37 protein-coding genes and 1 pseudogene (2 of these 38 only partly in view) are annotated in these 57,671 nt (G+C 69.8%); 11 read left to right on the top strand and 27 right to left on the bottom strand.

What is annotated here, in order from left to right:
• On the bottom strand, positions 1 to 1,595 hold the 5' portion of the coding sequence (locus ACWGKQ_RS21605) for a bifunctional cytochrome P450/NADPH--P450 reductase (RefSeq protein ID WP_453293550.1). It extends 1,654 nt beyond the left edge of the window; the window shows 1,595 of its 3,249 coding nt (coding positions 1-1,595); it begins with the start codon at positions 1,593 to 1,595; its stop codon lies beyond the left edge, outside the window.
• A 712-nt stretch (positions 1,596 to 2,307) separates the two neighbouring features.
• Between ACWGKQ_RS21605 and ACWGKQ_RS21600 the strand changes: the two are divergent.
• The 3 genes and pseudogenes from ACWGKQ_RS21600 to ACWGKQ_RS21590 all read left to right on the top strand — a co-directional run.
• Positions 2,308 to 2,442: pseudogene (locus ACWGKQ_RS21600) on the top strand (NAD(P)-binding protein); the annotation flags it as partial.
• A 536-nt stretch (positions 2,443 to 2,978) separates the two neighbouring features.
• Positions 2,979 to 4,019, top strand: coding sequence for a glycoside hydrolase family 3 N-terminal domain-containing protein (locus tag ACWGKQ_RS21595; RefSeq protein WP_453293549.1), 1,041 nt, complete (start codon positions 2,979 to 2,981; stop codon positions 4,017 to 4,019).
• Between the two features lie 111 nt (positions 4,020 to 4,130).
• Positions 4,131 to 5,765, top strand: coding sequence for a Rieske 2Fe-2S domain-containing protein (locus ACWGKQ_RS21590; RefSeq protein ID WP_453293548.1), 1,635 nt, complete (start codon positions 4,131 to 4,133; stop codon positions 5,763 to 5,765).
• A 295-nt stretch (positions 5,766 to 6,060) separates the two neighbouring features.
• Here ACWGKQ_RS21590 and ACWGKQ_RS21585 read toward each other — a convergent pair whose 3' ends face one another.
• The 4 genes from ACWGKQ_RS21585 to ACWGKQ_RS21570 are packed head-to-tail and all read right to left on the bottom strand — an operon-like array spanning position 6,061 to position 7,429.
• A complete protein-coding gene (locus ACWGKQ_RS21585) occupies positions 6,061 to 6,750 on the bottom strand; it encodes an IMP cyclohydrolase (RefSeq protein WP_453293547.1) in 690 nt (229 codons plus the stop codon).
• A 20-nt stretch (positions 6,751 to 6,770) separates the two neighbouring features.
• Positions 6,771 to 6,959: a hypothetical protein gene (locus ACWGKQ_RS21580; RefSeq protein ID WP_453293546.1), complete on the bottom strand. Its 189-nt coding sequence runs from the start codon at positions 6,957 to 6,959 to the stop codon at positions 6,771 to 6,773.
• A gap of 51 nt (positions 6,960 to 7,010) precedes the next feature.
• Positions 7,011 to 7,304: a hypothetical protein gene (locus tag ACWGKQ_RS21575; protein WP_453293545.1), complete on the bottom strand. Its 294-nt coding sequence runs from the start codon at positions 7,302 to 7,304 to the stop codon at positions 7,011 to 7,013.
• Complete coding sequence (locus tag ACWGKQ_RS21570) at positions 7,301 to 7,429, bottom strand: hypothetical protein (RefSeq protein WP_453293544.1); 129 nt, start codon at positions 7,427 to 7,429, stop codon at positions 7,301 to 7,303. The genes ACWGKQ_RS21575 and ACWGKQ_RS21570 overlap by 4 nt, the downstream gene beginning before the upstream one ends.
• A 116-nt stretch (positions 7,430 to 7,545) precedes the next feature.
• Here ACWGKQ_RS21570 and ACWGKQ_RS21565 point away from each other — a divergent pair, with 116 nt between their 5' ends.
• Positions 7,546 to 7,809 carry a hypothetical protein gene (locus ACWGKQ_RS21565; RefSeq protein WP_453293543.1) on the top strand — a complete coding sequence of 88 codons (264 nt, stop codon included), beginning with the start codon at positions 7,546 to 7,548 and terminating at the stop codon, positions 7,807 to 7,809.
• Positions 7,810 to 7,983: 174 nt separating this feature from the next.
• On the opposite strand, the gene ACWGKQ_RS21560 is transcribed toward ACWGKQ_RS21565, so the two are convergent.
• Both ACWGKQ_RS21560 and ACWGKQ_RS21555 read right to left on the bottom strand, forming a co-directional pair.
• A complete protein-coding gene (locus tag ACWGKQ_RS21560) occupies positions 7,984 to 8,511 on the bottom strand; it encodes a DUF4253 domain-containing protein (RefSeq protein ID WP_453293542.1) in 528 nt (175 codons plus the stop codon).
• Between the two features lie 308 nt (positions 8,512 to 8,819).
• Entirely contained in the window at positions 8,820 to 15,323 is a 6,504-nt protein-coding gene (locus tag ACWGKQ_RS21555) for an RHS repeat-associated core domain-containing protein (protein ID WP_453293541.1), read from the bottom strand.
• A 250-nt stretch (positions 15,324 to 15,573) separates the two neighbouring features.
• Here ACWGKQ_RS21555 and ACWGKQ_RS21550 point away from each other — a divergent pair, with 250 nt between their 5' ends.
• Positions 15,574 to 20,553: a LamG-like jellyroll fold domain-containing protein gene (locus ACWGKQ_RS21550; protein ID WP_453293540.1), complete on the top strand. Its 4,980-nt coding sequence runs from the start codon at positions 15,574 to 15,576 to the stop codon at positions 20,551 to 20,553.
• 978 nt (positions 20,554 to 21,531) lie between these two features.
• Here ACWGKQ_RS21550 and ACWGKQ_RS21545 read toward each other — a convergent pair.
• The 11 genes from ACWGKQ_RS21545 to ACWGKQ_RS21495 all read right to left on the bottom strand — a co-directional run bounded on the left by ACWGKQ_RS21545 (position 21,532) and on the right by ACWGKQ_RS21495 (position 42,083).
• Complete coding sequence (locus tag ACWGKQ_RS21545) at positions 21,532 to 21,759, bottom strand: hypothetical protein (protein ID WP_453293539.1); 228 nt, start codon at positions 21,757 to 21,759, stop codon at positions 21,532 to 21,534.
• A 168-nt stretch (positions 21,760 to 21,927) separates the two neighbouring features.
• On the bottom strand, positions 21,928 to 24,384 hold the full coding sequence (locus ACWGKQ_RS21540) for an ATP-binding protein (RefSeq protein WP_453293538.1): 2,457 nt from the start codon (positions 24,382 to 24,384) through the stop codon (positions 21,928 to 21,930).
• Complete coding sequence (locus tag ACWGKQ_RS21535) at positions 24,365 to 27,592, bottom strand: hypothetical protein (RefSeq protein ID WP_453293537.1); 3,228 nt, start codon at positions 27,590 to 27,592, stop codon at positions 24,365 to 24,367. Before ACWGKQ_RS21535 ends, ACWGKQ_RS21540 begins: the two co-directional genes overlap by 20 nt.
• On the bottom strand, positions 27,576 to 31,337 hold the full coding sequence (locus tag ACWGKQ_RS21530; RefSeq protein ID WP_453293536.1) for a DEAD/DEAH box helicase: 3,762 nt from the start codon (positions 31,335 to 31,337) through the stop codon (positions 27,576 to 27,578). The genes ACWGKQ_RS21535 and ACWGKQ_RS21530 overlap by 17 nt, the downstream gene beginning before the upstream one ends.
• Complete coding sequence (locus tag ACWGKQ_RS21525) at positions 31,334 to 35,146, bottom strand: hypothetical protein (RefSeq protein ID WP_453293535.1); 3,813 nt, start codon at positions 35,144 to 35,146, stop codon at positions 31,334 to 31,336. The genes ACWGKQ_RS21530 and ACWGKQ_RS21525 overlap by 4 nt, the downstream gene beginning before the upstream one ends.
• Positions 35,147 to 35,150: 4 nt before the next feature.
• Positions 35,151 to 36,575 carry a lipase/acyltransferase domain-containing protein gene (locus tag ACWGKQ_RS21520; RefSeq protein WP_393842035.1) on the bottom strand — a complete coding sequence of 475 codons (1,425 nt, stop codon included), beginning with the start codon at positions 36,573 to 36,575 and terminating at the stop codon, positions 35,151 to 35,153.
• Between the two features lie 968 nt (positions 36,576 to 37,543).
• Positions 37,544 to 38,557: a 4-hydroxy-2-oxovalerate aldolase gene (dmpG, locus tag ACWGKQ_RS21515; protein WP_453293534.1), complete on the bottom strand. Its 1,014-nt coding sequence runs from the start codon at positions 38,555 to 38,557 to the stop codon at positions 37,544 to 37,546.
• Positions 38,554 to 39,501 (bottom strand): acetaldehyde dehydrogenase (acetylating), encoded by a 948-nt coding sequence (locus ACWGKQ_RS21510; protein WP_453293533.1) that lies wholly within the window; start codon positions 39,499 to 39,501, stop codon positions 38,554 to 38,556. The genes dmpG and ACWGKQ_RS21510 overlap by 4 nt, the downstream gene beginning before the upstream one ends.
• A complete protein-coding gene (locus ACWGKQ_RS21505; protein WP_453293532.1) occupies positions 39,498 to 40,346 on the bottom strand; it encodes a 2-keto-4-pentenoate hydratase in 849 nt (282 codons plus the stop codon). Before ACWGKQ_RS21505 ends, ACWGKQ_RS21510 begins: the two co-directional genes overlap by 4 nt.
• Positions 40,347 to 40,516: 170 nt before the next feature.
• Positions 40,517 to 41,281 carry an IclR family transcriptional regulator gene (locus tag ACWGKQ_RS21500; RefSeq protein WP_453293531.1) on the bottom strand — a complete coding sequence of 255 codons (765 nt, stop codon included), beginning with the start codon at positions 41,279 to 41,281 and terminating at the stop codon, positions 40,517 to 40,519.
• A gap of 145 nt (positions 41,282 to 41,426) precedes the next feature.
• Entirely contained in the window at positions 41,427 to 42,083 is a 657-nt protein-coding gene (locus ACWGKQ_RS21495; RefSeq protein ID WP_453293530.1) for a TetR/AcrR family transcriptional regulator, read from the bottom strand.
• Positions 42,084 to 42,186: 103 nt separating this feature from the next.
• On the opposite strand from ACWGKQ_RS21495, the gene ACWGKQ_RS21490 reads away from it, so the two are divergent.
• The 4 genes from ACWGKQ_RS21490 to ACWGKQ_RS21475 are packed head-to-tail and all read left to right on the top strand — an operon-like array spanning position 42,187 to position 45,774.
• Positions 42,187 to 43,095 carry a VOC family protein gene (locus ACWGKQ_RS21490; RefSeq protein WP_453293529.1) on the top strand — a complete coding sequence of 303 codons (909 nt, stop codon included), beginning with the start codon at positions 42,187 to 42,189 and terminating at the stop codon, positions 43,093 to 43,095.
• 46 nt (positions 43,096 to 43,141) lie between these two features.
• The gene (locus ACWGKQ_RS21485) at positions 43,142 to 43,684 is read left to right on the top strand and encodes a flavin reductase family protein (protein WP_453293528.1); all 543 of its coding nucleotides are present in this window, start codon (positions 43,142 to 43,144) and stop codon (positions 43,682 to 43,684) included.
• Positions 43,681 to 44,535 (top strand): alpha/beta fold hydrolase, encoded by an 855-nt coding sequence (locus ACWGKQ_RS21480; RefSeq protein WP_453293527.1) that lies wholly within the window; start codon positions 43,681 to 43,683, stop codon positions 44,533 to 44,535. Before ACWGKQ_RS21485 ends, ACWGKQ_RS21480 begins: the two co-directional genes overlap by 4 nt.
• Before the next feature lie 57 nt (positions 44,536 to 44,592).
• Positions 44,593 to 45,774, top strand: coding sequence for an acyl-CoA dehydrogenase family protein (locus ACWGKQ_RS21475; protein WP_453293526.1), 1,182 nt, complete (start codon positions 44,593 to 44,595; stop codon positions 45,772 to 45,774).
• Positions 45,775 to 46,223: 449 nt separating this feature from the next.
• Here ACWGKQ_RS21475 and ACWGKQ_RS21470 read toward each other — a convergent pair whose 3' ends face one another.
• From ACWGKQ_RS21470 to ACWGKQ_RS21455, 4 genes are all read right to left on the bottom strand, one after another.
• Positions 46,224 to 46,616 carry a type II toxin-antitoxin system death-on-curing family toxin gene (locus ACWGKQ_RS21470; protein ID WP_453293525.1) on the bottom strand — a complete coding sequence of 131 codons (393 nt, stop codon included), beginning with the start codon at positions 46,614 to 46,616 and terminating at the stop codon, positions 46,224 to 46,226.
• The gene (locus ACWGKQ_RS21465) at positions 46,613 to 46,807 is read right to left on the bottom strand and encodes a ribbon-helix-helix protein, CopG family (RefSeq protein ID WP_266629546.1); all 195 of its coding nucleotides are present in this window, start codon (positions 46,805 to 46,807) and stop codon (positions 46,613 to 46,615) included. The genes ACWGKQ_RS21470 and ACWGKQ_RS21465 overlap by 4 nt, the downstream gene beginning before the upstream one ends.
• A 421-nt stretch (positions 46,808 to 47,228) precedes the next feature.
• Positions 47,229 to 48,557, bottom strand: coding sequence for a class I SAM-dependent RNA methyltransferase (locus ACWGKQ_RS21460; protein WP_453293524.1), 1,329 nt, complete (start codon positions 48,555 to 48,557; stop codon positions 47,229 to 47,231).
• A gap of 237 nt (positions 48,558 to 48,794) precedes the next feature.
• Entirely contained in the window at positions 48,795 to 50,840 is a 2,046-nt protein-coding gene (locus ACWGKQ_RS21455) for an APC family permease (protein ID WP_453293523.1), read from the bottom strand.
• A gap of 363 nt (positions 50,841 to 51,203) precedes the next feature.
• Between ACWGKQ_RS21455 and ACWGKQ_RS21450 the strand changes: the two genes are divergently transcribed.
• Together ACWGKQ_RS21450 and ACWGKQ_RS21445 are read left to right on the top strand one after the other, a co-directional pair.
• A complete protein-coding gene (locus ACWGKQ_RS21450; RefSeq protein ID WP_453293522.1) occupies positions 51,204 to 51,875 on the top strand; it encodes a potassium channel family protein in 672 nt (223 codons plus the stop codon).
• Positions 51,875 to 52,546 carry a potassium channel family protein gene (locus ACWGKQ_RS21445; protein WP_089104281.1) on the top strand — a complete coding sequence of 224 codons (672 nt, stop codon included), beginning with the start codon at positions 51,875 to 51,877 and terminating at the stop codon, positions 52,544 to 52,546. Before ACWGKQ_RS21450 ends, ACWGKQ_RS21445 begins: the two co-directional genes overlap by 1 nt.
• Positions 52,547 to 52,611: 65 nt before the next feature.
• Here ACWGKQ_RS21445 and ACWGKQ_RS21440 read toward each other — a convergent pair whose 3' ends face one another.
• The 5 genes from ACWGKQ_RS21440 to ACWGKQ_RS21420 all read right to left on the bottom strand — a co-directional run.
• The gene (locus ACWGKQ_RS21440; RefSeq protein WP_453293521.1) at positions 52,612 to 53,412 is read right to left on the bottom strand and encodes a DUF3159 domain-containing protein; all 801 of its coding nucleotides are present in this window, start codon (positions 53,410 to 53,412) and stop codon (positions 52,612 to 52,614) included.
• 3 nt (positions 53,413 to 53,415) lie between these two features.
• A complete protein-coding gene (locus ACWGKQ_RS21435; protein ID WP_093498625.1) occupies positions 53,416 to 53,814 on the bottom strand; it encodes an OB-fold nucleic acid binding domain-containing protein in 399 nt (132 codons plus the stop codon).
• Between the two features lie 131 nt (positions 53,815 to 53,945).
• Positions 53,946 to 54,665 (bottom strand): response regulator, encoded by a 720-nt coding sequence (locus ACWGKQ_RS21430; protein ID WP_189262387.1) that lies wholly within the window; start codon positions 54,663 to 54,665, stop codon positions 53,946 to 53,948.
• Positions 54,659 to 57,211 carry an ATP-binding protein gene (locus tag ACWGKQ_RS21425; protein WP_453293520.1) on the bottom strand — a complete coding sequence of 851 codons (2,553 nt, stop codon included), beginning with the start codon at positions 57,209 to 57,211 and terminating at the stop codon, positions 54,659 to 54,661. The genes ACWGKQ_RS21430 and ACWGKQ_RS21425 overlap by 7 nt, the downstream gene beginning before the upstream one ends.
• Before the next feature lie 152 nt (positions 57,212 to 57,363).
• Positions 57,364 to 57,671: the end of an alginate lyase family protein gene (locus tag ACWGKQ_RS21420; RefSeq protein ID WP_453293519.1), read on the bottom strand. 862 nt of this gene lie beyond the right edge of the window; the window shows 308 of its 1,170 coding nt (coding positions 863-1,170); its start codon lies beyond the right edge, outside the window; it ends in the stop codon at positions 57,364 to 57,366.

Below are 57,671 nucleotides of genomic sequence, written 5' to 3'. Positions count from 1 at the left end.
GGGGCGACGGTCGCGGTGAAACCGTGCTCGCGGCCGTCCGTCGCCAGGTCACGGGCGATGCCCGCGCAGGTGCCGAGGTTGGAGCCGTGCAGCAGGGTCAGCGCGGTGCCGGTGGCACGCCGGGCCGTGGACCGTTCCCGGGTGTCGGGGGCGCCGCTCCCGGCGGCGGCGGGCAGGCGCCGCTCAGCGCCGGTGCGCCGGGCGAGTTCGAGGGTGAACCCGTCGGGCTTGATGGTGAGCGACTGCTTGATCTTGAGGTGGTAGTCGGAGTGGTCGACCAGGCGGTAGCGGTGGACCAGCAGGCCGAGCAGCAGGGTGGCTTCGTGCAGGGCGAACTGGCGGCCGATGCAGGCGCGTTCGCCGTTGCCGAACGGCTTGAACAAATGGATCGGGCGCGCCGCCTCCTGCTCGGGCGCGAACCGCTCGGGGTCGAAGAGCTCGACGTTCTCGCCCCAGGCGGGGTCGCGGTGCAGGGCCGGGGTGAGGATCATCAGCGTCTCGCCCTCGCGTACCCGGTACCTGCCACCGATGACGGTGTCCTCGATCGGCTCCACGGCGAAGGCGGGCGCCGTCGGCCACAGCCGCAGGCTCTCGGTGAGCACCTGGCGGAGGTAGGTGAGCTTGCCGATGTCGCCGTACTCCGGCTCGGGGGCGTCGGTGTCGCCCCACAGGGCGTCCACCTCGGCCTGCGCCCGGGCCAGCACCTCCGGGTGCTTGGTCAGGTAGTACAGGGCGAACGACAGGGCCCCGCTGGTGGTCTCGTGGCCGGCGATGAGGAACGTGATCACCTGGTGGCGGATGTTCACGTCGTCCAGCGGCTCGCCCGTCTCCAGGTCACGGGTGTGCAGCATGCGGCCCAGCAGGTCGTCCGTGCTCGTGTCGCCGGAGGCCCTGCGCTGCCGGATCACCTCGTCGACCAGGTCCGTCATCAGCCGGGCGTCCTTGCGGAACCGGTCGGCCTGCTTCCTGCGGAACAGTTCCGTGCCGGGGATCGACTCGCCCTTGGCCTGGGTGAAGGCCAGCGCGCGGGACATCGCCTCGACGAAGGGGTGCGGATCGGTGCGGCGGAACGACTCGAAGTCGTAGCCGAATCCGCACAGCCCGATCGTGTCGAAGGTCAGCCGGGTCATGTCCTCGGGAACGTCCACGGAGTGCTGCCCGGCGGCCCGGTCCCACTTGGCGAGGAGCGAGCGGGCGACCCGGAGCATGGTCGCGTGGTAACCGCGCATCGCCCCCAGCGAGAAGGCCGGCATGAGGATGTCGTGCGCCCGGTGCCAGTTCGCCTCGTCGTTGAAAGCCGTGAACAGGCCGTCCCCGGCGATCTGGCGGATCTCGACCAGGTCCGGGTGCACGTTCTTGCGGAACCGGGTCACGTCCGACAGTTCGGCCACCAGGTCCAGGCCGCCGACGAGGACGGTCTCGGTTCCGAAGACCCGGACCCGGAACACCGGACCCAGCTCCTTCATCTCGTTCATCAGGTGGATGAGTCCGTCGGCACCCTTCGGGATGCCGAGCGCGTGACCGAACAGCGGCAGCGCCGGGCGCTCGGGGATCACCTGCAGGGTGTCGATCGTGTCGGCGAACGCGTGAGTCATGGGCGTGCCCTTTCGTTCCGCATCGGCAGTCGCATGACGATCAACGTACAAGCAACTTTGTCACTCGACAATGTCGTTCGATTGTGTTGATTGACACGGTCATTCGACAGAACCGAGGCCGCGGGCAGAGCGTCCGCGACCGGAACACCTGCCGGCCGACCGCCCCAGAGGGCTCTTCCACGGCGGGCGCGGTGGTGGACACGGCGGCAGCTGCCGCGCCCTGGGCGGCGAACAGGGTGGCCGCCACCCGACGGGCTCCCGCGAGCGGGCCACCTCTCACGGACCGAGGCGGAGCCGCCCCTTCGACGGATGCGGTCATGGGGAGACCTTCCGCCCGTCACGGACCGTGGACGAGAGGACCCTGGCGGCCAGGAGCAGGTGGCCCGGGCGGCCGGACAGCCAGGCACGAACGACCCCCGGCGGCCCGGACAGCCAGGCACGAACGACCCCGACTGCCCGGCACAGCCGGCCTCCGCGACCCGGATCGCCGGGTACGGGTGACCCGGGCGCCCCGGAGCGGGCGGCCCAGGCGGTGCCTCAGGGGGCCGGGTCACCACCGGCCGGGCGGCGCGGGCCGACCCGGACCGCGCCGGACCGGTCAACGTGCTGGCCGCTGCGGCCCCCTTTGCGGCCGCACCGGCCAGTCCGCCTGCACCGGCGCGCCGCCCAAGTTCCTCCCACGCCGAACGTGGCGACGAGAGGAGGTGGACTCGTGAAGGAGTCCGAATTCGACACCTGTGTCATCGGTGCGGGTCCCGCAGGTCTGGCAGTGGCACGGGCACTCGCCGAGCGGCGGCTTCCCCGCACGCACATCGAGCGTCACACGGGTCCGGGCGGCCTGTGGGACCGCGAGGGCCTCCTCTCCGGAGACGACGGAGGCAACGCCCCGTCAGGGGTACGGCAAACCACGTAGCACTGCTGCTGTCCGGAGGCGTGCACGAGGGCGATGACGGTGACGTCGGTGCCCTGGCCGGCCACGGTGATCACGTCGTAGGCACAGTCGCCGGAGGCGCTGCCGACCGGTGCGAGACGTGGCCGGTGCTCCGCACCCGGTCACGCCGACTGTGGCTGAGGTCACCGAACTTTTCCTGCGCACCGCACCACTCAGTCAGTGGACAGCGGCGCACGCACGGGCGCCGGAGAACAGTGGCCTTGCGCGGGAGCGAAGTGAAGATCTCAGAAGACCCGGAGCGAACGGTCCGGCGCGCGCCGTTAACCCGGATTCCCCGGTTGCTCGTCGCGCTGGCGGTGACGACCGTCACCGCGGCCGGCTGCGGCGTGGTACAGCCCGGAGCCGATCCCCCCAACCGGTCCGCATCCGCAACACCCACGGCCAGCGCCTCACATGCCGCTCCCTCCTGCGTCGGTCATGCCCTGGCAGGCATGACCGGGTCGCAGCGGGTAGGCCAACTGTTCATGGGCGCGGTCTCGGCGGGGCCGGGCACCACCGTTGCCACCGAGCGAGCGCAGGTGGCGGTGCTGAAGCGTCACGACGTCGGTTCGGTCATTCTCATGGGTCCCGTCCGGTCCGGGCTGAGCAGCGTGCGGACGGTGGTGAGCGAAACGGAGCAGCTCGACCTGCCGGTGGACGACGCCCGGGTCGGTGCCCTGGTCGCCACGGACCAGGAGGGCGGGCAGGTCCAGCAGTTGAGCGGGGCGGGGTTCACCGAGATCCCGAGTGCCCAGGTGCAGGGCGGGTGGACCGCGTCCCAGCTGCAGCAGCAGGCGGCCGGCTGGGCAGCGGAACTGCGCAAGGCGGGCGTGCGCCTTGATCTCGCCCCGATCGGGGATGTGGTGCCCGTGTCGATCGGACGGGCGAACGGCCCGATAGGCCGGTACGACCGGCAGTTCGGATCCGATCCGGAGACGGTGGGCCGTCAGGACGACGCCTTCGTCCGGGGATTCCGCCAGGCGCACGTCCTGACCACGCTCAAGCACTTTCCTGGGCTTGGCCGGGTCCGGGACAACACCGACACCACGGCCGGTGTCACGGACACGACTCTGACCCGCGATGCGCTGGACCTGAACTCCTTCCGCACCGGAATCGCCGCCGGCGCACGGTTCGTCATGGTGTCGCTCGCGACCTACACCCGCATCGATCCGGCGCACCAGGCCGCGTTCTCACCCACCGTGATCGACGGAATGCTCCGCAAGGACCTGGGATTCGACGGCGTCGTCGTCTCCGACGACCTCGGCAACGCGGCCGCCGTCCAGGCCGTTCCGCCGGGACAGCGGGCGCTGGCGTTCCTGCGAGCAGGCGGGGACCTCGTCGTGACGGTGAACACCGACGACATACCGGCCATGACCTCCGCCGTCCTCGACGCGATGCGGTCCGACCCCGCGCTGCGGACCCGTGTCGACGCGAGTGTGCGGCGGGTCCTCGCGGCGAAGCAGGCGGCCGGCCTGATGACCTGCCCCGCCTGAGGCCGGCCTCGCACTGCCGCCACACACGCATGCCACGCCGCGGGTGACGACGTCCCGCCACGACCGGCGACCCCGCACACCGCACAAACCGAGGCAAGGAGCCCCTGCGACATGCGCATCACTTCCATCGGCCACGCCGGCCTGCTGCTGGAGACGGCCGCCGGACGGATCGTCTGCGACCCCTGGTTCACCCCGGCCTACTTCGGTTCCTGGGTCCCGTTCCCCGACAACACGGGCATCGATCCCGGCCTGCTCACCCACGCCGACTACCTCTACGTCTCCCATCTGCACCGCGACCACTTCGACCCCGACTGGCTGAAGCGGTACATGTCGAAGGACGTGACGGTACTGCTGCCGGACTATCCCGTCCCGCATCTGCGGGATGCCCTCGCCGACCTCGGGTTCCACCGGTTCGTACAGACCTGCAACGACAAGGTCACTGAACTCGACGGCGGACTGAGGGTCCTCATCAGCGCGCTGGTCTCCCCGACCGACGGGCCGATCGGAGACTCGGCGCTGGTGGTCGACGACGGCCGGGTGCGGGTGTTCAACCAGAACGACGCCCGCCCGGTCGCGTCGGGTCCCATCGAGGAGTTCGGGCCGCTGCACGCGCACTTCCTGCAGTTCTCCGGCGCCATCTGGTACCCGATGGTCTACGACTTCCCGGAGCCGATGAAACGAACCCTCGGGCGGCGCAAGCGCCTCAACGGCATGGCGCGGGCGCTCAGTTACATCGAGCAGTACCAGGCGTCGCACGTGCTGCCGTTCGCCGGTCCACCCTGCTTCCTGGACGAGGACCTGTTCCACCTCAACGACGTCGACCAGGACGACACCAACGTGTTCCCCGACCAGTTCGCCTTCCTGGACTTCCTGCGCGAGCACGGGAGGGACAACGCGCACCTGTTCCTCACCGGCACCACGGTCGACCTGACCCCGGACCACGAGTGCGCGGTGAAACAGATACCGGACGAGGAGATCGAACGCATCCGGGACCGGCGCCCCTACCTGCTGGCGTACCAGCAGAAGGCCCGGCCGGTCATCGACCGTATCCTCGGTGAGCTGCCGCAGGACCGCTCGGACCTGCTCGGCCGGCTCAAGGAGTGGGTCGAACCGGCGATGCGGACCGCCGACCACACCTGCGCCGGAGTCAACGGCCGCATCCTGCTCGAGGTCGGTGCCGTGGACGGTGGAGACGACGAGGCGATCGTCTTCGACTTCCTGAGCCGCGAGATCACCGCACACGACGGCCGGCCGTTCCGCTACCGGTTCCGCGCGGCACGTCCCCTGATCGAGCGGCTGGTACGAGACCGAGCCGAGGACTGGGTGAACGAGCTGTTCCTGTCCTGCCGCTTCGAGGCGTCCCGCTCGGGGCCGTACAACGAATTCGTCTATACCTTTTTCAAGTCGCTGTCACAGTCCCGGATGGCGTATGTGGAGGGCTACTACGCGGAGTCGTCGGGGGTGGCGGAGTACGCGCTCGCCGACGGGCAGGTGGTCCAGCGCCACTGCCCGCATCTCAAAGCCGACCTGGTACGTTTCGGTACCGTCGCCGACGGCGTACTGACGTGCCAACTGCACGGGTGGGAATTCGAGTTGGCGACGGGGCGCTGCCTGACCAGCGACGACCGCAAGCTCGTCGTCCGGCCCCAGGAGCCTCTCGGCACCCCGCTCGGCGAGGCGGACGCGACCTGTCCGCGCATCGCCGGACCATCCCCGGCAGACACCGGGAACGGCACGGCCCCCTGATCCGGGTCGCCTTCTGGGCCGCTCCGGGTCGGCGACCTCGTCCTCGACCCCGAGCAGCGGTGCGCCTGGCGCCCCGGACCCGCACGGCTGGGCCCTGCAGACAGCCGCTTTCACGGCGTCGCCCCGGGCCGGCACACCGGACATGCGCGGTCACGGGCGGTCTTCGGCGGTTCGGGGACGACAACGCCGTACGAGTCGCCGTCCCTTCTCCCCCTGCTGCTCGACGAGATCGGCTGCGGACCGTCCATGATGATCGGTCGGCGCAGAATCAGTACGGGAACTCCGGGGCGCTCGGTTACTCCCCTCGGGCGTGGCGAATGGGACCCTGCACCCCGGTGACCGGTGCGAACGCGGCCGCGGCGACCCGAAAGCGGGGGTCCAGGGCCGCCCACAGTTCCGCCAGCAGCGCATCCGCGTCCTGAGCAGAGGTGTTCAGGTCGAGATGGCGCCGAGCGGTCGACACCGAGTCCCCGTCCGACTGATAGGTACTGAGCATGACCGCCTGCCCCGGAGCGAGTTCGCCGAGCGCGACGACGATGGTGTCCGGGCTCTCCCGGTCGCCCTCGGGCCGGCGTGCCGCACCGAGCCAGGACCGTCCGCCGGCACGATCCACGACAGCAGTGATCCGAGACGTGTGGATCGGCGGATCCGGCTCATAGCTGAGATCCTCCAGGGCGCTGCCCGGTGCGAGTCCCTTCGCCAGCCGGCCGGCGACCTCCGCCACCTGCTCTCCGTTGCCGTACACGGTCCAACGCTCGTCCGTGGTCGCGGCGATGTAGTGCCGGAGGGCGTCGTGGCCCGTGGCACCGACGGGTACGACGGTCAGTTCGCCGGACGGCGTGGATTCGATCCGGCGCGCCTGGGAGGCTTCGCTCCGCCCGGTGAGCGCGTATCCGGCGGTCAGTTCACCGTTCGGCGTGCGTGCCAGCAGGATCAGCCGACCAGGGTAGGGATTGTCCCGCAGGGCTTGTGGGATCGAGGTCATGCGCCGGCGCCTTTCTGATATCAGCTCGGTACGAGGTCACCCAAGCGGAAGACCGAGGTGAGTGTCACACCGTCCCGCGCCAGCGCCTCGGCGGCGCCCTGGCAACGGTCGAGGACGACGAACACGCCGACGACCTCGTGTCCGGCCTCGCGCACGGCGTCGACGCACCGCAGGCCGGCGGCTCCGGTACCCGCCACGTCATCGACCACGGCGACGCATGAGGCGCCCGGAGCGGGGCTGGTCAGCAGTCCGGGTACGCCTTACTCCTTGCGCACTCTGCGGATGCCGCGGGACTCGAGCACCCGGTCGTGGCGAACGCTGGCCAGGGCGACCGCGGTGGCCAGCTGGGCTCCGGCTGCCACCTCTCCGACGACCAGGTCGGCACCGGTCCGCGCGACAGCGAGGTAGAGCTCGTCCGCGAGCGCGGCGAGCAGGCGCGGTTCCCCCAGCACACGATGGCCGTCGAAGTAGTCGGCCGGCAGCGTGCCGTCCCCGCGTCTGCCCGGGCAGAAGGGCCGACGCGCCAGCAGGGTTTCCGCCAGGTTCCCGGTCACAGTGCCAGGCTCCGCTCCACCGTGGAGCCGAGCAGCAGTTCGTCGACGCGGCCGAGCACCTCGGCGAGCGTCTCCTCGATTCCGAGCGCGTCGGTGTCCAGCCCGACCAGTTGTCCGTCGGTCACAAGGCGTTGGAAGCCGTGGTAGACACCTTTCGTGGCCCGGATGCCCGCCCAGTGCGACCTCTGTGCTGGTGAGCGAGCCGGACGAGACTGGCGGGGAGAGCCAAGGCGGAAAACAGGTGCTACTCCTGGCCGGCGACCGCCTCTTCTGTTGCCAAAGACACAACACCACCTACCGGCCCGAGCCCGGCGACGACGTGGAATCGCTGGAGGCGACCGGACCCCTGACGGAGCTGGGCCGCATCGCCGCCAACTGGTTCGAGGAGATCGTACGTCGCCCCGTCATCGGCCCTGTAGGCCACGGAGCATGGTCCTTCGTCGCGCCTCGCACCACCCTTCCCCCTCGGCACCGCTGGATCCGCGGCAGTCCCGACGCCAAGTAGGCCGGCCCGACAGCGCCAGTCGTGGCCGATTGAGAGAGGCCGCGGGCGACGCCCCGATGGACACCGCCCGCAAGGTGCGGAGCAGAGCACTTTCTACTTTCCTGATCACCAGGCGGTCAGGCCCCGTCATGTACGCGCGAGACCAACTGCCCTGCGCCGTGTCGGGATCCGCGGTCAATCCCACCAGAACAGCCAGTGGTCAGCAGGAACTTGGAGCTTCCCCACCCTGGCGATATCACCGATGATCTGGTCAAGGTCGTAGCAGAAGCTCCAGTGCTCGATCGCCGTCTCCGCCACGGTCAGTGGATCGGCGGGGGGACGCGTCACTGTCAGGCCCAGTTCTGCGGACCCGAGGTAGAACACCTCTGCGCCAAAGCGATGGTGCCAGGACTCCAGAACGGATACATGGTCCGCCAGAGTAAGGGACGGGTGCGTGGATGATCCCAACCAGTTCGGAGTATCGGGCGCGTCCAGAAGCACAGGGAGTTCCCAGGAGTTTTCCGCCGGGATCAGGCACAACCATTCCGGCTTGCCCATGAATCCCTCCGTGAAGCGAATATTTTCACTCCGCGGATCAGCCGGGGACGGAACGTCTGCGATCTTGGCAGCCAATTCAGACAGGTCGATGTCCCCAAATGCAGCCCTGTAACCGCTGGATCCCCCTTCCCCTTTCCAAACTGCGCCGACCAGCTCGGCGATCACTCTTTCGGGTACACCTTCACCCCCGCCCGGAACGCCATGACCTACTGCCCTTCCTGCTCTCCGGGATTCCTGTGGAAACCACTCCCACGCTCGCGGACCATCGTGACTGATAACCGGCCAGAGGCCGGTCTCAGGATGAAGACTTCTCGCCTTCGCCCATAGCCCCATCAGGTCCGCCTGATCACTCCTGAAGCCGCACAGCAGCAGTCCGTCGGGGGTAAGGACCTCTTCGGACTGCATCTCGCGGAACGACGGGCCGAAAAGTTTCCTCGACAATCTCCGAAGTCCAGCCTCGCCTTCGATTCTCATTACGCTCCTTCCCCCGCCTCGTCACCCATGATGTCATCCATGATCTCAGTGAGCGGATCGACCACTCCGACACCTCCGTCCGCCCCTTCACAGTCACAGGGGGTCCCATCCGGCACCGTCTCCGGTTGAGGTTTCGAGGCAGCCGACGGTGCATCAAGTGCACTGCCCTCGCCCTTGATCCGTGTGTCGTATCCATCATTGCCGACAACACGCACAGAGTCGAACTTGAGCTTTGCCGACGATATGGCTTGCCCGAGTGATTCACCAAGCTTTTTCCCGAGTCCCTTGATATTCACGACAAGTTCGTCGGCCTGCCCCTGCTTCTTGGTGATGCTCTTCATGACGGGTTCAACGTCGGTTTTCCCCTCTTCCGGCGTGTAAATGTCCACCGCCCTGACGTCCACCAACTCCCCGTCTTCCCATGTCAACCTGACGAGGTCGGAAGTCCCCGACCCCCGCTTGGAGCCTTTTATCGGGTTTACCGGAAGAAATTCCTCACCGGATCCGTCATCGCTTCCGTCCGAGAATTCCTTCCCCAACTTCAAGGCCTGATTGAGATACTCCCGAACGGATCGTTCTTCCTCGACCTTTTTTTGCTCCTGCGCGTTTCTTATCTTTTCTTCGCCGATCCGGTACTTGTTGCCGCGTGAGTCCGTCACCACTTTCGCCTGGTATTCCTTGCTGTACTCGATGGTGGAACGAGACCCCGAGCACGTTCCGGGAGTACATTCGTCACCGAACCCCTCCTCGTCGGCTTGGTGCCGGGTGATGGGCTTGGCACCCTTGCCGACAGGCTTGTTCATGGTGGGGTCGGCCCACCAGTTGTCACGCCCGGTCGGATCGGATCGCGTCGTCGGATTGTTACCCGAATAGCCGTAGCCCGCGAGTTGGATGGGATCGGCGGCGTTGAAGACCGGGTCGACGGAGAGGAAGCGGCCATTGGCCGGGTCGTATTCGCGGGCACCGAGGTTTTCCAGGCTCGTGGTGGGGTCGGGGGTGCCGCCGATATAGCCCTTGTCGCCGGGCCAGGTGGTGGGAGCGGTGCCGCGGGTGCCACCGAAGGGCAGGTACTGGCGGCGGGTGACGGTCAGGGTCTGGTAGTCGATGGCCAGGCTGTCGGTGCCCTGCCGGTCGGGGATCAGGTACTGGATGTCACCGGTGCTGGAGCGCTCGGCGACCGTCGTGCCGCCGATCGAGTAGTAGCGGGTACCGGACAGGGCCGAGGTGGAGGTGTTCTCCACCAGCTGCTCGTCACCCAGGAAGAGCGTGGCCTGACCAGGGTCGCTGCGCAGGACAAGGTTGCCGTCGGTGTCGTAGAGGTAGCTGGTGGTGCCGGCGCTGGTGGTGTCGGTGGCGAGATTGCCCTGGTCGTTCCAGGTCAGGGTCTGGTCGCCGGTGGCACCCCCGGTGATGCCGGTGGTGTCGCCGGACAGGTCGTAGGCGTAGGACGCGGTGTTCTTGGCGGCGTCGGGACCGGTCGCGGTGGTGCTCGTGAGGGTATGAGGTTGGTCGGTGGCCGAGCCCTGGGACGGGTAGTTGTAGGTGGTCGTGGTGTCGTCGGCCGTGGTGCCCGAAGTGTCGTGGTCCGTCTGGGTCTTACGGTCGCCGGCCGCGTCGTAGGTCCAGCTCTGCCAGTACGCATTCGGGCCGCCGACGGACGCGCTGCCGCCAGGCGTGGGCGTGGCGGCGCACTGGTCGGTGGCGGTCCAGGCCGCGGACAGCCGGGTGGCGTAGTCGTACTGGTAGCACTGGGTGTCGGTGGTGGCGCCACCGTTCTGCTTGTCGGTGGTGGAGGTGACCAGGCCTGCTCCGGCCGAGACGTTTCTACTCTTGTCCTCGTAGGTATAGCTGGTGTCGTCGACCACGTTGCCGGCGGTGGCGTCGGTGGTCTTGGCATCGGTCAGCGCCCGGGTCTGCGCGTCATAGGTGAGGGACAGCGCGACCCAGGAGCCGGAGGGGCCCATGGTGTACTGCAGGGGCTGGCCGTACTCGGAGTACCCGACGGCGGTGACGTAGTCCCAGGCGGCGGTGGCACCGTCGCTGCCGAGGCTGGTGAGCCGGCCGTAGGTGTCATAGCCGTAGTTGATGGTCTCGGCAGGCAGGCCGCCTGATGCCGGGTCACCCTGCGAGGCGAGGCTTCCGGTGAGGGTGTAGCTGTAGCTGGTGGTGTAGCCGGCGGCGGGGGCCAGGGCTGCCTCGTTGGAGGGCAGGTTCGCCACGGTTTCCTTGCTGGCCGCGGGTTTGGCCAAGCCGTTGTAGGCCAGGATCGTGTTCGCCACCGAGGGGCTGGCGGTGCCCTGCTGGTACGAGACCGACGACGTCGGGTAGCCCTTCTTCAGAGTGTCGTAGGTCCAGGCGCCGATCTCGTCGCCGGTGGAGGTGGCCGCGCCTCCGGTGGTGTCGTAGGCGAAGGTCTTCCGCCCGTCCGTGTCGTAGGTGTACGTGGTCTGCTTGCCGCGGGCGTCCGTTGCCGTCAGGAGCTGATCGGCGTTGTCGTACGTCGAGTGCGACGTTCCGGTGTCCGGGTCGGTGGCGGAGGTCTGGTTGCCGAGCAGGTCGTACGTCCAGGACCAGGCATTGCCTGCGGCATCGGTCTCACCGATGCGGTTGCCGTTGGCATCGTAGGTGTAGTGGGTGTCGGAGTAGTCGCCGGCCGAGTCGTTGACCGGGTCGGCGGAGACGCCCTGGTGGTACTGGTACAGGTCGATGGTGTTACCGCGGGCATCGGTCAAGGTGCTCTGGGCCGTGGCGCCTTCGGGCGGGACGGTGGTGATGACGTTGCCGCCGTAGCTGGTGGTGGTCCGCCAGGTTTCGGTGCCCAGGGCGTAAGCGATGCCCGCTGTCTGACGGCCGGCGCCGTCGTAGACGTAGCCCGTCTCGGACGGGATGTCTCCGTCCTGTGCTTGTACCAGGGTCGAGGACGGCACGCCCGTGGTGTAGTAGGAATCGGTACTCTTCGCCACCAGGCCGTCGGTGTTGTAGACGGTGTCTGTGATCAGCCGCCCGCCGTCCTCTGCGCTGACCTGTACCTCTCTCTGCCGCAGCAGCGCGTCGTAGAGGACTTCGCTGGTGCGGTAGGAGCCGTCGTCATTGAGTGTCTGGCTGGTGACCACCGACGGTCCGGTGTTGGACAGCGCATAGCTGAACTTCTGGGTGGCCGAGGAGATGCCCGGCTTGAAGCCGGCCGTCGGCCGGCCGAGGGCGTCATACTGCTGCTTGGTGACGTAACCGGCCGGATCGGTCGTCTGCAGCGCGAGCTCGCCCAGCGGATCGTACGTCGTGATGGTTGCGTAGCCGCGCGGGTCGGTGACAGTGACCGACGTCGGCTCAGCACCGGTGGTCGGGGTGTAAGCCGTATGTGTGGTGCGATTGTCGGCGTCGGTGGCAGCCAGGGTGCGTCCGTACTCGTCCACGGTGACGGAGGACGTGGTGACGAACGTGGGGGTGGAGCCGCTGTAGGAGGCGGCCTTCTGCGTCATCGTCACGTCACCCGTCGTGGGCGCAGCACCGAAGACGGTGGAACCGCTGTAGAAACTGCGGGTGTCGGAGACCGCGTCGCTCGGCAGAGAGGGTGTGCCGGAACAGCTCACCGAGACCGTGGCGGTCTCGTCCACCGCATTGAGGATCCAGGCGCTGGTGTTGTCCGCGAAGCTGGTCGTGGTGCACTTGTCGTCCGCGGCGATGGAGGCGTCGCCCAGGTCGTTGGTCTTGGTGACTCTGCCGTCGGAGTCGTGTGTGTAGTCGGTTTCCGTCTCCCGCGTACTGCCGTTGGACAGCGGAGTGTAGACGCGTTCCTTGGCCTGGCCTGTGAGGTAGGCGTGCTGGGCAGGCAGGGCGCTGCCGAGGCTGTGCGTCGCGGTCGCGGCGGAGGTCCACGGATCGTCGATGGTGTCGGTGACGACCTTGCCGCTGTCCGCGCCGTTGTACTGGATCGTCTCGTACGTGTCACCGGCGTACTGATCCGAGTCGGCGACAGCCGTATCGCCGCGAGAGTCGGTGACCGTCGCGGTCCTGGTGGCGCTGCCCGGCAGGGTGTCGCCGTCCATGCCCCGGAAGTAGGTGTAGTCGGTCTCGGTGACCGGGTCCGGTGCGGTGCCGGTGGTCACCTTCATGCCCTGGTAGCCACGCCACTCGTTCCAGGTCCGCTGGTCGGACGGGGTGAGCGGGTTGTCGTCGTGGTGCCAGGCCGGGGAGCCCACCGGAAAGTAGTGGGTGGCGATGGTGTCGTTGACGCCGCCACCTGTCGGGTCCTGTTGGGTCACGCCGGTGACGATGTACTTGTTGAACCAGTCCTGGACCGGAGCCGTCTTACCGTCCGGGGTCCAGTAGACCGGGTAGCACAGCTTCGTGTTCTGGCTCGGGTCACTCGGGGTTCCGGATGCGCAGGCCGCCGAGGAGTAGGCGACGTTGATGATGCCGCCGGTCTCCGTGGTGATCGTGTTGAGCCGCTGGCGGGTTATGGGCGGGTATCCGTTGGTGACGTTGACACGGTTGGAAAGCGGCGTGCCATTGAGCGCTACGGCGTGCATCGTGATCGGAGACGTCGATCCGCCGCCGGCCGTGTCCTGCCCGGTTCGGGTGATCGAGGACAGCCACAGGGAGGCGGTGGTGGAGTCACCGGTGGCCGGGAAGGAGTGAGTGAGTGTCCAGGAGTCGACGTTGGTCTCGGTGGTGCCCACCAGGGCCTGGGTCTGGATGCCGGTGAGTTCGTACTCCGACCAGAAGGTCGGGGAGTTGATCGAACAGGCGGCTCCGCTGGCGCAGTTGAGGTCGTACGGGACGTCGGGCCAGTTGGCGGCCGTCGAGGAGGACAGGCCCGAGGTCGCACAGCCGGTGGCGGAGGTGGAGCAGCGGCCGTTGACGGTGAAGGTCACCTGGCCGGCCGGGGAGGTGGAGTACACCGTGCCGGCCCGCTGCCCGTACATGATCTTGTTGAGGTAGCCGCCGCGGATGTAGGAGGTGTTGGCGGTGGTCCCCAGGTCACGGGCGTAGTAGTTGGTCTCGGTGGTGTAGAAGTACGAGACCGCGTCCTGGTGGGCGTCCACGACATAGTCGAGGTTCCAGCGGTAGGCCTGCTGGCACCAGGAGTTGGCGAACGTCGCGTTGTAGCAGGGCTGGTCGGAGGCGGTGGCGTAGACCGGCTCGGTCCACACCGAGTTGGTGGCCGTGTTCCCGCTGGCGTATCCGGGCAGTTGGTTCTGCCCGAAGTAGTACTGGGTGCCGTCGTCCGTGGTGACGACCCAGTACTCGCCGTTCTGGGCTCCGTTGGTGGCTCCGGTCTTGTACTGCACCCGCTCGTTGGAGTCGTCCTGGGGATGCCAGTCGCCGTGCGTGTCGTCCTGGACAAGAGTCGTGGACTGGCCGCCGAGCGACAGCGTGATGGTGTTGTTGCCGGACCAGCAGTTGTCCTGGGTCTTGGTCGTGCCGGACGGGTTCTGATGGCAGGACTGGTAGGAGCGCTCGATGAAGCCGGGGCTGTACTCGAAGCCGTCACCGATCCACGAGGCCTGGTTGTTCGTGGAGGAGGTCAGACCGTCCTGGGACTGCGAGTTGTAGTCCAGAGTGATCTTCGGGCCGAGCCCGCCCGGCACCGCCGGGGTGCCGATCGGGTAGGACCAGTTGAAGGCGTCGGTGCTTCCGCCCGCCTGCCACGACCCGGACGGCTTGAGCGACGTCGCGGAGTAGTCGCCGCCGCCTCCGCCTGCCGACGAGGTCGCCGCCACCACCACCGACGCCTGTTCGGTCGCGGTGCTGTTCTTCACTGCGGGAAGGGTGATGTTCGCGCTCACCCGGCGCGTGGTGCTGTCGTTCGCGGAGGTGAGCGGTGTCCGGGTGCGGCAGCGGGCCAGCCGCGGCGTGGTCAGGGCACACGCGGGCAGCGTCACCAGGTGCAGGCGGGATGCCCAGTCGGCGCCGAAGGCGGCGGTGAACGCCGAGTAGTCCAGTTCCAGGCCGACGCGGCTTTCGGCGTTGCTGCCGTCGCTGCGATCCAGGCCCAGCAGGACGCCGTTCACGCCTGCGGCGCTCGCTCCGCTGCGGGGCAGCACCCGCACGCCGACGCCCGACGGAGTGGCGGCCGTGGTCTTCCCGGCCCCCGCGGCGTTGCGCTTCGCTGCGGTCTTCGCCGGGCCTATCCACACCGGGAGCGACCCGGCACGCATCGCCGCGTCGGATGCCCGCTTCGCTTTCGCCCCGGCCCCGCCCAGGGTGACCTTCGCCGCGCCGGAGGGCCATGAGACGTGCGGGGGGCGGTAGGCCGGCATGGGCTTGGGGCGGTGGTAGTGCGAGGCCACAGCGGTGACCGGCACCGGCTTGTCATGGGCGGGGGTGGGCGCCTGGTGCCGACCGGCCGCGTCGGCCGGCGTTGCCTGCAGAACAGCGGCGCACAGAGCCATTGTTGCGAGAGCCGCGGTGGGGGCGCGCAGGGCAATACGGCTCAGCCGGGCGCGTACGACCCGGCCCGTTCGGACTGCCTTGTTGCCCCGGTGTCTACCAGAAACCACAGCGTCCCGCTCCTCGGTGTCCATAACGATCACTCGATCCGAGCGGACGCTACCCATCCCTTCACACCCGACGAACTCTCCTGCCGAGTCATAACCAGACTCTTACGTCGGTTACATGACAACATTCCGCGGTCAATCAGGCGGAATGATCGACTCCAGCCACCCTGCCCCTCTGGCCCCCGACAACAGCGGACTCCTAGCGTCGTCAACCACTGGATCTTCAGGTCATCAGACAGGGGTGGATCTCCACATGCGATGGCACCACATACCCGGCGCACCCAGAACCACCAGCCGCGGCAGAGCCGCGGTCACCGCCGTGCTTGCCCTGGTCGCCGCCACAGCGAGCCTGACCCCGGCCCATGCCGACACCCCCGGGGACGCCACCGGGGGCACGGCCCGGTACTCCTCCGGCGCATCCGCCCCGGTCGCCAAAGACACGCCCAAGCGATCGGACCTGTCACAGCTGCCGAACGGATACGGCCCGTCAGCCGCCCAGCGTGAGGCGATGGAGACCGCTGCGGCGACTGCCCGGAGAACCGGGAAGGCCGTCACGATCAGCTCGTTGACAACCCCCGTCCAGCAGGTGACCGTCAGGCCCGGCGGTGGATTCCAGCTGTCGGCCAACCCCGAGCCCGTGCGGACCAGGCAGCACGGCCGCTGGGTCGCCGTCGACATGACACTGCATCACAACAGCGACGGCACCTGGTCTCCGGCGGCGACCGCGTACGGCACCGTGTCCTTCTCCGGTGGCGGCCACGCCCCGCTGGTCGCCACGCGGTACGACGGCGTGGGCATGGCCGTCTCCTGGCCGGGCACGCTGCCCGCTCCCGTCATCAAGGGCGGATCCGCGACGTACCGGTCCGTGCTCCCCTCGGTGGACCTGGTGGTCTCCGCCACCGCCGCCGGCGGCTTCACCGACACACTGGTCGTCAACTCCCCTGCCGCCGCCCGGAACCCGGCGCTGGCCACCCTCCGTCTGGGCACCCGGGTGACCGGCGGACGTCTGACCCGGGGCAGCGCGGACAACCTCGCGCTGCGTGACACCCGTGGCCGAGACCTCATGGACGCGGCCAGCCCACTGATGTGGGACTCCAACACCGCCCTGCCGACCCCCGCCACCGGGAAGGCGCGCACCGCGAGCAAGGCCAAGGTAGCCGCGGACCCCTCGGACGCCGCGCATCCCGGGCTGGCCGCACGTGAGGCGCCGGTGGGTACGAAGGTGTCCGCCTCCGGGCTGTCACTCGTACCGGACCCGCGGATGCTGAAGGCCCGCTCCACGGTGTTCCCGGTCTATATCGACCCGACGTTCAACTGGCACCCCTACGATCCCGCCGCCCCGGCCTTCGACGAGGTCAAACAGGGCTGCCCCAACAAGTCCTTCTACAACCAGACCGGTTCACTCGCCGACAACGGATACCTGGGGGTCGGCTACAACGGCTGGCAGGAAGGCTCCTGCTACACGGGCAAAGAGCACGCGATCTACCAGTGGAAGCTGTCCTCCACCATCTTCGGCGCGCACATCAACACCGCCACCGTCAACGCCACGGAGATCTACTCCGCGTCCTGCTCCAGCTCCTACACCGTCAACCTGCACTGGTCCGGGGGCCTCGGATCGGGCACCGACTGGAACAACCGGCCCGGCTACAACAGCTACTCCACCTCCGCCAGCTACGCGCGCGCCTACAACCCGACATTCTGCCCCTCGAACGATTCGGTGACCCACGGTCTGAACGTGCTCACCCCGATCGCCCACAACGCCGCCGGTCACTCCGCCACCTTCACCGCCACACTCAGCGAGGACTCCGCCGAGGCCGGCCACGACGACGGCGGCTTCTCCCGCTTCTCACACAACCCCAGCCTGGAGATCTTCTACAACCTCCCTCCCGCCGCCCCTTCCCAATCGACGATGGCCGCAGTCGCCGGGGCGGACGACGCGGCCTGCGACACCACCGGCCCCGACTACCCGTACATGGGTAAGACCATCGCCAGCACCCCACCCGTACTGAAAGCGAAAGTCTCCGACGCCGACAGCGACAAGCTGCAGGCGACCTTCCAGTACTGGATCAACGGCTCCACCACCCTGCACACCGGGCTCAGCAGCGACAACCTGGCCAGCGGCTCCTCCGCCGCCTACAGCCTGCCGTCGAGCTTCATCAGCTCGCTGACCAGCGGCCAGATCGTGGACTGGCAGGTCAAGGTCACCGACGGTGAGGACTCCACCTCCTACACCCAGTCCCCGACCTGCCACTTCGTCGCCGAACCCACCGCACCGAGCGCCCCCACCGTCACCTCGAAGAACGGCCTCTACCCCAACACCGACAACGACGGGGGCGCGGGCGCCGCGGCCGGCACCGCCGGCACCTTCAACGTGGCCACCAGCGGCGGGGCCGGCGCGACGAAGTTCGTCTACTCCGTCGACGTACCGCCCGCCACCAGCAACCCGCCCGCTTCCCAGGTCGTCACCGCTTCGAGCAACGCCGCCGCGGTGACCATCACCCCCTACTCCCCCGGCCCGCACACCCTGTGGGTGTACGCCGTGGACGCCGCAGGTGACGACTCCGGCGCCACCGGCTACCCGTTCCTGGCCACAGGAGACCCGAACACCACCTGCGCCAGCCTGTCCGCGTGCTTCAACAACACCGGCATCAGCGCCGACGCCAACCCCGGCCAGGCCGACATCGACGGCGTCGGCGACAGCTTCTCCGCCACCGACCTCACCACGGCAGGCTGGGCCAGCGGCGGCAAAGTCACCATCGACGGAGCCACCTTCACCCTGCCCGCGTTCGGCTCCGGACAGAAGGACAACGTCCTGGCCGCCAACCAGACCATCACCTACAACGGCTCCGGCAGCGCCCTGGACTTCCTCGCCACCTCCAGCTACTCCGGCCTGTCCACACCGGGCGCCATCGCCAACGACGACACCGCGCCCTACGTCCCGGCCGGCACCCCGGTGAGCGGTTCCTACTGCTTCAACGGCACCGACCCAGCGGGCGCCTGCGCGGCCACCGGCACCATCACCTACACCGACGGCACCACCGCGAAATACGACCTGACCGTCCCCAACTGGAGCGTCAGCAACGACGCCATCGCCGCCGTGGTCCTGCCGCACCGCAACGACGTCGCGGGACAGGCAGCCTCCCCGCACCGGCTCTTCGCCTTCTCCGTACCCATCGACCCGGCCAAGACCATCGCCTCGGTGACGCTGCCCGATGTGGGCAATCACATCGGCTACCACGCCCAGTCCCTGCACATCTTCGGCATGGCCACCCGCAACACCACCACCGGCACCCCGGAGGCCACCGGCACCACCGCCGCCGCACCGACCGGTCAGAGCTGGACCGGCGCCTGGGCCAACCCCAACGAGGGCCAGTACAACTTCCAGGGCGCGAACTTCTCCAACCAGACCTTCCGTATCGCCCTCCCCGCCTCGATCTCCGGCAACACCGTCCGCATCAAGCTCGACAACGCCCTCGGCACCAGCAAGCTGTCCATCGGCCACGCCACCATCGCCCAGGACTCCGCGTCCGGCGGCCCCTCCGCCGTGCCCACCGCCACCCCCACCACCCTCACCTTCGGCGGCAGCCAGGCGGTGACCATCCCCGTGGGCGGCTCCGTCTACAGCGACCCGCTCACCTTCCCCGTCACCGCCAACCACTACCTCCTCGTCTCCTACCAGCTGAGCAACTCCGTGCCGTACCTGGTCCAGCACTCGTTCGCCAACAACGCCTACCAGTACGTCACCGTCACCGGCGCCGGGGACAAGACCACAGACACCACCGGCACGCCCTTCGACGACAGCACCGGAACCCTGCAGGGCTGGTTCACCGACCTCGTCACCAATGTCGACGTCACCACCAGCCACACCCCGACCGAAGCGGTGCTCGGTGACGGACTCATCGACGCCTTCCAGCCCAACACCACCCCGGTCGCCAGCGGAAGCCGCGTCTCCGACACCCTGGAGGGCGCCGAACCCACCACCCCCAGCCCCTACGGCACCATCGCCGAGGGCATCGAGTCCAACGACCTCATGACCGACAACCCTCAGACCTACAACGCCAAAACCCTCGGCGGCCCCTCAGCTCTCTCCCGCATCGACCGCGACATCCTCGACCAGCCCGGCATCAGCAGCGTCGTGGTCTACGAAGGCCTCGAAGACCTCCTCGGCGGCAGTACCCCGGACGATCTGGAAGCCAACGGCTACACCGCCCTCGTCCAACAACTCCAGGGCTGGGGCATCTCCACCACCCTGACCTCCCTCACCCCCTGCGACGGCTTCGCCGGCGACGGTGCCGCCGCCAACGACCCCTGCACCAGCACCGTCGACGCCAACCGCTCCGACGTCAACGGCTGGCTCGACGACATGGACCTCGGCAGCCCCTGGTCCACACCGCCGGTCTACTTCGCCGACTTCGACACCGCTCTCGCCGTACCCGACACCAGCAACGGCGAGAACAAACTCGCCACGGCCGCCGACACCGGCGACCACGTCAACCTCACCAACCCCGGATACGCCGCCGAAACCCTCGCCATCCTCTCCCCCCACGACACCTGGGCCCTCGACGACGGCGACGGCTTCACCATCGCCAACGACACCGCCCCCACCGACACCCCCTACACCGTCAACGACACCACCGGCGTCGGCAGCAACACCCTGACCCTCAACGGCACCACCGCCTGGACCAACGACCCCACCCGCGGCGAAACCCTCTCCTTCGACGGCACCACCGGCTACGCCGCCGGCGGCGGCCAGGCACTCAACACCGCCGGCAGCTACTCCGTCTCGGCGTGGGTCAAACTCTCTTCACTGCCCACCCGCAACGCCACCGTCGCGGCCCAGGACGGCACCCAGAACAGCCCCTTCTACCTCCAGTACGACTACGCCAACACCAACAGCCCACGATGGGCCCTCACCTTCGCCGACACCGACACCACCAACCCGGCCCTCACCGTCGCGGAGTCGACAACAGCAGCCGCCGCCAACACCTGGACCCACCTGGTCGGCACCTACGACGCCACCACGAAGACCGCCCAGCTCTACGTCAACGGCACCCTCGTCGGCACGGCCACCGGCGTCACCTCCTGGAACGCCGCCAACGCCTTCACCATCGGCCGCAGCCTGTACAACGGCAGCAACTCCGACTTCTTCCCCGGCCTGATCAGCACCGTCCAGGCCTGGAACTACGCCCTCACCCCCAACCAGGTGACCGCCCTCTACCAGCAAATCCCCTGACCGCTCCCGCTGTGGGTGCTCCCGGCCGAACAGCCAGGAGCACCCACAGCGGCGCACCACATGAACCCGAAGCTCTGCTGAGGCCCTGCTCGTTCTGCCCGGCCGGGGTCTCACGCAGAGTCGGCATCTGCGAGCCTGTTCAGCAGGTCTGTAAAACGGCGTTCCAGAGCATCAGGTGACGGGTTCCGAGATCGTCACGCACTTGAGGTGACGCCTCACCACCCTCGCATCGGTGACAGTTTCAGCACTACACCGCACTCCACACGGTGTACCCGCTCGGCACTCCAAAAGAGGTCGAGCAGACCAATCGGATCCACGAACGCACAGGTCAGGACGCCTTTGCGGCCGGTTCAAGGATCGCCACGCACTCCACATGATGCGTCATCGGAAAGATGTCGACCTGAACGGATCCCAGAAAATCCCTGGTCAGAGCCGGTTTCTCGGCTCATCGTCCATCCTGCAGGCACCCAGAGCGTCAAACGAGCGTCACGGCCGAGAGTTCGTCCTGCTCAGGACTGAGCAGGCTGCGGCAACCAGCTCACCCAGGCATCCTCCCCCGTTCGCTCCGGACACCAACTCGCACATCATGCCCCTCACAACGTCACCAGCCGCCATTATGGAGTCATGCTCTCCAGCCCACAGCGCCCCACACCGAGGGACGTCTCAGGCATGGACGCCGAGGATCTCGCGCTGTATCGAGAGAGGTTCCGCCGCCGTCTGCCGGAGTCGCTGGACGAGCTGCGCGGGCGACCCATGGTGTCGTGGATCTGCCGCTTCACATGGCCCGGTACGGGGTGGCCTCGTACGACCTGGGCAAGCCTCGCCAGCGTATGGGCATGTACCGCACCGTCCGGCACGAGGGCCTACGCGATGACCTGTCACGTTACCTTGGCCAAGATCTGCTCCTCCAACTGTGGCCAGTGCTGCACACCCTCGTCGGCCGCACCGTGCGCCCAGTATGGGAAGATGCTTCCCAGCTCACTTCACGCACCGGGCAGCCGCATGACAGGCATGCCGGAGCTGCACACGCGGCTTCAGGCCGACGTGATCGCTTGCGGCTCGCCGCACTTCCTGGTCCTCGCCGGCGGATACGTCGTGCGGGCGCACCGCCTCGTCAACTCTGCGGCGGCCGAAGAGTATGCAGCCGGTCGTGTCGTCCATCTGCCACCGCGCGGGGTTTTCGCCTGGCCTCATCTCGTCCGCCACCGCGCACCCCTTCCGCTGTGCTCCACCACGGAACACTCCTCCGCAGCCCGGCGCCCCCACCGCCCACGTACGAACCCGATCCCCCCAGCGCAGCGTCCCTGCGCACAACGACCCGATGTCTCCCGGCGCACCGGTTAGTGACCTGCGGCGTTACACCACAGCAACCTGTCAATCGGGATGTCCGGCTAGCGGCAGTACGACGCTGAAATGCGCGCCCCTGAGCGTCGAAGGTGCAGTGTCCGAAGGCAACGCACTGATGCCCGCGAAGTCCGGTCTGACCATCTGCAAGATCCTCATGACGCGGGACAGGCCGGCGCCGCGGCCTGTCCCGCGCGTGGAGTACCCCTCGCGGAACACGGTGCGTTCCCGGCCGCGTACATCGGCAGCGAAGCCCGGGCCGCTGTCCCGGACATCGACGACGGCGTCGTACGCCTGCAGGCCGACGTCGATCCTGATCGTGCCGCCTTGCCGGGAGGACAGCGCCTCGGCCGCGTTGTCGAGGAGTTCGTGGAACACGACCCGAAGGGCGTCGTCGGCGACCGCGACCCGGGTGTTCTCGGGACAGCGCACGTCGACATGCACCTCGGGGAAAACGGAGCGCAGTTCCGTGGTCAGGACCGCCAGCACGGTGTCCAGCGCGGCCGTGCCGACGGGGACGACGGGGTCGGACGAGGCCGTCTCGGCGAGCACGGTGCGGGCGCGGTCGAGGAGTTCCCCCGCTTCCGCGCCCTCCGCCCCGGCCAGCTCCTGGAAGGCCGCGTAGGACGGGGTCAGCAGGTGGCGGTGGGCGGGCCAGCCCGTCAGCAGCGCGACTTCCGGGGCGACGACGGATTCGGCGGCTGGGGCGGCGGGCTCCGCGGGAAGCCGTTCGACGGCCGTGGCCAGTTCCGCCTCGGCTCGCTGCCGCAGCCGTCGTTCCAGAGCGGAGTTCCGCAGCGTCAGCTCCCCCTCAGCGGTCCGTACGAGGGTTCCGTTGGCCAGAAGGGTCTCGGTGCCGGCGGCGATCGCGGCGTCGACGTTCCGGCCGCCCGCGACCGCCTCCGTGATGACGGACATGTCCTCCTCCGTCACGCTGCCGTCGGGTCCCGCGACGACCAGCGCGGCCCACAACGCCGCCTCGGACCGCGTATCCGTACAGCGGCCGAGCAGTTCACCCTCCAGCGCCCCGACGAGCTCGGGGTGGTCCTCCCAGGCGTCGACCCGGCGGGACCCGGACACCGGGCCGGGCCACCCGCAGCCCGGTCTCACCACCGCGCGCAGCATGACGAGCAGTAGTCCGGGGTCCATCCCCGTGCACCCGGCCATGGCGTCGGCCGCGACCGCGTCGCCGGCCCCCGTCAGGTCGAGAATCCAGCGAAGCGTCTGCCAGGCGGCGTCCCGGTCGGTGGCCAGGACGCGCCGGAAGTCCTGGACCGTCGAGCCCGTCAGCGCGTCGAGTGGCCATTGCCGGGCGATCAGCCGCAGCAGCAGTACGGCACGCCGCTCCCGCACGGTGGCCAGCCGCAGCAGATCGCGCAGCGTGACCACCGCCACATGAGCGCGGCCCAGATAGCCAGAGGGTTCGAGGTCCGGGCCCAGCGCCAGCCAGAGCCTGCTGTTGGCGGAGTGGCCGGTGAGATCCGCGGGGATCTCCCGTACGTCGGGGCGCGCGATGAAGAGATCGATCCGCCCGGAGGTGTGGAAGCGGCGCAGCGGCTCCTCAGTGAAGAGCCCGTCCAGCGAGGTGACGAAACCGTCGCCGTCCGGACGGCGGTCGGCCCGGGGCTCCGTGCCACCTCCACAGAGGGCCGTGGCCAGCGCGGCGGCGAAGCGCACCGCGGAGCTCTCGTGGTTGTGCTCAAGTCCGGCGTAGGCGTCGAGCAGTTCCCGGCCGTGCTGATCGGCCGGCTTCCAGCGGGCGAACCCCGCCTCCCGTTGTGCGGTCTCGTCACGAATCAGGTCCAGGACCCGTTGCGGAGTCAGCTCGCGCCAGTCCCCCGGCCACAGCGGGGGTACGGCCTCGGGGAACAGAGCGGTGGCGGGCTCGTGGGCGAGACGGGAGCGGACGATCCTCAACTGGCCTGCCTTGAGCAGGGCTTCGAGGTCGGCGGCCGCCCCGTGGGGCTCCTGCGCGTCGCTCTCCCCGCCGGTCGACCTGGCGGCGATCCGGGCACGCAGCATCTCGGTCTCGGCGTCGACGATCCGGTCGATGTGCCCGGTCCGGTCCTTCAGCAGCAGAGTGGCTTCCGGTTGCCGTCGGCGGGCGGCGGCGGCGAACTCGTCCACCTCGTCCGGTCCCATCTCCAGGCCCGCCTCCTGCGCGCGGCGCATCAGCTCCCCGCCCTCCAGCCGGGCGGCCTCGTCGGCCCGGTCACGGGCGGCCAGCAACGCGGCCCACCGCTGCCCGGACGGGTCGTCCAGCTCCGCGCACTCCAGGAGCATCGCCTCCGCGGCGGTGAACTCGCCGTCGTGGACCAGGCGTTCGTACACCTCGGCGGGCTCCCGGCCACCGAACCCGTCCAGGATGTCGTCGCCCAGTGCCTCGCGGTCCGGGTCGGCGGTTCCGTCTGCCAGCGCGAGCAGCACGGCCCGGTGGCGGAAGCGGCCCGGCCAGGTGGCCAGCAAGTCACGCAGCGGGGTGGTCATGGGGCTCCTTCCGGGACCTGCTCAGCAGCCGCAGCTGCTTGAGCAGGGCCAGGGCCGGCATACGGTACGGATCGCCGAGGGCGTCCGCCTCGCTGAAGAGCTGGTTCCAGTGCTGCGCGACGAAGACGGCGAGGGGAAGGTGATCCGCTGAAACGGGCCCCTTGGCGCTGTCCCGGTCCGCGAACTCGGCCGTGTCCCGGATCAGCATGCGGGCGTCGTCCACCATGGTGTCGATCCGCTCGGCGTAGTTGAGATGCCGACTCCACTGGATCTGCTGCCGTTTGCGCGGGCCCGGGAGCCGCGGCATATCGGCGACGATCTTATCGACGTACTCCCTGATGTCCCGGTCCGGCAGCAGGGTGGCCAGCTCCTCGCGTCCGCTCTCCGTGCCCCCGCCCGCGAGCCCCACGGTGATCATCGTGTCCAGGAAACCGCCCGCCTCGCACAGGGTTTCGTGGACATACCGCCCCGAGGCGAAGCCGAAGCTCTGGCGGGACGCCGTGAAATTCTGGGCGCGCTCGGCGAGTTCCTGCCACCGCTTGGTGATCCGGTCGGCCTGCGAGGAGTGCTCCGCCTCACCCTCCAGCAAGTGCAGCGGAAGTGCCGTCAGGGCGATCTGGTGGTACGCCACGGTCAGTTCGGCGAGCTCCGACCAGGTCGGCGGAATCCCGTCCAGGCCGCCCCCGTCGGCACCCGCCAGTTCGGTGTAGGCGAAGACGCCGGTCTCGCCGCCGCGCAGCAGCAGCTCGGCGATCGTGCCGACCAGGGCGACGGCCCGTTCCTGCGGCGAACCGGTGAGCAGTTCGGCGATCGCGTAGAACAACAGCTCGCCGGTGGGTCCGTGTTCCACGGGTACCGCGGCGGCGGTCAGCGCCGGGGACAAGGCGGCCGCCGTTCCGATCCGGGGAGCCAGCAGGCTCGCCTCCAGGAACGCGTTCCGGCGCCAGGCATCCTTGAGCAGCCAGTTCGCCCAGGTGTCCCAGTCGGGGCCGGGAGCAGGGTGTTCGCGCAGGGTTCTGGCGATCTCGGCGCGCAGGGTCTCGGGTGGGCACGCCGGATCCTCAGCACGTGCTTCGAGGATCTTCCAGGGGAGGCGCGCCGCGGTGCCGGTGTCCGTGGCCACGACCTGTTCCTCGGGACGAGACGCTGCGGCCGGCTGGGCAGGGGCGGGGAGGGCTTCCCAGTCGGCGATGCCGAGGGTGCGGGTGAAGGCGACGGCGAAGTCGGCGCCGAGGACGTGCAGGCCGACGTGTCCGCTGTGCGAGGACGCCGCCGAGCGTGCCGTCGGCCGGTCGAGCGGGGAGTAGCTGCCGGTCAGAACCTCGTGGTCGCTGACGATCGCGCGAACCTCCGCGCGCCCCTCGCGGTAGGTCCGCCGCCGTCGGAGGTCCGCGAGGAGATGGTCGTACTGTCCGGGTTCGGACAGCGGAGCCGGCAGCGCGGGGTGGTGGAGGTGGAGCACCGCGCCGGCGTCGAGCCGCAGGCGCAGACGGCGGGCGAGGAAGTCTCCGCAGACGATGCGGTCGGCGCGGTCGTCGGTGATGGCGAGCCGGTTCGTCGTTCCGCCGAGGGCCTGATGGACGGCGTCCCGGTAGTCGGCGTCGTCGGTCATGCGGACGACCGGGGCGCCGTCCCGGAGGGCGGCGACCGCACCGACCAGCCGAGCCTGGACGTCCTCCCACTCGGCGGTCCACACGACGCGCGCGGCGACCTGGTCGTCCCGCCAGCCGTCGGCCAGGGTGGGGAGCCGGCCCGGCGGTACGAGGCCGGGGGCGGCAGCGGTCTCCCGGGTCCGGCCGAAGTCCTCGTGCCGGAAGGCGATGCGCCGGCTGTCCGAGCGGTACGGGTAGACCCGCCGGGCCCACAGCAACAGGTCGACGACGCAGCGGGCCGGTCCCGGCGTGTCCGGGGCGGCCTGGACAAGGACGCTGCCGCCCGGGTCGAAATCGAGGACACTGCGGGTGCCGACGAAGGCCCGCTCGTCGTCCTGGATCAGGACGCAGGCCCGGGTACGAGAGCTGCGGTTGGCGAGCAGGACCTGTTCCGGGTGCCGCGCCTGCAGATCGTAGAGCGCGGTGGAGACTTTGGCGGGCAGGGTGGCCGTCGGATCGGTACCCCAGAGGAAGACCAGGGTGACCCCGCGGGCCAACGCGGCTTCCAGCTCGGGAAACACGTCGTTCAGCGCCGAGTAGTCGATGGTCGGAACGGACAGGACCAGTTGGTGCCGGGCCCGGCGGATGAGCTCGCCGCGCCACCAGGTCACGTCCTCCCCCGCCGCGACGGGTGTGGCCGCGGCCCGGAAGTCGGCGAGCTGGTCGACGCGTTCGGCGAGCCGTCCGGCGGCCTCCGTCAGCTCGTCGTTGTCCGCCTCCATCGTGGCCGGGTCCGCGGTGCCGGTCCGCGCCACCAGGGCGGTGAGCCGGTCGGCGAGATGACCGAGGTCGATGCGTTCGGGGTCCGCGGGCTCCGCCTTGTTCCGCAGGGAGGTGACGAAGGGGTCGTTCGGGCTCTGCTCGGCGAGTGCCGCGATCTGACTGCGGAACCGGTCCCTGGCCTGGCGGTTCCAGCCGGAGGTGTCCGAGAGGGACACGGCGAGCCGCCCGGTCTCGGGGTCGATCTGGACGGTGCCGCTCACGGAGAGCCAGCGGACGCCGCCGTCGGTGCTGATCAGCGGGTTACCGAAGGAGACGTCGAGGATGTTGCTGCGCAGTCCCCTGGTGCGCTGCTCGTGCCGGATGGTGGCGCGCACCGCGCGCAGCAGTTCACCGCGCGGCAGGTCGTCCGCACCGACACCCTGGCTGATCGGGACCTCCACGCTGTCCACGGGCGCCTTGAGCAGGGACCGTTCGAAGACGAACACGCTCCCGGTCATCGGCTCGAAGACGAACTGGCGCTGCTCCGTCTGTGTCGAGGCGTCCTGCAGGCCGTCGCCCGCCGCGAGGAGATCCTTGGCGGTCTCGGTGAGTTCCAGGAAGCCGTCGGAGAAGTCGATGGACACATAGCCCTTGGTCCACAGGCCGTGGATCACGTCCAGCATCACCCGGTGGGGCAGCGAGAACAACTGGGCCAGCTCTTGGACGGTGCGTCGGCCGGCGACGACGCCGCGTGCGACAAGACCTTCCAAAGTGGTCGTCCCCGCTTCGGGGCCGAGCACCAGGTTGAGGGTCACGACCTGGCAGGGCACCGCGATGTCAATGGTCTGGGCCATCAGTCGCCTCCTCCTGTGTCCCGAGGTACGCAGGCGCGGGCTTGATCGCGTCGTGGCTCCGGAACACGTCGATGACGGTCCGCCAGTCCTCCCCGCCGTGCTTCTCGAAGTGCCGCAGATCCCCGACCACGACGAGGAGCTGTACGGCTCGCGAGAGCATGACGTTGATCAGCTCCGCCTGGGCGACGTGGCCCACGTTCTGCCGCGGGTGGGGGCCCTGTTCGACGGAGCGCACCAGGGAGACGACGACGATGTCCGCCTCCTGCCCCTGGAAGGAGTGCACCGTGTGCACCTTGTCCTCGATCCCCCGTTCGGCCAGGCGCTTGCGCAGCAGTTTCTGCTGCTGAATGTACGGGGTGAGCAGGGCGAGGTCGCCCGGGTCAGGCCGTTGTTCGCGCAGGGTGACGACCAGATCTCGGACCAGCGCGGCCTCGCCCCCGTTGCTCCAGTGCGGCTGGTCCCGGCAGCCGTCTCGCTGGGAGGTGTCCAGCCAGACGAGCGGCGCGTTCTGGAGGTACGACGGTCGGCTGAGGCCGTGGAGCATCTCGGCCTCGGTTGACGGGGATTCGAGGAAGCTGACGGGCAGGCCCGTGTCGTCCCGTTCGACACCGCCGTCCTTTTTCCTCTTCTGGTAGAAGGTACGCCCGACCGTTTCGGCGATCGACGGGTGCATTCGGAACTGGCTCACGAGCCGATTGAGGGGCCGGTGTTCGGCCGTGGGCGAGGGCCGGACGACGCGGGTGACGCTCATCCGTGCCCCCGCGTCGGCGCCTTCCTGGTCCTCCTCGTCGGCGCTGTCCCCCGTCACATCCGCGAACAGCGAGCCGAAGAGCTCCAGATGACGGAGGTAACGGTCTGTGGCCTGCACATGGCGCATGATCTCGTCGCTCCTGTTCGACTTCAGTCGGTCCAGGAAGCCGGCGAGATCCGTCGCGCGGTGCGGGCCGAGCTGCCGGTGGTCGCCGATCAGGGTCCAGCGAACGCCGAGGGCGAGCGGCATGATGATCTCGGTGGGCCACGCCTTGGCCGCCTCCTCAATGATCACCCAGTCGAAGACGTCGGTCGCGTCACGGATGTCGTCGTTCAGGGTGCCCGCGATCGAGCAGGTCGCGAGCACGATGTTGGCGCCGGCCTTGATCCGGTCCGAGACCTCCACGTCGTTGCCCTCCACGACCCGTGCCCACTCGTCCCTCAGATGCTGCTCCGTCGGGCTGAGGACGGGGCCGCCCTCCTCGGGGTCGGTGGTGCCGTGCGCCGCCTCGACGATCTTCTCCCTCAGTCGCTGCGTGAGCGTGGTCAGGGTGTGATTCCGCAGGACGGGCGGAAGCTGGTCGTCGCTGCGGCTGTCCTGGAGTTCCCGGAGCAGCAGCACCTTCCCTTCCGCGATCTCCTTCTTCAGCCGCTCGGCCAGACGGACACCGAGGCTATCGAGGGCGTGGTTGGACTGGGCACTCACCAGCACCCGTCCTCCCGGCTCGGCATCCAGGTACTCCTGGACCGCGTGGGTGGCGACCGTGGTCTTGCCGGTGCCGGGTGGTCCCTGCAAGGCGTAGAAGGGGTGGTAGTCCAGCATCTCGTTGATGATCTGCGGGGCGTTGCCCTTGAGGCGCTTTATCCGTTCCTCGCCCTCGTGGCTCCACCGGCCTCGGCTGAGCCGGATCGAGGACGGACTGTGCAACGCGCGCATCAACCCGTGCCGCTGCCGCAGCGCCTCGATCCCCCGTGCCATGCGGCGCAATTGGATGTCGGTGCCGCGGTCGCCCGACGGGCGGACCCACCCTCGCTCGGGGAGGGTCTGACCGCCCGGCGCCGTGACCGTGATCGAGTCCTCGTCCTCCTTGCGCTCGATCCTGACCTCGACGGAGTCGCGGCCGAAGTAGGGTTTGCCGCCATCGTCGCGTACGACGGTGAGCGTGCCCCCGCCCTCTTCGTGGAGCAGCGCGGCGGCGAAGTCCCCGAGGGACGGACGGCGCACGCGATCCCCTGCGTACGCGGTGAGCAGCGGCGATTCGTTGATGCGTTTACGGTCGCGCTTGAGGTCGTGCTCCAGCACGTAGCTTTTGCCGGAGTGGGCGCCCTCCGGCAGCCGGTAGGCGTACTGGCGGGCGCGGTAGATGACTCCCTGATACTCCATCATGAAGCGCATGGACTGGAGAAGTTCCTTGTTCTCCGGGTCCGCGGGCGCACTCGCGGCCCTGACGGCTTCGGTGATCGGCACCCAGAGGGGCCGGTCATCGTGCACGTCGTCGCCAAAGTCCTGCCCGATCTTGTACGGCACGAGGTCGAGACGGCCGACACGGCGGCGCGGCCGGGCGGCGAGGACCTCCGGGGCGAACCTCCGGTCCACGAGGTACTTGATGACCAGGGTGTCCTCGTGGGTCTTCTTGATCTCTCCGGTGAGCTTCTCGTCATAGAGGAAGGCGCAGAACCAGACGGCCCGTTCTCCGATCAGCACCCACTCGGCCTGGGCGAGCCGCTCCTCCCGGCCGGTGTACACGTATCCCTTGGCGCCGCCGGGCATCCAGACCAGCTCAGCCTGCCGCAACTCCCTTTCCAGAAAGGCTTGCAGTTCCTCTCGGCCGGCCGTCTCGATGGGGCTGCGCGAGATCCAGCGGCGCTGGCGGTAGATGGTGTCGACGGACTGCTCGGGCATGAAGGCGACGAGATAAGGCCGTTCGGTCTCCTGGTGCCGGGACCACACCGAGCTGATGGGTTCCCAGTTCTCCTCCAGCGCCCGGGCCGCCTCGAACGAGGAGCACCGGCCGCGGGGGTCGGGATCGAGCATATCGAGCAGCACCTGCCGCAGTTCGCGGGGCACCCGGACGGCGGTGTGTACGTTCAGGTGCTGGCGCATACGAGCGTGCAGTTCCCGCAGCGCGTCCGGCAGTTCCGGCGGGGCGGCCGCGGCCACCGCGGCGTACGCCTCCGGAAGGGTCGTGGCCAGCGGGCCGCAGAACAGCTCCCAGCCGAACACCCCGAGCCCGAAGACATCGGTACTGGCCCAGTCCCGGCGCGGCGGCGCGTTGTCAGAGAACAGCGACGGCCATGTCTCGGGCGCGAGGTACGCGAGGTGGTGGGCGGGCGCGATGCCGTCGTGCGCCTCCAGGTACAGGTCGGTGACCATGCTGCGGTAGTCGCTGTCCCGGGTCGGCGCGTACATCGACTGGACGAGGTTGCCGAGCAGGGCGCTCATCTCGAAGCGGCCCAGCGCGAAGGAGTAGCGGTCCTCCTGATCGGTGCGGCGGATCGTGATCGCGGCGAGCGTCACATTGCGGTGCAAGATGCGAGCGCCGTGCAGCTGGCTGAGGGCGTCGACGAGCAGGGTGTACTGGTCGAACACCACGTCCCGGTTGCCTTCCACCCAGCCGGGGAAGTCGCCCTCGTGCCACTCCTCGCTGACCCGGCTGCCCTCCTGGCGGGTGAGGGTGAAGGCCGCGCCGAGGCCCTCGTCGTACCTCCCGTCGACGAATTCGGGCAGCGCGGGGTGGCTGAGTGCCTGGAGGCGCAGCAGGCTGCGCACCTCGTGCTCCCACAGCTCACCGACGATGCTCGTGAGCTTCCGGAACACGCACACGTCGTAGCGTTCCGGGTCGCCGGGCCGGCCGAGGGTGGCCCGGATCATGCGACCGCCCGCGACGGCGACCGCGGCGCCGTGACGGACGTACGGGCCGAAGGGGGCTCCGTCGCCGGTGAAGAGCGAGTCGAGGACTTCCTCGGGGGTCTCGTCGTCGAGTTCCGTGATCATGACTCCGTCTCCCCTTGTCCGGCCGGGCGTCGGCGGAGGGCTTCCACCACGATCACCCCGTCATCCAGCGCCAGCGCGGTGCGCCGACGGTCGAGTACGGCCCAGTCCCGCAACCGGGCACCCAGCTTGTCCGGCAGTTCGGGCAGCGTCCCGGGCAGCGGCGCCGGCCTGTCGTTCCCGGTGGCCCGGTCGGCGCCGTCGGCCGCGGAGCACACCCGCCGGGTGCCGTCACGCAGCCCGAGCAGCAGCAGCTCTTCGCCATCGGGCCCCAGCGCGCGGTCGACGCTCGTCACTCCGGTGAGCGCCCGGTCCGCCGGGCCGCCGGGGTCCGGCGTCCCGTCCAGGCCGTCCGCTTCGCTCGGCCCCGCCGCTCCCGCCGGGGCGCCGGAGGTGTGCGGGCTCCAAAGCCGTACGGCGCTGTCGCGTCTCGCGGCGGTGGCGGGCAGCGGCACCCGGGTGGGCCCGGTGACGGGCAGTATCCGAACCGTAGGCGCCGACGCTCCCTCGCGGAGCACCCCGGTGCGGGTGCGGGTGCGGGGGTCCCACAGGTACAGCGAGCCGTCCCGGGCCGCCGTCACCAGCCGGGTGCCGCCCCCCGTCCCGGTGATCGCGCCGATGGCGGTCAGCGCGCTGTCGCCGGTATGCAGGGGTTCGCCGTCCTGTGCGAGGCCGTCGTCGGTGAGAGTCCAGAAGGTCACTTCCGCCGCGGCCTTCGCGTCGCCCGCCGCGGCCTCGGTGTGCGCGGAGGCGAACCGTACGACGCCGGGCGCGCCGGGCAGCACGGCGAGGGCGGTCGGGGGCGTGGCGGGGCGGCCGGAGACGAGGCTCCGCGGCGCTTCTCCCGAGGCGTCCCAGACCTTGACGTAGCCGCCCTCGTCGACGGTGACCAGCCGTCGCTGTGCCACGGAGACGACGCCGTGCACGCGTCCGGCCGGCTCGGCGCCGGAGCGTGGCCTGTCCGTCGGCCGGGTGAAGTCCCACAGAGCGACGTAGCCCTGCGTGCCGGTCAGCGCGAGCCGTGGCCCGGGCACGGCGGCCATGCCGGTGAGGATGGTGGGCACATCGGTCTCGGCGTGGACGGCGGGGGTGTCGCCCAGGTCCCAGATCCGTACCCTCCGGTCGTTGTGGGCGACGGCGAGCCGGGGGCCGTGGCCGCCGCCGGGCGGAAGGGCGGCCATGGCCAGAAGGCTGCTCCGCAGCGGTGCGGGCAGCGCCGCGACCGGCGCGTGCCCGGCCCACGGCTCCCACAGCAATACGGTGCCGTCCTCCGCGCCGCTCGCGAGCACGGTGGTCTCCGCGTCCCAGGTCACCAGTTCCTTCACGGGCCGGACATGGCCATCGAGCGGCAGGTGCGGGAAGTGCCGCGCCATCCGGCTCCAGCAGACCCGCCACGCGGCGTCCGGTCCGGCCTCGGTGTGCTCGCCGGTGATGCGGGCGGCGCCGAGCTGGCGGAGGCCCGGTCGGTCACCGGGCGACGCCGATCGGATGAGGTGGGCCGAGGCCACGGTGCCGAGCACACCGCCGGGCAGCCGTCCGGCGTTCCCGGCCTCGGAGGTCAGCGACATCCCGCCGGAGAGGACGTCCCCGGCCAGGGCAGGCACGTCGATCCGGTCCAGGACTCGGGGGCACCCGGCCAGTTCCCGCCAGCCGTCGGGTCCGGCCTCGGCCGCGTACGCCGACAGGTGCCGGGCGAGGTGGCCGGGCAGCGGGACGTCGGGGGCGGCCTCGACCCGGTCCGCTGCGAGGGCCACGAGCGCGCGCAGGACGGCCGCCCGCTCGTGCGGGCCCGACCGTTCCAGGAACTTGTCCGCGAAGGTGCGGTGCGCGAGCCGGTAGACGGTGTGGCCGTCCTCGCCGTCGAGGAGTACGTACGCGGCGGCGCGGTGGAGCAGGCGGGCGATGTCGGCGTCGGCGGGGGCGACCCCGCCGGGGTCGAGGGCGCCGGCAACGGTGGCCCACAGCTGGCCGGCGCGTGGCAGGCCGCGGCCCTGAGCGTGGGCGAGCGCGGCCAGCAGCGGAGTGGCCTGCGGAAAACCTTCGGCGATCCTTCCCACGGCGGAGTTGAACAGGCCCCGCTGGTCGTGGGCGAGTAGCCGGTGGAGATCGGCCAGTCGCTCCGGTCGGAGCAGCTCGGGGCTCTGCTGGATCTCCTGGACGACGAGTGAGGCCTGGAGGAACTCCCAGTCCCCGCTCTCGACCCGCTCCCGCACGATGTCGGCGACCCCGTCGACGGCCTCGGCGGACAGCCCTCCGGGCGTGTCGCGCAGACTGCGGGTCACATAGCGGTGCACGGCCTCGGCGTCGCGCTCCAGGGCGTGCACCTGGGCATGGCCGGTGTCGCGCCCGAGCGCGTCGAGCAGTTCCTCCGAGGCCGCGCGCGTGCCGCGTCCGGAAGGCAGGACCGGGTCGGCGCCGGGCGTCTGCCCTTCCGGGGCGCGGCTCACCTCACCGGGCGGCCTGTGCCCGACGACGGGCGTAGGTGCGGTGGGCCGGGTGCCGACGATCAGGCGTACGCCGGTCAGCGGAGCCAGTTCCCTCAACAGGCCGGCGACGAGGACGGGTTCGCGGGCCTCGTCGAGTGCGTCGGCCATGATCACGGTACTAGCCCGGGCCTCCACGGCCTTGCGTAGGGCGGCGATCCGCTCCTGGAGGGCGAGTCCCGGCTCGGCGGGGGCGACGCCCAGCAGCGTCGTAAGCCTGCCGACCACGTCGTCCAGGGTGGAGCCGGCGAGGTGGAGAACGGCGTCGACGGCGGGGAGCGCGAGGTCCGGATCGAGTCGGTCCGCGAACCCCGCCGCGTGGAGCTCCTCGCCGACGGCGGGGTACGCGTGCACCATCAGATTGCCGAGCAGCGCCGACTTCCCCGCACCGGGGGCGCCGGTGACGATCAGCATGCCCGGCGTGTGCGGGTCGGCGGCCCAGCGGGCGACACCGCGGCGGTCGGCCGCCCGGCCCGTGAACCCCCAGGTAAGTTCAGTGAATCCGCTGCAGACGCCACTGCGTAGGAAGTGCGCCAGCGCGCTGTCCGTCTGAGTGTCGAGGAGCCGGTGGAGCCGGTCGTAGTCCTCCACGGTGGCGGTCACCGGCAGCGGGTGTGCCGTCCTCGGCCGCAATGGGAGTTGCCTGCTGCACCCGATGGCACGGGCGTACACCCCATCGTGCGCGTTGAGGCGGTGCGCGAGTTCTCCGGGCTCGATGTCCCTGTCGTGGTCCGTGAAACCGTCGAGGACCTCGGCCATCTTCTCGCGGAAGGTGCCCAGGTGTCCGGGACCGAGATGCTGGCCGGATCCGACCAGCAGCAGGGCCAGTTCCTTCTCCGCAGTGGCGCCGACGGCGGTGAGTTCCTCGGCGACCCGGTCGACGAAACCCCCGGATCCGCAGGCTTCGACGACCACGAAGGCCCAGTGCGGTGCCACGCGTCGGCTCGCCTCGTCGTGGAGGTGCCACGCGAGGGTCTGTGGGACGACGCGGGCCGCGCGAGTGTTCTCGGGGTTCCCCGGTACGAGCAGGCCGGCCTGTTTGTGCTTCCCCTTGCCGTGCCCGATCCACAGCAGGACCGAGGTACGTTCGCCTCCCGATGACGCCCAGTGGGCGAGCCGCTCCTCGACCGTGTTCAGGTCCCACGTCACGGCCTCTGGGACGCCCGGTGCGGCGACCGCCCCAAGGCGGCCGAGGAGCGCCAGGATCGCGGCGGCCTCCTTGGTGGCGTCGACGTGCGTCTGGTCGTGCACGTCGTCGAAGGCGAGTGCGTGGACGGGTAACTCGTCCACGTACTCGGCTCCGTAGAGGTCTGTCTCCCCCGCGTTCATGTGCTCAGTTGTCGTCTGCGACCGCCATGACGAGGTGCGACACGGGTTCGAGTCCGCCGGTGACCTCGATGCGGTAGAGCCCGGGGCGGGGCAGTGCGCACTGTCCCGTCATGGTCTCCGGGTCGGCGCGGTCGGGCTTGAGGGTGGTGGGGGCCGAGACGTCGGCGCCGGTGACCTCCTCCACGGTGCAGTGCACCTCGGACGGATCGTCGGCGCCGGTGAGGCGGATGGTGAACGGCTCTCCCGGCCGGGCGGCCTCGGGGGCGTCGAGGCCGAACTCCCCGCCGCCGAGAACGGCACCGCGCTCGCCGGGATCGCGTAGACCGCTCAGTGCGGAGACCGCCATCGTCCGGACCTGCTTGGAGGACATCAGTGACCCGTGCTTGCGGGCGACGGGGATCTCCGTCGCGTCTCCGGTCGCGGCCGCGTGGCGGAAGACCGTGCCGTCACCCATCCCGTCCTCGGTGACCGCCCGCCCCTGGCCGTCATAGCGGAGCTCACCGTCCGGCCGCCGACCGGGGAGAAGGCGGGCGGTGGCGGCACGTCCATTGTCGATCCGCAGGCTCAGGGGTGTGGGCTGCGCGACCCCCACGACCATGCTGTGGCCGCGCAGCTCGGTGTCGGCGGTCGCGGCCTGCCATGCCTGGGTGTCCCGTACGAGGTCGGCGTCGCCGCCGAGTCCCGTGATGTCGGAGACCGTCAGCCGCCGGGTGTCGTCCCCGTCCCAGACACAGCGGTAGGAGGGGAGGAGGTCGTACAGACCGGGCATCGTACGGCCGGCTTCCCGCAGCGCCTTCTTCGGCAGCCAAGGAGCGCCCGCCTTGCCGCTGGCGAGCACGACGGCGGACTTGACGGAGCCGTGGAAGGGCGTGCCCGCCGTCAGCACGGCCCGTACGTTGTCGGCGGCGCCGGAGATCCGGAACAGTTCGCGGACCAGCAGTCCGCCCATGGAGTGGGCGACGAACAGGAGTTGGGCCGGGCGGTCCTCACCCGTGCTCCTCATGTGGTCCGCATGAGCCCGATGGGAGCGCCAGCGCTCCAGGTGGCGATGGGCGGCGACCGCGAGGAGGTTGGCGTTGTGCCGTACGGACAGGCGCCAGTCGTAGGGGAACGGGACGACGGCGTGCGGATGAACGGCGTACTTGCGAAGGTCGCCGAGCAGCTGGCTGTACGGTTCGAGGCCACCGAGATCGGGCAGCCACTCATGGACCGAGAGCAGCCCTCCTGGTTTGATCCGCCCGGTCCGCCCAGCGCGTTCGTCCTCGGTCACCGCCAGCGAGCGGAGCCGGTCGGCGTGCATCCGCGCGGTGTACTTGAACAGATGGGGCGCGCCCCAAAGGAGCTTCCGACTCTCCGAGTCGATCAACTCGCTGCCCATGATCCCGGGCACGACCACCACCGCGTCGTGCAGACGTCGCCTCGGGGCCATACGTGTCATTCGATCCACAAAGCCGGTCACCCGCTCATTATGCCGACGGCTCGGCGGGTGCGATCTACGCTTCCCCGAAAAGGGGCTCCGTCCTCATTGCCAGACGGCGAGATTGGGCGCACCGGGCGCGCACCAATGACGCGAGTCACAGGTTCGGGGTGAATCGTCGCGGTCCGAAGATCTCGCCGTTGCCGGTAATGGACGCCCAGCGGGCTGTGCTTGAGGGGCGGGTCTGTCTCCGTTCGACGACGACTCAGGCCCTGCCTCTGCGGGTCCGGATCGTGCTGGCGTGTGCCGCGGGACACGCAACCAGCACATCTCGCGGACCGCTGGGAGTCAGTATCGCTCACGAGATCATCGTCACGGCCGATCTCCCGCTGTGAGCGACCAGGCGTGACGAGGGTTCAGCACGAGCGTCATCTGAGCGTCGAAAGTGCGAAAACGGCTCCGGGCCAAGACACGGCGGGTCACCGTCTGTGCCTCAAGACCGCACCTCGGAGCGCACAGGGAGGATGGTTCCCCGCTATATATGTCCTGTGCCGTGGAAGACAGGTCGAGGCAACCCCCGGGCTGGCGAACTCGCAGGTCAGCGACCCTTTTCGGTCGGCTCCAGAACCGCCACGCACTCCACGTGCGAGGTCATCGGAAAAATGTCGGCCTGGGAGTGTCCCGGAAAGGACCAGGTCAGAGCCCAATTCCCGGATCTCGTTGCCGCCTGCGGGCGACCACAGCGTCAAACGAGCGTCATGACGAGCAGTCCGTTCCTCCTCCGTGCGGAATTAGGCTGCCCCCAGGACCGAGCTGCCCGCGCCTCGCCGGAGGGAGTCACCCAGGCAGCTCAGCTCGTGACGTTTCTGACGCGGCGCCGGCGAACGTCGTCCACCGTCACGCGACAGGCGGGTTGGCCACTGCGGACACGGGGGACGGCCCGGCCGCTGTCCGGGAATTGCCGCGCCGTCCCCCGTGAATCAGTGGGACTCGGCCAGCCCCAGCGCCACGTCGACGATCATGTCTTCCTGGCCGCCGACGAGGCCGCGCTTACCGACCTCCACGAGGATGGAGCGCACGTCGACGCCGTAGCGCTCGGCCGCGGTCTCGGCGTGACGCAGGAAGGAACCGTAGACGCCGGCGTAGCCGAGGGTGAGGGTCTCGCGGTCGACGCGCACCGGGCGGTCTTGCAGCGGTCGCACCAGGTCGTCGGCGGCGTCCTGGAGCCCGAAGAGGTCGCAGCCGTGGGCCCAGCCGTTGAGGTCGGCCACGGCGATGAACGCCTCCAGCGGGGTGTTGCCCGCGCCCGCGCCCTGGCCCGCCAGCGAGGCGTCGACCCGGGTGACGCCCTCCTCCACCGCGGTCATCGAGTTGGCGACCGAGAGGGACAGGTTCTCGTGGGCATGGACACCGATCTCGGTCGCCGGGTCGAGGACGTCCCGGTAGGCGCGGATGCGGTCGCGGATGCCGTCCATCATCAGACGGCCGCCGGAGTCGGTGACGTAGACGCAGTGCGCGCCGTACGACTCCATGAGCCTGGCCTGCCCGGCGAGCGTCCTGGCGTCGGTCATGTGGCTCATCATCAGGAAGCCGGACACGTCCATGCCCAGCTCGCGGGCGGTGGCGATGTGCTGCGCGGAGACGTCGGCCTCGGTGCAGTGGGTGGCCACACGCACCGAGCGGACGCCGAGCGCGTACGCCCGCTTGAGCTCCTCGATGGTGCCGATGCCGGGCAGCAGCAGCGTGGTGAGGCGGGCGTTCTCGATGTGGGCGGCGGCGGTCTCGATCCACTCCCAGTCGGTGTGGCTGCCCGGACCGTAGTTGAGGGAACCGCCGGCGAGGCCGTCGCCGTGCGAGACCTCGATGCCGTCGACGCCCGCGGCGTCGAGCGCGGCCACGATCCGGCCGAGCTGCTCCGGCTCGATGCGGTGGCGGATGGCGTGCATGCCGTCCCGCAGAGTGACGTCCTGGATGAAGAGCCTGTCGACAGTCATGCGTCCGCTCCCTGGAGTTCGCTGCTGTGTGCGGCCATGGACTCGGCCATGCGGACGGCCGCGCTGGTCATGATGTCGAGGTTGCCGGCGTAGGCCGGCAGGTAGTGGGCGGCGCCCTCGACCTCGAGGAAGACCGACACCTGGTGGGTGACCGGGTCCGGGGTGAGGGTGTGCACCGGCTGGTCGGCGGGGACCGGGGTGATCTGCACCTGTCGCTTGAGCCGGTATCCGGGCACGTACGCCGACACCTGCTCGACCATCGCGGCGATGGAGGCGCGGATCGCGTCGTGCGTGTCCTCGCCTGGCGCGTTCACCAGGGCGAGCACGGTGTCCCGCATGATCAGCGGGGGCTCGGCCGGGTTGAGGATGATGACGGCCTTGCCACGCCCCGCGCCGCCGACGTTCTCGATGGCGTGGCTCGTGGTCTCGGTGAATTCGTCGATGTTGGCGCGGGTACCGGGGCCCGCGCTCTTCGACGCGATGGACGCGACGATCTCCGCATACGGCACCGGAGTCACCTGGGAGATCGCGGCAACGACAGGGATCGTGGCCTGACCGCCGCAGGTGACCATGTTGACGTTGTCCGCTGCGACGTGTTCGGCGAGGTTGACCGCAGGGATCACCATCGGGCCGATCGCGGCCGGTGTCAGGTCGACGAGCTGCTTGCCGTGCGGGGCGAGGACGGCGGCGTTGGCCACATGGGCCCTGGCGGACGTGGCATCGAAGACGATCTTCATGTCCTCGAAGCCGTCCATGCGGACCAGGCCCTCGACGCCCTCGGCCGTGACCGGGACGCCGAGCCGCCGGGCGCGGGCGAGCCCGTCGGAGGCGGGGTCGATGCCGACCATCGCGCCCACCTCCAGGGTGTCGGACAGGCGCAGCACCTTGATCATCAGGTCGGTGCCGATGTTGCCCGAGCCGATGATGGCCACCTTGGTCTTCATGCGGAGGTTCCTTCGTCGGAGTCGGAGAGCGCGTCGCCCGCGGGGGACGCGGGGAAGCTGACGGAGACGGCCCCGAGGCCGCTGATCTCGGCGGTGAACGTGTCACCGGGCTCGGCGACGACCATCGGGCCGAGGGCGCCGGAGAGCACGACCTGGCCCGCGCGCAGCGGGTCGCCGACCTCGCGTGCGGTCCGCGCCAGCCAGGCGAGCGCGGTCAGCGGGTCGCCGAGGCAGGCCGCGCCGTCACCGCTGGAGACGGTCTCGTGGCCCCGGGTGAGCGTCATGGCGGCGGTCACCGGCTCGAACTCGGCCAGGGTCTTCGTCGCCGACCCGAGCACGTACAGGGCGCTGGAGCCGTTGTCGGCGACGGTGTCGCCGAAGGTGATGTCCCAGCCGGCGATCCGGCTGTCGACGATCTCCAGGGCCGGGACGGCGTACGCCACGGCGTCCCTGATCTGCTCCGCGTCCAGGGGGCCCTCGGCGAGGTCCGCGCCGAGCACGAACGCGATCTCGGCCTCGACCTTCGGCTGGAGCAGCCGTCCGGTCGGCGCCAGGGTGCCGTCGGCGACCTGCATGTCGTCGAAGAGGACACCGAAGTCAGGCTGCTCCACGCCGAGTTGGGCCTGTACGGCGGGCGAGGTGAGGCCGATCTTGCGGCCCGTGACGCGCGCGCCGTTCTCCACATGGCGTGCGGTGAGCAGCTCCTGGACGGCGTACGCCGCCCTCACGTCGTCGCTGCCGATCAGGTCGCGGACCGGGGAGCAGGGCACACGGTCGGCGGCGGCTGCCAACAGGCGCTGAGCTGCCTTCGCTACGGCGTCGCCACCACGGGGGGTCTCGTTCATGCCCTCAGCTTGGTGACTCGGGGCGCGCGACGCCCAGGAAAAAGTTCCGCGAGACGGAACACGGGCCTGTTCGTCGTGCAACCCCAGGGGAATCGGTACCGCAAGAGCCCGCCGGGGCAACCCCAGAGGCATCAGTGCCGCAAGAGCCCGCCGCGCGGCAACCCCAGGTGTCAGTGCCGCAGGAGTTCCTCGCGTCGGGCGAGGGTGGCGGTGATGCCGCCCGCCGCCGCCCGGATGCTGTTGGCGTGCCGAGCGGGCAGGAAGCGGTGCACGGGGCCGGTCACGCTGACGGCGCCCAGAATCTCGTCCGACGGGCCGAAGATCCCGGACGCGACGCAGACGATGCCGACCGCCGACTCCTCGTACTCGAACGCGACGCCCTTCGCGGCGACGTCGGACAGCTGGCGCGTGAGGACGTCGACGTTGGTGATGGTGCGGGGGGCACGGCGTTCCAGCGGTCCGCGCAGCACCGACTCACGGACGTCGGCGGGGGCGTGGGCGAGGAGGACCTTGCCCAGGGCGGTGGAGTGCAACGGCATACGCCCACCGAGCCGGGACGGGGAGTCGGCCTGCTGGTGCCCGCCCATCTTCGCCACGTAGACCACCTCGGTGCCCTCGCGGATGCCCAGGTGGACCAGTTCGTGTGTGCGCACGTACAGGTCCTCCAGGAACGGGGTCGCCACCTCCAGCAGGCCACGCTCCACCGAGGCGCGCATCCCCAGTTCGAAGACCAGGCTGGACAGACGGTAACGGCCCGCTACCCGGTCGAGCAGGCGCGCGGCCATCAGATCGCCGAGCATGCGATGCAAAGTGCCCTTGGGCAGCCCCGTACGACGCTGCAACTCGGCGAAGCCGAGGGTGGTGTCCTCGACGCTGAACGCCTGCAGCACGGCGAGTGCCTTGCTCAGCACACCGCTCGGTGCAGCCTCGCCCACACCTGCCTCCGCTTCTCGCTGGCGCACGTGTCCCTGCAGGTGACAGCCTGCCCATGTGATCCGATTCTACGGCGATCGAATCCCACGGACCGGGTCGGCGCCGCGAAGTCGGGGCGCGCACCCGACATGATGCCGGGCCTCCCGGTCAGGGTTTGCCGGCCCCGGCTGTCCCGTCCGCCCCCTGGAGGGCTCGGCACACCTGATGGTTCAGGGCGTCGGCCAGCATGCCGGACAGGGCGTGGAAGTCCCAGTCGTCGCCGGCCGCCATCGCGATGAACAAGCCGTCGGAGGTAGCGAGGGTGAACTGCGCCAGCCGACGGGAAAGCTCCGGGTCGCGCGCGCCCACCTCGTCGGGGAGCAGGACGGACCACCACCGCGCCAGCGTGTCGAGCATCCGCCGCCTGATGGCCAGGAAGGTCTGGCGGGCCGCGGAGTCGGCCATGCGGCGCTCCAGCGACAGCAGCAGACCGAGCCGCCAGAAGCCGTGGCTGAAGTCGTCCGCGGTCAGTCTCTCCCGCAGGAAGTCGTCCAGCCGGCGCTGGGACCGCGGACCCGACTCTCTCGACCACCCGGTCTGCCGCGCCCACTCCTCGAAGCTCTGCTCGATGAGCGCCGCGAAGAGGCTGTCCTTGTTCTCGAAGTGCCAGTACACCGACCCCGAGGGCAGCCCCGACCGCTTGCTGACCAGCGCGATCGTGGTGCCTTCGTAACCGCGCTCGGCCGCGAGTTCGAGCGTCGCCTCCAGGATGCGGCGACGGGACTCTTCGGTCTGCCGGTGCTGTACGCCGGCCTTCTTTGCCATGACCTCTTGCTATCACACGTCTACCGGGCTACCGTTCCCGGCAAATCTCTAGAATGTTGATTCTAGATTAAGCGATCAGTCACCCCTCGATCGGCAGGTCACCGTGATCCAGTCCCTCGCCTACCTCGGCATAACCACCCCCTCCTACGAGCGGTGGGCCACCTTCGGTCCCGACATCCTGGGCCTCGAACTCGCACCACGGCGCGACGACGGCACCGTCCTGCTGCGCATGGACGACGCCGCCTGGCGGCTCGCGCTGCACCCGGGCGAGAAGGACGACGTCGCCTACATCGGGTGGAACGTCCCCGACGAACGCACCGCCCGCGCCATGGCGAAGAGCCTGGCCGACGACGGTGTGCAGGTCACCGACGGCACGCCCGAACTGGCCCGTGCACGGGCGGTGGAGAACCTGCTGTGGTTCACCGACCCCTTCGGCCTGCGCCACGAGCTGTCCTGGGGCCGCGACTACTACCCGTCCACGTTCCGGCCCGGCCGAGCGCTGAGCGGCTTCAAGACCGGCGAGCAGGGCATGGGCCACATCGTGCTGCTGGTCCCCGACCTGGCGCAGGCCGACGCCTTCTTCAGCGGCGTCCTCGGCTTCAAGCTGTCCGACCGCATCGTCATCGACGGCCAGGTGCAGATCCGCTTCTACCACGTCAACGGACGCCACCACACGCTCGCCATCGGCGAGGTCCCCGGGGTGACCGGCCTGCAGCACCTGATGCTGGAGGTCAACGACATCGACGACGTCGGCACCGCGCTGGACCTGTGCGAGCGCGACGAGGTGCCGCTGGCCCTCACCCTGGGCCGGCACGTCAACGACCTGATGACGTCCTTCTACCTCCACACCCCCGCCGCGTTCCAGATCGAGTACGGCTGGGGCGGCATCGCCGTGGACGACCTCTCCTGGGAATCGCGCACCTTCGACCGCTTCAGCATCTGGGGCCACCACCAGCCCGAGGCCTCCAAGCAACTGCCGCCCGCCCTCATCACCCGCGTCCAGCAGGCGTGAGCGCCCTGTGCAGCACGCCGTACAGGAACGACAGAAAGAGCCCGCGGTGACACTCGTCGACCACCACGACCCTGCCACCTTCCGCAGAGTCCTGGGGCACTACCCCACCGGAGTCGCGGTCATCACCGCAATGACCCCGGAAGGTCCCGTCGGCATGGCGGTCGGCACCTTCACCTCCATCTCGCTCGACCCGCCACTGGTCGGGTTCTTCCCCGACCGCAACTCCTCGACCTGGGCGCGCATCCGCACCGCGGGGGCCTTCTGCGCCAACATCCTCGGCGAGGACCACGAGGCCGTCTGCCGCGTCTTCGCGTCCCGGGACGTCGACCGCTTCGCCGCCGTCGACTGGGTGCCGGGCCCGACCGGCTCACCGGTCCTCACCGACGCCATCGCCTGGGCCGACTGCCGACTCGCCGACGACCACCCCGTCGGCGACCACGACCTCGTGGTCGGGCACGTCACGGGACTCGCCCTGCGCCCCGGCGAACAGGCGCAGCGCCCGCTCGTCTTCCACCGCGGCCGGTACGGAACCTCCACCACCGCGACCGCCGCCCTCTCGTCCCTGCCCCTGGAAGGAGCCTGGCTGTGACAGCCGCCGCCCTCACCGAGGAAAACACGAGCCGTACCGTCACCACCAAGGACTGGACGCTGCACTACAACGAGGCAGGCCAGGGCCACCCCGTGGTCTTCCTGCACGGCAGCGGTCCCGGCGCCACCGGCTGGAGCAACTTCTCCGCCAACATTCCCGCGCTCGCGGAGCGTTACCGGGTACTTGCCGTCGACATGCCGGGCTGGGGCCGGTCCGACACCGTCGAAGGAGGCGAGCGCGACCACACCGCCACCGCGATCCAGTTCCTCGACGAACTCGGCATCGAGAAGGCCGCCTTCGTGGGCAACTCCATGGGCGGCATGACCGCCCTGCGCCTGGCCGCCCTGCACCCCGACCGCGTCTCGCACCTCGTCACCATGGGCGCGCCCGCGGGGAAGGGCGGTCCCGGTCTCTTCGGCCCCGGCGACGGCCCCAGCGAGGGGCTGAAGGTCCTCGTCCGCGGCTACGCGGACCCCACGGAAGCCACCATGGCCGAACTGGTCGACGTCATGACCTTCCACAGCGGCCCCGACCGCGAGGAACTCGCCCGCGCCCGGGCCGCAGCCTCGCAGGCCCGCCCCGACCACCTGAAGAACTTCCTGGAGCACCTGCAGCGGACGCATCAGGTCGGCACCGCCGCCACCGACAGCGAGATCGCGGCCATCTCCGCGCCCGCGCTGCTCATCCACGGCCGTGACGACCGTGTCGTCCACTTCGAGAACTCGCTGCGTCTGGTGTCGAGGATTCGTGACTCGCGCCTGGTGCTCCTCAACCGCTGTGGTCACTGGGCCCAGTTGGAGCACGCTTCCGAGTTCAACCGGCTGGTCGCCGACTTCATCGCCCAGCACTGACCACCGACCCGCTGGTCCCACTGCCCCACTTGCCCCTCAAGGACGAGGTTCACTTTCATGCACGAGGTAACCGAGCGCGTCGAGAAGCTCGCCGCGCAGTTCGAACAGCAGGCCGTCAAGGACGACGAAGCAGGACGGCTCACCGACGAGACCGCCGCGATGATGCGCTCCGCCGGAGTCGTCCGGCTGCTGCAGCCCCGCGAGTTCGGCGGCTACGAGGCCACACCCGGCGAGTTCTACCGCACCGTGATGGCGCTCGCGGCCCGCAACCCCGCCGCGGGCTGGGTGGGCGGCGTCGTCGGTATCCACCCCTGGGAACTGGCCCTCGCCGACCGGAAACTCCAGCAGGAGCTGTGGGGCGAGCGCGGGGAGAACGCCGACACCTGGGTCTCCTCCCCCTACGCGCCCAACGGCCGCGCCCGCAGGGTCGAGGGCGGTTACCTGTTCTCCGGACGCTGGCCCTTCGCCTCGGGCAGCGACCACTGTGACTGGGCCGTCCTGGGCGGCATCGTCACCGACGACGACGGCAACATCCCCATGCCGCCGGACATGCGGCATTTCGTCCTGCCCCGCGCCGACTACGAGATCCAGCAGGACAGCTGGGACGTGATCGGCCTCGCGGGCACCGGCAGCAAGGACATCATCGTCCGCGACGCCTTCGTCCCCGAACACCGCACCCTCGACGCGCACGAAGTGAGCGAAGGCATCCTCGCCGAACGCAACCGGCCCGGAAACCCCCTGTATGCGATGCCGTTCGGCGTGATGTTCTCCAGCGCCATCAGCGCCTCCACCCTCGGTATCGCCGAAGGCGCCCTCGCCGCCTTCCTCGCCTACACCCGCCAGCGCGTCACCATCGTCGGGAGCCGGGCCGCCGAGGACCCGCACCAGTTGTCCAGCCTGGGCGAGGCAGCCGCCGACCTGGACGCCAGCCGCACCCACCTGCTGGCCACCATGGACCGCATGTACGACGACGTCCTCGCCGGCAAGACCCCCACCGTCGAGGCCCGCGCCGAGGCACGCCGCAACCAGGTCCGCGCCTCCCGCCGCGCCACCGACGCCGTGGACGAGCTCTTCCGCCGGGCCGGCGGCGGCTCGCTCCGCCGCGACCAGCCCTTCCAGCGCTACTGGCGCGACGTCCACGCCGCGATGAACCACCTGTGCAACGTCGCCGACAGCATCTACGAGGGCTGGTCCCGGGACCAGTTCGGCCTGCCGGCCGGAATGCGCGTCCTCGTCTGATCCCCACCCCCAAGACGCCCCCGCCGCGACCGACCGCACCGGCAGCAGCGGGAGCCCGCGCAACGACCCCGGTCCTCACCCCTGCCCGGGGTCGTTGCCATCTCCCCACTCAGGCCAGAACGGATGCCATTTCCGCGTGGAGACGTGCCCCGGCAAGGCCCGCACCGCAGGGCGGTGTAATCACTCCGAGCCGGATCCCTCCAATGCACAGCGCCCGCTTCCACGAAGGAATATCTCTCGCGGGAGGTGGCCGAGGGCCTCCTCTTGCCGTACCGGGAGAAGTTCCGGCGACGTCTGCTGGAATCGCCGTACGCGTCGCAGGGCCGCCCGGAGATTATGGAGTTGCCGCTCCGCGGTGCCCGGTCTGCGCCTACGCCCCGGTTCCAGCCTGACCTGAGCGGGGTGAGTGAGGCCCGGGCGCGGGCGCCCGTCCCTCACGTCGTCGAATGTCAGGAAACGGGGAACCAGGCCGATAGGCGCTTGGCAATGACCGGTACATCGACCTTGTCCTGCGCGACTTCCTCGACGAACGGGCCGGCAATGGAGACGGGCGGCGGAAGGGTACTGGCACTGACGCCATTGAGCCGCAGGAAGACGCGCATGGCAAGCCAGGCGGTGCGCTTGTTGCCATCGATCAGCGCGTGATTGCGGGCAACGGAGTGCAGCAGCGCCGCCGCCTTCTCGTGCAGCATGGGATACAGCTCAGCCCCGAACACGTTGGTCCGGGGCCGCTCAATAGCTGACACCAAAAGTCCCATGTCACGCACGCTGTGCTCGGTACCGTTGACCGTGCGAGCGATGGCCAGAATCTCGTCGATCTGGATGTAGCGCACTTCGGTCACTTCAGGTAGTCCAGGATTTCCGCATCGCTGTCCATGAGCTCGGCCAGGACGTCATCGACCTTCAGCTCGGCCCGATTCTGGGCGTCACGGATGGCCTCAATGGCAAGTTCCTGCTTGCTGCGGTGTTCCCGACGAGCACGCTCGGTAAGCTTTGCATCAAGGTCATCGGGGAGTCGGAGTGTCATCGCCATACAGCGATGATACCTGACTGGTATCTAGGTGGCGAGGTGATACCAGCCACTCAGGTCCTCGGACTACGGCTTCACGTTCTGTGACTTGGACGGGCCGCGCTCTCAGCTGCAACGAGCCTGGGGCGGGGATGTCAGCTCGCGCGACTGGAAGGTGCAGCGGGACACCCCGCCGGAGTGCTTCCCCCTGGCCGATGGCCCGGTCCGCAGGGCAGGAGCCCGTTAGGCCCGTGAGGTTGAGACTCCCGATTCGAGCGTCATACGAGCGTCAAGAATCTCCGATCGAGACCTTGAAGGCGTCGCCGACGCAAGCGACTCCCTGATGAATTCGCAGTTCAGGCGGCCGCAAGGGGCAAGCCGGGCACTCGACCCGCTCCACGGAAGGAAACAGGTCGAACAACTACCCAAACCGCAAAACCGCAGGTCAGGCGCCTTTTACCACCGGCTCCAGAATCGCCACGCACTCCACGTGGTGCGTCATCGGAAACAGATCGAACGCCCGCAGTGTCCGCACCCGGTACCCCCCGTCCCGGAAGTACGCCAGGTCGCGGGCGAGGGCGGCCGGGTCGCAGGCCACGTAGGCGATTCTGCGGGCGTCAAGCGACGCCAGGTGTTCCACCGTCTTTCGGCCCGCGCCCGCGCGGGGCGGGTCGAGGACGATGAGGTCCACCTCCGTGATGCCCGTGCGCGGGAGGACCGACTCGACCTTGCCCTGCTCGACGCGGACCCGGGGGAAGTCGGCGAGGTTGTGGCGGGCGTCCTCCACCGCGCGCTTGCCGGACTCGATACCGAGGACCGCGCCCTTCTCGCCGAGGCGGTCGGCGAGGGCGCCGGCGAAGAGGCCGACGCCGCAGTAGAGGTCCAGCGCCATCTCGCCCTTGCGCGGGAGGAGGCCCTGCATGACCGCGGTCACCAGGGTGTCCGCCGCCTTCGGGTGGACCTGCCAGAAGCCGCCGCTGCCGACCCGGTGGGTGCGGCCGTCGGCGCGTTCGCGCACGAAGGCGCGGCCGTGGACACGGTGGATGCCCCCGTCGTGCTCGTCGACACGCATCACCGAGACGGGCCGGTCGAGTTCGACCAGGGGGAGGCGGGCGCCCGGGCGCGGTTCCAGGATGACCATGCGGTCCTGGGAGCCCGTCGCGGCGATCGCCTCCACCGCGGCCATGCCCGACCAGTCCCGCTCCTCGATGCCCAGTTCGCTGACGCCCGGCGCCGCGATCATGCAGTGCTCGATCGGCTCCACCTCGTGCGAGCGGTGCCGGCGCAGTCCCGCGTTGCCGTCGGCGTCGACGGCGTACTGCACCCGGGTCCGCCACTGCGGCACCTCGCCCGCCGGCAGCTTGTCGCCCTCGGCGGGCATCACCGTACCGTCCCAGCCGACGTCCTCGGGCGTGAGGCCCGCGAGCCGCTGCAGCTGTTCGGCGATCACCTCGCCCTTGAGGCGGCGCTGGGCACCCGGCTTGGCGTGCTGCCAGTCGCAGCCGCCGCAGCGGCCGGGACCGGCGTAGGGGCAGGGTGCCTCGACGCGGTCCTTGGACGCGTCCAGGATGTCCACCGCGTCCGCGCGCAGGAAGCGGGCTCCCTCCTCGCCCTCGGTCACCCGCGCCACGACCCGCTCGCCGGGCAGCGTGTGCCGGACGAACAGCACCTGGCCCTCGGCGGTCCTGGCGATGCAGTGCCCACCGTGCGCGACCGGGCCGACCTCGACCTCGTACTCCGTCCCCACCAGCGATTTCTTCGGTTCTGCCTGCATGGCGGGGTGACTCCAGATCAAGGGGGAGGAAAACGGCCCGGGCGCGGGCCGACGACAGCCCACCAGTCTACGTGCTCACCGAACCGACACCTGCCGTGCGGGCAGGAGCCGACGCCTGGCGGGCGGGCGCGAGCCGGTGCCTCCCCGTGCGGGCACGGGGAGGGGGGCGGGGCGGGCATCGAGGGGCCGAAGGGGGCGGACGTCCGTCCGCACGCCCACCGGCGCTCCCCCACCCCGTCAGCCCCCGCTGTGCTCCTTGGGCCGGTGCTCCGCCGGACCGCGGCGCACCGCGCCCGGGGCGTTCCACTCCTGCCGCTTGCGGGCCCGGTTCCGCGCCGCCTCGGAGGACACCAGCTGGTAGGGCACGGACGTCACCATCACACCGGGTGTGAACAGCAGCCGGCCCTTGAGCCGCAGCGCGCTCTGGTTGTGCAGGATGTGCTCGTACCAGTGGCCGACGACGTACTCCGGGATGATCACGGAGACCGCGTCACGCGGGGACTGGGCGCGCAGGCTCTTGACGTAGTCGATGATCGGCCGGGTGATCTCGCGGTACGGCGAGTCCAGGACCTTCAGCGGTACGTCTATCCCGCGTCGGTCCCACTCCTCGCGCAGCGCCTTCGTCTCGGCCGGGTCGACGTTGACGGTGAGCGCCTCCAGGGTGTCCGAGCGCATCAGCTTGGCGTAGGCCAGGGCGCGCAGGGTGGGGCGGTGGATCTTGGAGATGAGGACGACCGAGTGGACCCGGGACGGGCGGACCAGGTCGTCGTCCGGCTCCTCGGGGGCCGAGATCTCCTCGGAGACGCGGTCGTAGTGCTTACGGATCGCGGTCATCGTGGCGTAGAAGATGCACATGCCGAGCAGCGCCACCCAGGCGCCGTGGGTGAACTTCGTGACCAGGACGACGACCAGCACCAGGCCGGTGAAGAAGGCGCCGAAGGCGTTGATCGCGCGGGAGCGGAACATGTGGCTGCGCTTGGCCGGGTCCGTCTCGGTGGCCAGGTGGCGGTTCCAGTGCCGGACCATGCCGGTCTGGCTGAGCGTGAAGGACACGAACACGCCGACGATGTACAGCTGGATGAGGCGGGTCGAGTCGGCACCGTAGATGACCACCAGCAGGGCGGCGGCGCCGGCAAGGAGCACGATGCCGTTCGAGAAGGCCAGCCGGTCGCCGCGGGTGTGCAGCTGGCGCGGCAGGTAGCGGTCCTGGGCGAGGATCGAGCCGAGCAGCGGGAAGCCGTTGTACGCGGTGTTAGCGGCCAGGAAGAGGACGAGGGCGGTGGCCGCGGCGAGCACGACGAACAGGAAGCTGCCCTTGCCGAAGACGGCCTCGGCGACCTGGGAGATCACCGGGTTCTGGACGTAGCCGGAGCCGATCGCGACGCCGTTGTGGAGCAGGTCGGTGGCCGGGTTCTCGGCCATCCGGACCTTGGTGACCGCGGCGAGCGCGATGATGCCGCAGAACATCGTGACGGCCAGCAGGCCCATCATGGCCAGCGTGGTCGCCGCGTTCTTCGACTTCGGCTTGCGGAAGGCCGGGACGCCGTTGGAGATCGCCTCGACACCGGTGAGCGCGGCACAGCCGGAGGAGAAGGCGCGCAGGAGGAGGAAGACGAGAGCGAAGCCGGCCAGGCCCTGGTGCTCGGCCTTGATGTGGTACTCCGCGGTCGGGGCGCGCATCGTGTCCCCGAGGACCAGGCCCCGGAACGCACCCCACGCGATCATGATGAAGACGCCGCCGACGAACACGTACGTCGGGATCGCGAAGAGCTTGCCGGACTCCTTCACGCCGCGCAGGTTCATCAGGGTCAGCAGCACGATCACGGTGACCGCGCAGAAGACCTTGTGCTCGACCACGAAGGGGACCGCCGAGCCGAGGTTCTCGATGCCGGAGGCGATGGAGACGGCCACGGTCAGGACGTAGTCGACGAGCAGCGCGCTGGCGACGGTCAGGCCGGCCTTGGGGCCGAGGTTGGTGGTGGCGACCTCGTAGTCGCCGCCGCCGCTCGGGTAGGCGTGCACGTTCTGCCGGTAGGAGGCGACCACGGTGAACATCAGCACGACGACCGCGACGGCGATCCAGGGGCTGAAGTGGTACGCCGACACGCCCGCGATGGACAGGACCAGCAGGACCTCCCCCGGCGCGTAGGCGACGGAGGACAGCGGGTCGGAGGCGAAGACGGGGAGTGCGATGCGCTTCGGCAGGAGCGTTTCGCCCAGCCGGTCACTGCGCAGAGCGCGCCCGATCAGAATCCGTTTGGGCACGTCGGTCAGTTTGGACACGAGAGAGGATCGTAGGCCTTCCACCTGGCAGGACTCCAGCCGCAGTACCGGATCTGCCTCCCGAGTGAAAAAGGTGACGGATGGAACTGCGGATTCCGCAGCCTACGTCCGATCCGTGCCTAGATGACAGACCCCGCCCGTCTTCGCACTTCGGAGGTCCCATGCCCGCGACCGCAGAGCTGATCGGTGCCATGCTCGCCCTCGTCGGCCTCGGAATCCTCACCGCCTGGAGCGTGCGCAGCATCACTCGGCGATGAGCCTCGCACAGGGGTGCCCGGCCGGGACGGTGCGTGTGTAGCTTGGGCCTCGGTCTGAGACCCTGATGTGGCTGAGCAGTAACTTTTGGACACCGGAAGGACGGTCGTGCACATCGTCATCATGGGCTGCGGCAGAGTGGGCTCCGCTCTCGCCCAGACCCTGGAGCAACAGGGGCACACGGTCGCCGTGATCGACCAGGACCCCACCGCCTTCCGCAGGCTGGGCCCCGGATTCGGCGGCCGCCGGGTGACCGGAGTCGGCTTCGACCAGGACACCCTGCGCGAGGCGGGCATCGAGGAGGCCGGCGCCTTCGCCGCCGTCTCCAGCGGCGACAACTCGAACATCATCTCCGCGCGGGTCGCCCGCGAGATGTTCGGGGTGGAGAACGTCGCGGCCCGGATCTACGACCCCCGGCGCGCCGAGGTCTACCAGCGTCTGGGCATCCCGACCGTCGCCACGGTCCGCTGGACCGCGGACCAGATGCTGCGCCGGCTGCTGCCCTCGGGCGCCGAGCCGCTGTGGCGCGACCCCACCGGCGGGGTCCAGCTGGCCGAGGTGCACGCCTCCCCGAAGTGGGTCGGCCACAAGATCAGCAAGCTCCAGGAGGAGACCGGTGTCCGGGTCGCGTTCCTGACCCGGCTGGGCGAGGCGATGCTGCCCACCTCGCAGACGGTCCTCCAGGAGGGCGACCTGGTGCACGTGATGATGCGGACGGACGACGTGGACAAGGTCGAAGGCGCCTTCGCCGAGGGTCCGGAAGAGGAGGGCGGTCACTGATGAGGGTCGCCATTGCCGGGGCCGGTGCCGTCGGCCGCTCCATCGCGGGCGAGCTGCTGGAGAACGGCCACGAGGTCCTGCTGATCGACAAGGCCCCGACCGCCATCTCGGTGGAGCGGGTCCCGCAGGCGGAGTGGCTGCTGGCCGACGCCTGTGAGATCACCTCCCTCGACGAGGCGGCGCTGCAGCGCTGCAACGTCGTGATCGCCGCGACCGGCGACGACAAGGTGAACCTGGTCGTCTCGCTGCTCGCGAAGACGGAGTACGGGGTTCCGCGCGTCGTCGCCCGGGTCAACAACCCCAAGAACGAGTGGCTGTTCAACGAGTCCTGGGGCGTGGACGTCGCCGTCTCGACGCCTCGCCTGATGTCGGCCCTGGTGGAGGAGGCGGTGTCGGTCGGCGACCTGGTCCGCCTGCTGCGCTTCAGCCACGGCGACGCGAACCTGGTCGAGCTGACGCTGCCCGAGGAGTCGGCGCTGGCCGGCACCCAGGTCGGCGACGTGGAGTGGCCCGAGGACACCTCGCTGGTCACGATCATCCGCGGTACCCGGGTGCTGACCCCCTCCCGCGAGGACTCTCTGGAGGCGGGCGACGAGCTCCTCTTCGTCGCGGCCCAGGCCCGTGAGGAGCAGCTGGAGGACCTGCTGTCGGTCCGGCGGGAAGACAGCTGACGTACACGCGAAGAAGGGCGCCCTCCGCTGCGGAGGGCGCCCTTCTTCCGTACCGGTCCACCGGTCTACTTGCGGTGGCGTCCGCCCGAGGCCGCCTCACCGCTCTCCGCGGCCTGCGGCTGCGGCTGCGGCTGCGGCTGCGCCAGCGCCGCCTTGCGCTCCTCCTCGGCCTTCTCCGCCGCCTCCATCTCCGCGAAGACGTCGATCGGCGCCGGCGCCTTCGCCAGGAAGACCCAGGTGAGCCAGACCGCGAGCAGGAACGGCGGGATCTTCAGCGCGACGAGCACCCAGCCGAGCTGGGCCGTGTTGGCCCACCAGTACAGCGGGAAGAGGATCGCGCACTTGGCGAGCAGGATCAGGCCCCAGGCCCAGCTGGCCTTGGCGTACGCCTTCTTGCGGCCGGGGTTGCGGGTGCGCCAGGAGAGGTTCTCCTTGAAGACCGGGCCGAGGATCAGGCCGATCAGCGGGACCCCGCACAGGGTCGTGACGATGTACGCCAGTGCCAGGCCCAGCGTGTAGAGCATGCCGGGGAGGTAGAAGTCCTTGGCGTTGCCGGTCATCATCGCGAAGACGACGCCGAAGGCGACGCCGAAGACCCCGCTGAAGGCGTGCTTGACGGTGTCCCGCATGGCGAGGCGGACCACGACCAGCACCACGGACACCGCCAGGGCGGCGATGGCCGACCAGTGCAGGTCCTTGTTGATGGTGAAGATCGTGACGAAGAGCAGGCCGGGCAGGACCGTCTCGACCATGCCCCGGACACCGCCGAACGCCTCGAAGAGCGCTGCCTCGGTCACCGCCCGCGCGTCCTGCGCCCCGGCGTCCTCCGTCTGCGTGTCTTCGGTCGGCTTGTCGAGCGACGTCACCGGCTACTCCCTACCGAGGGGTCTCAGTTCGTACTTGGGGTTGAAAAGCACCCGGCGGCCCCGGCTCAGCGAGATCCGGCCCGATGCGATCAGCCTGCGCCCCGGTTCTATGCCCACGATGGAACGCCTGCCGAGCCACACCACGTCCAGCGCGGCGGAGCCGTCGAACAGCTCGGCCTCCAGGGCCGGGACTCCGGCGCGCGGCCGCAGGGTGACCGTGCGCAAGGTACCAGTAACCGTGACGATCTGCCGGTCGTGGCAGTCGCCGATCCGGATGCAGCCCGCGGTGTCGGCGTCCTCGCGCAGCTCCTCCGACTCCAGGTCCTCCTGGGACGAGGAGAGCCGGTCGAGCATGCGCCGGAACCGGCCGGCCGGCTTTTCGGAACGAGGAACAGCACTCATGTCTGAAGGGTACCGGGGCACACCGACAGCTCCGTAGTCCAGCTCACTTCGCGACCCGCCTCACTTTTCGAACCGCCTGAACCGCCTGAACCGGCCGAACCGGTTGATCCGGTTGATCCGGTTGATCCGGCTCACTTCTCGAACCGGTACCCCATTCCCGGCTCCGTAATGAAGTGCTTCGGGTGCGACGGGTCGGCCTCCAGCTTCCGGCGCAGCTGTGCCATGTACACGCGCAGGTAGTTGGTCTCCGTCCCGTACGACGGCCCCCACACCTCCTGGAGCAGCTGCTTCTGGCTGACCAGCCGGCCGGTGTTGCGGACCAGCACCTCAAGGAGGTGCCACTCGGTCGGGGTGAGCCGGACGTCCCGGCCGGCCCGGTTGACCTTCTTCGCGGCGAGGTCGACGGTGAACCCCTCGGTCTCCACCAGGACGTCGTCCTCGCCGCCCCCGGCGACGGGCTCGGCACGGCGTACGGCGGCCCGCAGCCGGGCCAGCAGCTCGTCCATGCCGAAGGGCTTGGTGACGTAGTCGTCGGCGCCCGCGTCGAGCGCCTCGACCTTCTCGTCGGAGGTGTGGCGGGCGGAGAGGACCAGGATCGGCACCCGGGTCCAGCCGCGCAGCCCCCTGATCACCTCGACGCCGTCCATGTCGGGCAGGCCGAGGTCGAGGACGATCACGTCGGGGTGGCGGGAGGCGGCCAGTTCGAGGGCGGTACGGCCGTCGGGGGCCGCGTCGACCTCGTACTTGCGTGCCTTGAGGTTGATCACGAGGGCGCGCACGATCTGCGGCTCGTCGTCGACCACGAGCACACGCGTGGGGGTCTGGGGGGCACCCCCAGTCGGGCTCAGCATGAGGCCTGCCTTTCCGGTTCTGCTGCGGGTGCCGCTGCCAAGGTGGTGACCGATCCTGCCGGGCGGAGGCTGAGGACCATGGTGAGCCCGCCCCCGGGCGTGTCCTCGGCGTTGAGGGTGCCGCCCATCGCCTCCGCGAAGCCCCGGGCGACCGCGAGCCCGAGTCCGACCCCGGCACCGCGCGGAGCGTCACCGTAGCGCTGGAAGGGCTCGAATATGCGTTCCTTGGCCTCGTCGGGCACGCCGGGCCCGCGGTCCACGATCCGTACCTCGACGCGGTCGGCGATGGCGCTGGCGGAGACCAGGACGGGCCGGTCGGGCGGGCTGTACTTGACGGCGTTCTCGACCAGGTTGGCCACCGAGCGCTCCAGGAGCCCGGCGTCGGCCTCGACCATCGGCAGGCTCTCGGGGACGTCCAGGTCCACGCTGCCGTCCGGTACGCCGACCAGCGCCATCGGGACCACCTCGTCGAGGTCGGTCTCGCGGACGATCGGGGTGACGGTGCCGGTCTGGAGGCGGGACATGTCGAGGAGGTTGCCGACGAGGTGGTCCAGCCGGTCGGCGCCCTCCTCGATGCCTTCGAGGAGCTCGGCCCGGTCCTCCTCGGACCAGTCCACGTCGTCCGAGCGCAGCGACGACACCGCCGCCTTGATCCCGGCCAGCGGGGTGCGCAGATCGTGGCTGACGGCGGCCAGCAGGGCCGTCCGGATCCGGTTGCCCTCGGCCAGCGCGCGGGCCTGGTCGGCCTCCTCCTGGAGGCGCCTGCGGTCCAGTACGACGGCGGCCTGGGCGGCGAAGGCGGCGAGCACCCGGCGGTCCTCGGCGGGCAGCACCCGGCCGGTCAGCGCGAGGGCCATGTGGTCGCCCACCGGCATGTCGACGTCGGCGTCCTCGGGGCGCTCCAGGGCGGGCCCGAACCCGGCGCGGCCCGCGCAGGTCCACGGCTCGACGTCGCCGGCCCGCTCCAGGAGGGCGGCGGACTCCATGCCGAAGGTCTCCCGGACCCGTTCGAGCAGCTCCTCCAGGCTGGTCTCACCGCGCAGCACGTTGCCGGCCAGGAAGGAGAGGATCTCCGACTCGGCGCGCAGCCGGGCCGCCTGGTGGGTGCGGCGGGCCGCGAGGTCCACCACCGAGGCGACGGACAGCGCGACCCCGAAGAAGATCACGATGGCCACGATGTTCTTCGGGTCGGCGATGGTCAGCCGGTGCAGGGGCGGGGTGTAGAAGTAGTTCAGCAGCAGTGACCCGAAGGCCGCCGAGGCCAGCGCCGGGAAGAGCCCGCCGAGCAGCGCGGCCGCGACCGTCAGGGTCAGGAAGAGCAGCATGTCGTTGGCGAGGCCGAGGTCGACGGTGTTGAGCAGCACCGCCATGACGGCCGGGCCGACCAGGCCGACCAGCCAGCCCGCGAGGATCCGGCCCCGCCCGAGCCGGGTGCCCCGGGCCACCGGCAGTCCGCGGCCCTTGGCGGCCTCTTCGTGGGTGACGATGTGGACGTCCAGGTCGGGCCCCGACTCGCGGGCGACCGTGGCGCCGACGCCGGGTCCGAGGACGTACTGCCAGGCCTTGCGGCGCGAGGAGCCGAGCACGATCTGGGTGGCGTTGACGCCGCGCGCGAAGTCGAGCAGGGCCGCGGGGATGTCGTCGCCGACGACGTGGTGGAAGGTGCCGCCGAGGTCCTCGACGAGGGTGCGCTGGACGGCGAGTTCCTTCGGCGAGGCCGAGGTCAGGCCGTCGCTGCGGGAGATGTAGACGGCGAGCACCTCGCCGCCGGCGCCCTTCTCGGCGAGCCGCGCGGCCCGCCGGATCAGGGTCCGCCCCTCGGGCCCGCCGGTGAGCCCGACGACGATCCGCTCGCGCGAGCCCCAGATCGCCGAGACCCGGTGCTCGCTGCGGTACTGCTTCAGGTACTCGTCGACCCGGTCGGCCACCCACAGCAGGGCGAGTTCGCGCAGGGCGGTGAGGTTGCCCGGCCGGAAGTAGTTGGACAAGGCCGCGTCGACCTTGTCCGACTGGTAGATGTTGCCGTGCGCCATGCGCCGGCGCAGCGCCTGGGGCGACATGTCGACCAGCTCGATCTGGTCCGCGCGCCGTACCACCTCGTCGGGCACGGTCTCGCGCTGGCGCACACCCGTGATGGACTCGACCACGTCGCCGAGCGATTCCAGGTGCTGGATGTTGACGGTGGAGACGACGTCGATGCCGGCGGCCAGCAGTTCCTCGACGTCCTGCCAGCGCTTGGCGTTGCGGGAGCCGGGGATGTTGGTGTGGGCGAGTTCGTCCACCAGGGCGACGGCGGGGGTCCGGTCCAGTACGGCGTCCACGTCCATCTCCGTGAACACGGCGCCCCGGTACTCCAGCTCCTTGCGCGGGACCTGCTCCAGGCCGTGCAGCATCACCTCGGTGCGCTGCCGGTCGTGGTGCTCGACGAAGGCGACCACGCAGTCGGTGCCGCGCTCGACGCGCCGGTGCGCCTCGGAGAGCATGGCGTAGGTCTTGCCCACGCCCGGTGCCGCACCGAGATAGATCCGAAGCTTGCCGCGTGCCATGGTCCTATTGTCTTCCTGCAACTGCCGCCTACGCAGCGTCGACCTTACGGCCAACAATCCGGGCGAACAGGACAGGGAACCCGGCGGCGGGCATCTTTGACGCAACCCTGACGGGCGCCGGTGCCGCGGCTCCGGCGCCCGTCACCGTGCGCTCAGTTGGGGTTGTCGCCGTGGGTGAGGGTCTCCCAGGCGACGAAGAGGTTGTTGCTGCCCGCGGGGCGGTTGTCCAGGGTGAGCGTCTGGGTGTTGGTCATGGCGATGCCCAGGCGGTTGTGGAGAGCGTTGTAGCCGACCTCGGTGACGGGCCCGAGCCCGAGGTTCAGGGAGCCGCCGCAGAGCCAGCTGGGGACGGCGGTGCCCAGCTGGTACTTGGCCTGGAACCCGAGCGCCTGCCGCAGCCGCTCGCCGACGTCCGTGCCGTACAGGTCCTGGCCCTGGATCCGGCTGGTCTCGGCGACGT

The organism is Streptomyces sp. NPDC054770 (assembly GCF_053611985.1).
Note: the sequence above shows the minus strand (reverse complement) of the source record. Positions and strands in the feature narration are given on the sequence as shown.

Coding starts and splice junctions, on each gene's coding strand:
- ACWGKQ_RS21595 (WP_453293549.1), top strand. CDS start 2,979: ATGACCGGGTCGCAGCGGGTAGGCCAACTGTTCATGGGCGCGGTCTCG.
- ACWGKQ_RS21590 (WP_453293548.1), top strand. CDS start 4,131: ATGCGCATCACTTCCATCGGCCACGCCGGCCTGCTGCTGGAGACGGCC.
- ACWGKQ_RS21585 (WP_453293547.1), bottom strand. CDS start 6,750: ATGACCTCGATCCCACAAGCCCTGCGGGACAATCCCTACCCTGGTCGG.
- ACWGKQ_RS21550 (WP_453293540.1), top strand. CDS start 15,574: ATGCGATGGCACCACATACCCGGCGCACCCAGAACCACCAGCCGCGGC.
- ACWGKQ_RS21540 (WP_453293538.1), bottom strand. CDS start 24,384: ATGACCACCCCGCTGCGTGACTTGCTGGCCACCTGGCCGGGCCGCTTC.
- ACWGKQ_RS21535 (WP_453293537.1), bottom strand. CDS start 27,592: ATGGCCCAGACCATTGACATCGCGGTGCCCTGCCAGGTCGTGACCCTC.
- ACWGKQ_RS21530 (WP_453293536.1), bottom strand. CDS start 31,337: ATGATCACGGAACTCGACGACGAGACCCCCGAGGAAGTCCTCGACTCG.
- ACWGKQ_RS21525 (WP_453293535.1), bottom strand. CDS start 35,146: ATGAACGCGGGGGAGACAGACCTCTACGGAGCCGAGTACGTGGACGAG.
- ACWGKQ_RS21520 (WP_393842035.1), bottom strand. CDS start 36,575: ATGGCCCCGAGGCGACGTCTGCACGACGCGGTGGTGGTCGTGCCCGGG.
- dmpG (WP_453293534.1), bottom strand. CDS start 38,557: ATGACTGTCGACAGGCTCTTCATCCAGGACGTCACTCTGCGGGACGGC.
- ACWGKQ_RS21510 (WP_453293533.1), bottom strand. CDS start 39,501: ATGAAGACCAAGGTGGCCATCATCGGCTCGGGCAACATCGGCACCGAC.
- ACWGKQ_RS21505 (WP_453293532.1), bottom strand. CDS start 40,346: ATGAACGAGACCCCCCGTGGTGGCGACGCCGTAGCGAAGGCAGCTCAG.
- ACWGKQ_RS21495 (WP_453293530.1), bottom strand. CDS start 42,083: ATGGCAAAGAAGGCCGGCGTACAGCACCGGCAGACCGAAGAGTCCCGT.
- ACWGKQ_RS21475 (WP_453293526.1), top strand. CDS start 44,593: ATGCACGAGGTAACCGAGCGCGTCGAGAAGCTCGCCGCGCAGTTCGAA.
- ACWGKQ_RS21465 (WP_266629546.1), bottom strand. CDS start 46,807: ATGGCGATGACACTCCGACTCCCCGATGACCTTGATGCAAAGCTTACC.
- ACWGKQ_RS21460 (WP_453293524.1), bottom strand. CDS start 48,557: ATGCAGGCAGAACCGAAGAAATCGCTGGTGGGGACGGAGTACGAGGTC.
- ACWGKQ_RS21445 (WP_089104281.1), top strand. CDS start 51,875: ATGAGGGTCGCCATTGCCGGGGCCGGTGCCGTCGGCCGCTCCATCGCG.
- ACWGKQ_RS21435 (WP_093498625.1), bottom strand. CDS start 53,814: ATGAGTGCTGTTCCTCGTTCCGAAAAGCCGGCCGGCCGGTTCCGGCGC.
- ACWGKQ_RS21430 (WP_189262387.1), bottom strand. CDS start 54,665: ATGCTGAGCCCGACTGGGGGTGCCCCCCAGACCCCCACGCGTGTGCTC.
- ACWGKQ_RS21425 (WP_453293520.1), bottom strand. CDS start 57,211: ATGGCACGCGGCAAGCTTCGGATCTATCTCGGTGCGGCACCGGGCGTG.